General features: G+C 72.1%; 54 protein-coding genes and 1 pseudogene (2 of these 55 running past the window's edge). 30 read left to right on the top strand and 25 right to left on the bottom strand.

Annotated elements, in window-relative coordinates:
• Together ASC58_RS08680 and ASC58_RS08685 are read left to right on the top strand one after the other, a co-directional pair.
• On the top strand, positions 1–1,060 hold the end of the coding sequence (locus ASC58_RS08680) for an RNA helicase (RefSeq protein ID WP_056919004.1). The gene continues 1,790 nt to the left of window position 1, outside the view; the window shows 1,060 of its 2,850 coding nt (coding positions 1,791–2,850); the start codon falls outside the window, past its left edge; its stop codon occupies positions 1,058–1,060.
• Positions 1,061–1,140: 80 nt separating this feature from the next.
• Positions 1,141–2,628 (top strand): MFS transporter, encoded by a 1,488-nt coding sequence (locus ASC58_RS08685; RefSeq protein WP_056919005.1) that lies wholly within the window; start codon positions 1,141–1,143, stop codon positions 2,626–2,628.
• 58 nt (positions 2,629–2,686) lie between these two features.
• On the opposite strand, the gene ASC58_RS08690 is transcribed toward ASC58_RS08685, so the two are convergent.
• Positions 2,687–3,625: a 5'-3' exonuclease gene (locus tag ASC58_RS08690; RefSeq protein WP_056917071.1), complete on the bottom strand. Its 939-nt coding sequence runs from the start codon at positions 3,623–3,625 to the stop codon at positions 2,687–2,689.
• A 49-nt stretch (positions 3,626–3,674) separates the two neighbouring features.
• Between ASC58_RS08690 and ASC58_RS08695 the strand changes: the two genes are divergently transcribed.
• Positions 3,675–4,097: an Lrp/AsnC family transcriptional regulator gene (locus tag ASC58_RS08695; RefSeq protein WP_056914424.1), complete on the top strand. Its 423-nt coding sequence runs from the start codon at positions 3,675–3,677 to the stop codon at positions 4,095–4,097.
• Between the two features lie 21 nt (positions 4,098–4,118).
• On the opposite strand, the gene ASC58_RS08700 is transcribed toward ASC58_RS08695, so the two are convergent.
• On the bottom strand, positions 4,119–4,874 hold the full coding sequence (locus ASC58_RS08700) for a phosphotransferase (protein ID WP_056919006.1): 756 nt from the start codon (positions 4,872–4,874) through the stop codon (positions 4,119–4,121).
• Between the two features lie 51 nt (positions 4,875–4,925).
• Entirely contained in the window at positions 4,926–5,879 is a 954-nt protein-coding gene (locus tag ASC58_RS08705) for an NAD(P)/FAD-dependent oxidoreductase (protein WP_056919007.1), read from the bottom strand.
• A 50-nt stretch (positions 5,880–5,929) separates the two neighbouring features.
• On the opposite strand from ASC58_RS08705, the gene ASC58_RS08710 reads away from it, so the two are divergent.
• Entirely contained in the window at positions 5,930–6,517 is a 588-nt protein-coding gene (locus tag ASC58_RS08710; RefSeq protein ID WP_056919008.1) for a helix-turn-helix domain-containing protein, read from the top strand.
• On the opposite strand, the gene ASC58_RS08715 is transcribed toward ASC58_RS08710, so the two are convergent.
• From ASC58_RS08715 to ASC58_RS08730, 4 genes are all read right to left on the bottom strand, one after another.
• Positions 6,514–7,737 (bottom strand): glycoside hydrolase family 15, encoded by a 1,224-nt coding sequence (locus ASC58_RS08715; RefSeq protein WP_157598410.1) that lies wholly within the window; start codon positions 7,735–7,737, stop codon positions 6,514–6,516. The genes ASC58_RS08710 and ASC58_RS08715 overlap by 4 nt on opposite strands.
• Positions 7,738–7,937: 200 nt before the next feature.
• Positions 7,938–8,429: a Cys-tRNA(Pro) deacylase gene (gene ybaK, locus ASC58_RS08720; RefSeq protein WP_056919010.1), complete on the bottom strand. Its 492-nt coding sequence runs from the start codon at positions 8,427–8,429 to the stop codon at positions 7,938–7,940.
• 45 nt (positions 8,430–8,474) lie between these two features.
• A complete protein-coding gene (locus tag ASC58_RS08725) occupies positions 8,475–9,086 on the bottom strand; it encodes a biotin transporter BioY (RefSeq protein ID WP_056919011.1) in 612 nt (203 codons plus the stop codon).
• Between the two features lie 182 nt (positions 9,087–9,268).
• Complete coding sequence (locus tag ASC58_RS08730) at positions 9,269–10,729, bottom strand: KamA family radical SAM protein (protein ID WP_056919012.1); 1,461 nt, start codon at positions 10,727–10,729, stop codon at positions 9,269–9,271.
• Between the two features lie 86 nt (positions 10,730–10,815).
• Between ASC58_RS08730 and ASC58_RS08735 the strand changes: the two genes are divergently transcribed.
• From ASC58_RS08735 to ASC58_RS08795, 14 genes and pseudogenes are all read left to right on the top strand, one after another.
• Positions 10,816–11,886, top strand: a complete 1,071-nt coding sequence (locus tag ASC58_RS08735) for a hypothetical protein (RefSeq protein ID WP_056919013.1) — start codon at positions 10,816–10,818, stop codon at positions 11,884–11,886.
• Between the two features lie 65 nt (positions 11,887–11,951).
• Positions 11,952–12,965, top strand: a pseudogene (locus ASC58_RS21940) (phosphoketolase); the annotation flags it as partial.
• A gap of 115 nt (positions 12,966–13,080) precedes the next feature.
• Positions 13,081–14,400, top strand: coding sequence for a hypothetical protein (locus tag ASC58_RS21945; RefSeq protein WP_369796215.1), 1,320 nt, complete (start codon positions 13,081–13,083; stop codon positions 14,398–14,400).
• Positions 14,401–14,457: 57 nt separating this feature from the next.
• Positions 14,458–16,518: a phosphate acetyltransferase gene (gene pta / locus ASC58_RS08745; RefSeq protein ID WP_056919014.1), complete on the top strand. Its 2,061-nt coding sequence runs from the start codon at positions 14,458–14,460 to the stop codon at positions 16,516–16,518.
• Positions 16,515–17,720, top strand: a complete 1,206-nt coding sequence (locus ASC58_RS08750) for an acetate/propionate family kinase (RefSeq protein ID WP_056919015.1) — start codon at positions 16,515–16,517, stop codon at positions 17,718–17,720. The genes pta and ASC58_RS08750 overlap by 4 nt, the downstream gene beginning before the upstream one ends.
• Before the next feature lie 22 nt (positions 17,721–17,742).
• Positions 17,743–19,371 (top strand): amidohydrolase, encoded by a 1,629-nt coding sequence (locus tag ASC58_RS08755; RefSeq protein ID WP_056919016.1) that lies wholly within the window; start codon positions 17,743–17,745, stop codon positions 19,369–19,371.
• A 146-nt stretch (positions 19,372–19,517) separates the two neighbouring features.
• Positions 19,518–20,120, top strand: a complete 603-nt coding sequence (locus tag ASC58_RS08760) for an RNA polymerase sigma factor (RefSeq protein ID WP_056914436.1) — start codon at positions 19,518–19,520, stop codon at positions 20,118–20,120.
• On the top strand, positions 20,117–21,121 hold the full coding sequence (locus ASC58_RS08765) for a hypothetical protein (protein WP_056914437.1): 1,005 nt from the start codon (positions 20,117–20,119) through the stop codon (positions 21,119–21,121). Before ASC58_RS08760 ends, ASC58_RS08765 begins: the two co-directional genes overlap by 4 nt.
• 79 nt (positions 21,122–21,200) lie before the next feature.
• On the top strand, positions 21,201–22,790 hold the full coding sequence (locus tag ASC58_RS08770; RefSeq protein ID WP_056919017.1) for a lysine 5,6-aminomutase subunit alpha: 1,590 nt from the start codon (positions 21,201–21,203) through the stop codon (positions 22,788–22,790).
• The gene (locus ASC58_RS08775) at positions 22,787–23,617 is read left to right on the top strand and encodes an OAM dimerization domain-containing protein (protein ID WP_235529156.1); all 831 of its coding nucleotides are present in this window, start codon (positions 22,787–22,789) and stop codon (positions 23,615–23,617) included. The genes ASC58_RS08770 and ASC58_RS08775 overlap by 4 nt, the downstream gene beginning before the upstream one ends.
• Positions 23,614–24,027 (top strand): hotdog domain-containing protein, encoded by a 414-nt coding sequence (locus ASC58_RS08780; protein WP_056919018.1) that lies wholly within the window; start codon positions 23,614–23,616, stop codon positions 24,025–24,027. Before ASC58_RS08775 ends, ASC58_RS08780 begins: the two co-directional genes overlap by 4 nt.
• A gap of 405 nt (positions 24,028–24,432) precedes the next feature.
• A complete protein-coding gene (lnt, locus tag ASC58_RS08785) occupies positions 24,433–26,085 on the top strand; it encodes an apolipoprotein N-acyltransferase (protein ID WP_235529157.1) in 1,653 nt (550 codons plus the stop codon).
• A complete protein-coding gene (locus ASC58_RS08790; protein ID WP_056914441.1) occupies positions 26,078–26,848 on the top strand; it encodes a polyprenol monophosphomannose synthase in 771 nt (256 codons plus the stop codon). The genes lnt and ASC58_RS08790 overlap by 8 nt, the downstream gene beginning before the upstream one ends.
• Positions 26,833–27,363 carry an FxsA family protein gene (locus ASC58_RS08795; RefSeq protein ID WP_056919020.1) on the top strand — a complete coding sequence of 177 codons (531 nt, stop codon included), beginning with the start codon at positions 26,833–26,835 and terminating at the stop codon, positions 27,361–27,363. Before ASC58_RS08790 ends, ASC58_RS08795 begins: the two co-directional genes overlap by 16 nt.
• 84 nt (positions 27,364–27,447) lie before the next feature.
• On the opposite strand, the gene ASC58_RS08800 is transcribed toward ASC58_RS08795, so the two are convergent.
• The 4 genes from ASC58_RS08800 to ASC58_RS08815 all read right to left on the bottom strand — a co-directional run bounded on the left by ASC58_RS08800 (position 27,448) and on the right by ASC58_RS08815 (position 31,430).
• Positions 27,448–27,807 (bottom strand): RNA polymerase-binding protein RbpA, encoded by a 360-nt coding sequence (locus ASC58_RS08800; protein WP_056914443.1) that lies wholly within the window; start codon positions 27,805–27,807, stop codon positions 27,448–27,450.
• 159 nt (positions 27,808–27,966) lie between these two features.
• Positions 27,967–29,352: an MFS transporter gene (locus tag ASC58_RS08805; protein ID WP_056914444.1), complete on the bottom strand. Its 1,386-nt coding sequence runs from the start codon at positions 29,350–29,352 to the stop codon at positions 27,967–27,969.
• A 97-nt stretch (positions 29,353–29,449) separates the two neighbouring features.
• The gene (locus ASC58_RS21850; protein WP_157598411.1) at positions 29,450–30,829 is read right to left on the bottom strand and encodes a M15 family metallopeptidase; all 1,380 of its coding nucleotides are present in this window, start codon (positions 30,827–30,829) and stop codon (positions 29,450–29,452) included.
• 109 nt (positions 30,830–30,938) lie between these two features.
• Positions 30,939–31,430, bottom strand: a complete 492-nt coding sequence (locus tag ASC58_RS08815) for a GNAT family N-acetyltransferase (RefSeq protein WP_056919022.1) — start codon at positions 31,428–31,430, stop codon at positions 30,939–30,941.
• A gap of 127 nt (positions 31,431–31,557) precedes the next feature.
• On the opposite strand from ASC58_RS08815, the gene ASC58_RS08820 reads away from it, so the two are divergent.
• From ASC58_RS08820 to ASC58_RS08835, 4 genes are all read left to right on the top strand, one after another.
• Positions 31,558–33,258 carry an HAD family acid phosphatase gene (locus ASC58_RS08820; protein WP_056919023.1) on the top strand — a complete coding sequence of 567 codons (1,701 nt, stop codon included), beginning with the start codon at positions 31,558–31,560 and terminating at the stop codon, positions 33,256–33,258.
• Between the two features lie 153 nt (positions 33,259–33,411).
• Complete coding sequence (locus ASC58_RS08825) at positions 33,412–33,762, top strand: single-stranded DNA-binding protein (RefSeq protein ID WP_200947764.1); 351 nt, start codon at positions 33,412–33,414, stop codon at positions 33,760–33,762.
• 40 nt (positions 33,763–33,802) lie between these two features.
• Positions 33,803–34,252 (top strand): helix-turn-helix transcriptional regulator, encoded by a 450-nt coding sequence (locus ASC58_RS08830; RefSeq protein WP_056914449.1) that lies wholly within the window; start codon positions 33,803–33,805, stop codon positions 34,250–34,252.
• A gap of 5 nt (positions 34,253–34,257) precedes the next feature.
• Complete coding sequence (locus ASC58_RS08835; protein WP_056914450.1) at positions 34,258–34,668, top strand: VOC family protein; 411 nt, start codon at positions 34,258–34,260, stop codon at positions 34,666–34,668.
• Positions 34,669–34,674: 6 nt separating this feature from the next.
• Here ASC58_RS08835 and helR read toward each other — a convergent pair whose 3' ends face one another.
• The 3 genes from helR to ASC58_RS08850 form a co-directional block, all read right to left on the bottom strand.
• Complete coding sequence (gene helR, locus ASC58_RS08840; RefSeq protein WP_056919024.1) at positions 34,675–36,870, bottom strand: RNA polymerase recycling motor ATPase HelR; 2,196 nt, start codon at positions 36,868–36,870, stop codon at positions 34,675–34,677.
• 283 nt (positions 36,871–37,153) lie between these two features.
• Positions 37,154–37,708, bottom strand: coding sequence for a cysteine hydrolase family protein (locus ASC58_RS08845; protein WP_056919257.1), 555 nt, complete (start codon positions 37,706–37,708; stop codon positions 37,154–37,156).
• A gap of 188 nt (positions 37,709–37,896) precedes the next feature.
• On the bottom strand, positions 37,897–38,178 hold the full coding sequence (locus tag ASC58_RS08850; RefSeq protein ID WP_056914452.1) for a WhiB family transcriptional regulator: 282 nt from the start codon (positions 38,176–38,178) through the stop codon (positions 37,897–37,899).
• Positions 38,179–38,357: 179 nt separating this feature from the next.
• On the opposite strand from ASC58_RS08850, the gene ASC58_RS08855 reads away from it, so the two are divergent.
• Entirely contained in the window at positions 38,358–39,362 is a 1,005-nt protein-coding gene (locus ASC58_RS08855; protein WP_056919025.1) for a MerR family transcriptional regulator, read from the top strand.
• A gap of 3 nt (positions 39,363–39,365) precedes the next feature.
• Here ASC58_RS08855 and ASC58_RS08860 read toward each other — a convergent pair whose 3' ends face one another.
• Positions 39,366–39,776: a DUF3224 domain-containing protein gene (locus ASC58_RS08860; protein ID WP_056914454.1), complete on the bottom strand. Its 411-nt coding sequence runs from the start codon at positions 39,774–39,776 to the stop codon at positions 39,366–39,368.
• A gap of 53 nt (positions 39,777–39,829) precedes the next feature.
• On the opposite strand from ASC58_RS08860, the gene ASC58_RS08865 reads away from it, so the two are divergent.
• On the top strand, positions 39,830–40,672 hold the full coding sequence (locus ASC58_RS08865) for an aldo/keto reductase (protein WP_056919026.1): 843 nt from the start codon (positions 39,830–39,832) through the stop codon (positions 40,670–40,672).
• A 10-nt stretch (positions 40,673–40,682) separates the two neighbouring features.
• Here the strand turns inward: ASC58_RS08865 and ASC58_RS08870 are convergent, their stop codons facing one another.
• Entirely contained in the window at positions 40,683–41,303 is a 621-nt protein-coding gene (locus tag ASC58_RS08870) for an L-threonylcarbamoyladenylate synthase (protein ID WP_056914456.1), read from the bottom strand.
• A 71-nt stretch (positions 41,304–41,374) separates the two neighbouring features.
• On the opposite strand from ASC58_RS08870, the gene tdh reads away from it, so the two are divergent.
• Genes tdh through ASC58_RS08885 form a run of 3 tightly spaced genes read left to right on the top strand, consistent with a single transcriptional unit; the run spans position 41,375 to position 44,177 of the window.
• The gene (gene tdh / locus ASC58_RS08875; protein WP_056919027.1) at positions 41,375–42,412 is read left to right on the top strand and encodes an L-threonine 3-dehydrogenase; all 1,038 of its coding nucleotides are present in this window, start codon (positions 41,375–41,377) and stop codon (positions 42,410–42,412) included.
• 3 nt (positions 42,413–42,415) lie between these two features.
• Positions 42,416–43,609 carry a glycine C-acetyltransferase gene (locus ASC58_RS08880; protein ID WP_056919028.1) on the top strand — a complete coding sequence of 398 codons (1,194 nt, stop codon included), beginning with the start codon at positions 42,416–42,418 and terminating at the stop codon, positions 43,607–43,609.
• A 10-nt stretch (positions 43,610–43,619) separates the two neighbouring features.
• Positions 43,620–44,177, top strand: a complete 558-nt coding sequence (locus ASC58_RS08885; RefSeq protein WP_056919029.1) for a dihydrofolate reductase family protein — start codon at positions 43,620–43,622, stop codon at positions 44,175–44,177.
• 13 nt (positions 44,178–44,190) lie between these two features.
• Here ASC58_RS08885 and ASC58_RS08890 read toward each other — a convergent pair whose 3' ends face one another.
• From ASC58_RS08890 to ASC58_RS08905, 4 genes are read right to left on the bottom strand one after another with little or no spacing between them, the layout of a single operon-like run.
• Complete coding sequence (locus ASC58_RS08890) at positions 44,191–44,637, bottom strand: OsmC family protein (RefSeq protein ID WP_056919258.1); 447 nt, start codon at positions 44,635–44,637, stop codon at positions 44,191–44,193.
• A complete protein-coding gene (locus tag ASC58_RS08895; RefSeq protein ID WP_056919030.1) occupies positions 44,637–45,176 on the bottom strand; it encodes a DUF1697 domain-containing protein in 540 nt (179 codons plus the stop codon). Before ASC58_RS08895 ends, ASC58_RS08890 begins: the two co-directional genes overlap by 1 nt.
• 3 nt (positions 45,177–45,179) lie before the next feature.
• On the bottom strand, positions 45,180–46,061 hold the full coding sequence (locus tag ASC58_RS08900) for a serine hydrolase (RefSeq protein ID WP_162246830.1): 882 nt from the start codon (positions 46,059–46,061) through the stop codon (positions 45,180–45,182).
• 10 nt (positions 46,062–46,071) lie between these two features.
• Positions 46,072–46,914 carry a PhzF family phenazine biosynthesis protein gene (locus ASC58_RS08905; RefSeq protein WP_056919031.1) on the bottom strand — a complete coding sequence of 281 codons (843 nt, stop codon included), beginning with the start codon at positions 46,912–46,914 and terminating at the stop codon, positions 46,072–46,074.
• Positions 46,915–46,939: 25 nt separating this feature from the next.
• On the opposite strand from ASC58_RS08905, the gene ASC58_RS08910 reads away from it, so the two are divergent.
• Positions 46,940–47,587 (top strand): histidine phosphatase family protein, encoded by a 648-nt coding sequence (locus ASC58_RS08910; protein WP_369796216.1) that lies wholly within the window; start codon positions 46,940–46,942, stop codon positions 47,585–47,587.
• 2 nt (positions 47,588–47,589) lie between these two features.
• Here the strand turns inward: ASC58_RS08910 and ASC58_RS08915 are convergent, their stop codons facing one another.
• The 4 genes from ASC58_RS08915 to ASC58_RS08930 all read right to left on the bottom strand — a co-directional run bounded on the left by ASC58_RS08915 (position 47,590) and on the right by ASC58_RS08930 (position 51,208).
• On the bottom strand, positions 47,590–48,225 hold the full coding sequence (locus tag ASC58_RS08915) for an RES family NAD+ phosphorylase (protein WP_056914463.1): 636 nt from the start codon (positions 48,223–48,225) through the stop codon (positions 47,590–47,592).
• Positions 48,222–48,767 carry a hypothetical protein gene (locus ASC58_RS08920; protein WP_056914464.1) on the bottom strand — a complete coding sequence of 182 codons (546 nt, stop codon included), beginning with the start codon at positions 48,765–48,767 and terminating at the stop codon, positions 48,222–48,224. The genes ASC58_RS08915 and ASC58_RS08920 overlap by 4 nt, the downstream gene beginning before the upstream one ends.
• A gap of 100 nt (positions 48,768–48,867) precedes the next feature.
• On the bottom strand, positions 48,868–49,614 hold the full coding sequence (locus ASC58_RS08925; RefSeq protein ID WP_056919033.1) for a bifunctional 2-polyprenyl-6-hydroxyphenol methylase/3-demethylubiquinol 3-O-methyltransferase UbiG: 747 nt from the start codon (positions 49,612–49,614) through the stop codon (positions 48,868–48,870).
• Positions 49,615–49,726: 112 nt separating this feature from the next.
• Positions 49,727–51,208, bottom strand: coding sequence for a glutamate-cysteine ligase family protein (locus ASC58_RS08930; RefSeq protein WP_056919034.1), 1,482 nt, complete (start codon positions 51,206–51,208; stop codon positions 49,727–49,729).
• Between the two features lie 147 nt (positions 51,209–51,355).
• Here ASC58_RS08930 and ASC58_RS08935 point away from each other — a divergent pair, with 147 nt between their 5' ends.
• Together ASC58_RS08935 and ASC58_RS08940 are read left to right on the top strand one after the other, a co-directional pair.
• On the top strand, positions 51,356–52,534 hold the full coding sequence (locus tag ASC58_RS08935) for an exonuclease SbcCD subunit D (protein ID WP_056919035.1): 1,179 nt from the start codon (positions 51,356–51,358) through the stop codon (positions 52,532–52,534).
• Positions 52,531–55,704 carry an AAA family ATPase gene (locus ASC58_RS08940; RefSeq protein WP_056919036.1) on the top strand — a complete coding sequence of 1,058 codons (3,174 nt, stop codon included), beginning with the start codon at positions 52,531–52,533 and terminating at the stop codon, positions 55,702–55,704. The genes ASC58_RS08935 and ASC58_RS08940 overlap by 4 nt, the downstream gene beginning before the upstream one ends.
• Before the next feature lie 125 nt (positions 55,705–55,829).
• Here the strand turns inward: ASC58_RS08940 and gcvP are convergent, their stop codons facing one another.
• Positions 55,830–56,763 carry the 3' portion of an aminomethyl-transferring glycine dehydrogenase gene (gene gcvP, locus ASC58_RS08945; RefSeq protein WP_082553104.1) on the bottom strand. The gene runs 2,009 nt beyond the window's last position, so the window shows 934 of its 2,943 coding nt (coding positions 2,010–2,943); its start codon lies beyond the right edge, outside the window; its stop codon occupies positions 55,830–55,832.

Here is a 56,763-nt window from a genome sequence, read left to right on the forward strand (position 1 = left end):
CGCGGTCTCGTTGGAGGCGTTGCGCATCGGCGACGTCATCAAGGTCCCCTCGGGCCGCAACGCCGGGTGGGCCGTGGTGGTGCAGCCCTCGAAGTCCTACCGCGGCGAGGCACCCGCCCCGACGGTGGTGACCGAGGACAAGCAGCTGCGCAAGCTCACCCTCGTCGACGTCCCCGAACCCGTGGAGGCGATCGCCCACGTCAAGGTGCCGCCACACTTCAACGCCAAGAGCCCCAAGGCCCGTCGCGACCTCGCGACGTCGCTGCGCATCGCCGTGCCGCACGAGCCGCCCCCGAGGCGCCGGGCGGAGTCGCAGCCGGGCGAGGACGAGAAGATCGCCGAGCTGCGCCGCCAGCTGCGCGCCCACCCCTGCCACCAGTGCCCCGACCGCGAGGACCACGCCCGCTGGGCCGAGCGGTGGTGGCGGCTGAAGCGCGAGACCGTCGGCCTGCAGCGCAAGGTCGAGGGCCGCACCAACTCGGTGGCCCGCACGTTCGACCGGATCTGCGAGCTCCTGACCGAGATGGGGTACCTCGGCGAGGGCGGGACGACCGTGACCCCCCAGGGGGAGAACCTGCGCCGCCTCTACACCGAGAAGGACCTGCTGGCCGCCGAGTGCCTGCGCCTGGGCGTCTGGAAGCGGCTCGACCCGGCCGGCCTCGCCGCCATCGTGTCGGTCCTGGTCCACGAGCCCCGGCGCGACGAGACGGACCCGTCCCCGCGGATGCCCGGCGACGACGTCGCCGAGGCGGTCACGGAGATGAACCGGCTCTGGTCGGTCCTCGAGGACCGCGAGCGCGACCTCGGCCTGCCGCTGACCGGGGAGCCCGACGCCGGCATGGCGTGGATGATGCACCGCTGGGCGTCCGGCCAGAAGCTCGACTACGTCCTGCGTGGCCAGGACATGGCAGCCGGTGACTTCGTCCGGCGCTGCAAGCAGGTGGTCGACCTGCTCGGGCAGATCGCCGACGCCGCGCCGGAGCCGCAGCTGCGCACCACCGCCCGCAGGGCGATCGACGCGGTGATGCGCGGAGTGGTCGCGGCCGACCGCCTCGACTGACCAGCTGCCCGGACCGGGCGGCATACCGCTGCGTGGGATCCGGCAGGGCACTGTGGGCCCCGCCGGGTGAGGATGGCAGGGTGACCCACCCCGCCACCACCTCCCGCCCCGGCACGGGCGACGACCACCAGCCCGACCAGCAGGACCAGCCTGACCCCCGGCGGTGGAAGGCCCTGGCGGTCTGCCTCGTCGCGGGGTTCATGACCCTGCTCGACGTGAGCATCGTCAACGTCGCGCTGCCCAGCATCGAGCAGGGCCTGTCGGCGACGTCGAGCGACCTGCAGTGGGTGGTGTCGGGGTACGCCCTGACGTTCGGGCTGGTCCTGGTCCCCGCCGGGCGGCTGGGCGACGCGACCGGTCGACGTCGGATGTTCGTCGCGGGAGTGGTGGTGTTCGGCGTCGCCAGCCTTCTGTGCGGCCTCGCCACCAGCAGTGCGCTCCTCGTCGCCGCCCGCCTCCTCCAGGGCATCGGCGGCGGCCTGCTCAACCCGCAGGTCTCCGGGCTCATCCAGACGCTGTTCAGGGGTTCGGAGCGGGCCCGCGCCTTCGGGATGCTCGGGGCCACGATCGGCATCTCCACCGCCGTCGGACCGATCGCCGGTGGGGTCATCCTCAGCCTCCTCGGGGCCGACGCGGGGTGGCGGTGGATCTTCTTCGTCAACCTGCCCGTCGCGGTGGCCGCCGTCGTCCTGGCGCTGCGCTGGATCCCGGCCGCCGAGGCGCACGAGGGGGCCCGCCGGCGCCAGGACCTCGACCCCGTGGGCGTCGTGCTGCTCGGCGCCGGAGTCCTCGCCCTGCTCCTGCCTCTCGTCGAGAGCGGTCGCGGCTCGTCGTCGTCCTCGGTGCCCGGGTGGATCGCTGCCGTCGGCGCGGCGCTGCTGGCGCTGTTCGTCCTGTGGGAGCGCCGCTACACCTCGCGCGGCCACACACCCCTGGTCGACCTGCGCCTCTTCCGGCTCCCCGGGTACGCCTCCGGCGCGATCGTGGCCACCGTCTACTTCTCCGGCTTCACCGGCATCTTCTTCGTCCTGACCATCTACCTCCAGCAGGGCCTGGGCTACTCCGCGCTGCTCGCCGGTCTGGCCGTCACCCCGTTCGCCGCAGGGTCAGCCGTGATGTCCGCGGTGGGCGGACGCCTCGTGCCGCGGTTCGGTCGTTCGCTGGTCACCTGCGGCCTGGTCCTCGTCGTGGTCGGCCTGGTTGCGACCGATGTCGTCCTGTCGACGGTGGAGGGCTCGCGCACCGGGTGGTATGCCGCACTGCCGCTGCTGCTCGCCGGTCTGGGCAGCGGGATGGTGATCTCCCCGAACATCACGCTCACGCTCGCCGACGTGCCCGTCGAGCGGGCCGGAACCGCCGGTGGGGTGCTGCAGACCGGTCAGCGGATCGGGACCGCCGCCGGGATCGCGCTGATCGGGACGGTCTTCTTCGCCGCGGCGAAGGACGGTGGCGCCTCGGGCGCTGCCGTCTCCCTCCGGGTGGCCACGGGCCTCGTCGTGCTCTCCCTGGTCGCGAGCCTGGCCGACGTGTGGCTGCGGCGCCGAGCGAACGGCGAGGCGGCCGCGTAGCCGGACGCGCGCCATACCGGGCCGCACGCTGCGCCGGGGTGCCGGGACCCCGGTCGGTTCACTCGATGCGCAGCGCGGCCAGGACGCGGTTGAACGAGCTGGTCACGCCGAACTCCGACGCCACGCGACTCATGAGCACCGGGTCCGCCACCTCGGTCGGCAGGGTCATGTCGACCTCGTCGACCGGGGCGTCCGGGGCCACCTGGACGACCTTGGGGGCGACGTCGAGGTAGGCGGCGCCGGCCTCCAGCCGGGCTCGCTGGGCTCCCTTGATCTCGGGGTCGCCGCTGTCGACCGCCGCACGCAGGGCGACGAGCGTGCCGTACTTCTCGATCAGCTTGGCGGCGGTCTTCTCGCCGATCCCGGCGACCCCCGGCAGCCCGTCGCTGGCGTCGCCGCGCAGGACGGCCATGTCGGCGTACGCGGGTCCGTTGGCCACGGCGTACTTCGTCTGCAGGAACGCCTCGTCCACCAGGTCGGGGTCGCGGACACCGCCCCGCGCGGTGTAGATGACGCGGACGTTCGCAGCGTCGTCGACGAGCTGGAACAGGTCGCGGTCACCGGTGACGACGTCGATGGCCATCGTCCCCTTGTGGCGCGCGGTGAGCGTCCCGATGACGTCGTCGGCCTCGAACCCGTCGGCCCCCAACCGCGGGAATCCCAGTGCCTCCAGAGCGTCACGGATCACGGGGACCTGCGGCGTCAGGAGCTCGGGGGACTCCTCCTCGGCGAGCGACCCGTCAACCAGGCGGTGCGCCTTGTAGGTGGGGATGGCGTCCACCCGGAACGCGGGACGCCAGTCGTTGTCCCAGCAGGCGACGAAGTGGGTCGGCTGGTGGGTGCCGATGAGCGAGGCGATCATGTCGAGGAACCCGCGGATCGCGTTGGTCGGCGGCTCGGAGTCGTCCTTGCGCTGGTCCGGCACCCCGAAGAACGCTCGGAAGTACAGGGAGGCGGAGTCGAGCAGCATGAGGCGTGCGGCCGGCGCGGAGGTCATGGGGCCCATGCTGCCACCACGGAGGGGTCCGCCTCAGTAGGCTGCTGCCGTGGAAGACCTCGATCGGCGCATCGTCGCCCTGCTGCGCTCCGACGGCCGGATGAGCTACACCGACCTCGGCAAGGCGATGGGCCTGTCGACCTCAGCCGTGCACCAGCGCGTCCGCCGCCTGGAGGAGCGCGGCGTGATCAAGGGGTACACCGCGATCGTCGACCACACCGCGCTCGACCTGCCGCTCACGGCGTTCATCTCGATCAGCCCGCTCGACCCGGCAGCGCCCGACGACATCCCCGACCGCCTGCGCGACATCGGCGAGCTCGAGGCCTGCCACTCGGTCGCGGGGGAGGAGAACTACATCCTCAAGGCGCGGGTGAAGACCCCCGGCGACCTCGAGGTGCTGCTGGCCCGTGTCCGCGCCGCCGCCAACGTCGCCACCCGGACCACGGTCGTCCTCTCCACCCCCTGGGAGTAGCACTCCCGATCGCGAGGCTGCTCAGCCGCGGTCGCAGGCCTCACTCCACCGCGCCTCGTGCGCGGCGATGAAGTCGGTGGTGGCACGCCAGTGCTCGCCGTGGCCCGCCTCGTACATCGAGGCCCAGGGCTCCTCACCCTCACCGTGGGCCCGCAGCAGCCAGTCGTGCATCGCCTCTGCCCGGTGCACCATCGTGGACGGCAGGGCTGCGCGGAGCACGCGGTCGGCGCCGTAACCGTCGAGGAACGCCGCCAGCCGGTCTGCGGCCACGTCGACATCGGCGTCCGGGAACAGGTGGGCGAACGAGATGGCGGCGTAGGCCACGTCCCACAGCCGGGTCGAGGGCCCGGCTCCGTCCCAGTCGATGAAGACCAGGCGGTCTCCGTCGATGACCAGGTTCCACGCGGCAAGGTCGTTGTGGCACAGCAGGTCCGGCGCGGCCGCCGGCAGCAGCACCGGCCAGTCGGTCGGGACGGCCAGCCCCTCGCTGGCGTCGTGGATGGAGCGCACGACACGACCTACCGCCCGGACCACGTCCTCGGGGAGCGGGCCGAGATCCATGGCGAGCTGCCCCGGGACGTACTCCAGCACGAGGCGTCCGGCGCCGTCCCTGCCCAGCGGCTCCGGCACGTCCACCCCGCCGGCCCGCAGCGCCCGGAGGAACTCGACGGTGCGCCCGCTGGTCGCCAGCCACGGCTTGCGCACCGTGCCTCCGACGCGGACGACCCGACCCGACGCGTTGCCCCCGGCCAGCAGCTCCTCGTCCTCCGTCGACACGCCACCCAGCCTAGGTCGGGCTCTGCGCGCAGAGGCGCAGCATCCTCGCCCTCAGCCGACGGCGCGGTCGGCGTCCTCGACGATCAGGCCCATGTTCATCATCGCGGCAGCCCGCACACCGGCACCGGCCGCGTGGATGACCTGGGCCATCGGGTCGGTGACGTTGCCGGCGACGTGGACGCCGGGCACGGAGGTCTGCCCGCCCATGGGGTCGCTCGGCACGTGCCGGCCGACCACGGTCTCGCCCATGAGGAAGTCGGCCGCCTCGACCCCGAGCGACTCCAGGACCGCGGAACGTGCCGTGAAGCGCGGCGCGAGGACCACGGCCTCGCACGGCAGGACCGTGACCGCACCCTGGCTGCCGGAGACCTCGACACCGGTGAGCCGCCCGTCGTCCGAGACGAGTCGGCGAGCGGCGCCCTCGACCACCCGGACGCCCACCGCGGCCAGCCTGGCGGCGTCGACTCCGTCAGGAGCCGGCTGGCCGTCGAGCACCAGCGTGACGTCGTCCGACCACTGGCTGAAGTGCAGGGCCTGGTGGGCGGACATCGGGTTCGTGGCCAGGACGACCAGCGCCTTCCCCCGGACCTCCCAGCCGTGGCAGTAGGGGCAGTGGATCGCGGCGGTGCCCCAGTGCTCCCTCAGGCCCTCGATCGGGGGGAGCTCGTCGACCAGCCCGGTGGTGACGAGGAGACGTCGTGCGGCGAGCACGTCCCCACCGGCCAGGGTGACCTCGAACCCGCCCTCGACCGCCTTGGCGCCGACCGCACCCTCGAGCCGGAACCGGCCCCCGAACCCGACCAGCTCGTCCCGCGCGATCGCGAGGAGCTCACGCGGTGCCATACCGTCGCGGGAGAGGAACGAGTGCACCCCGTGGGCGGGCGCGTTGCGCGGCTCGCCCGTGTCGAGGACGAGGACGTCCCGGCAGGCCCGGGCCAGCGTGGTGGCGGCGGCGAGGCCGGCGGGGCCGCCGCCGACGATGATGACGTCGTGGTTCGTTTCCATGTCGCCACTGTGCGGACGCACCAGACGAAACGACAAGGTATGTTGCCGACATGGCAAACGACTCCCTCGCCGACCTCGGTCCCCGCCTCCGGCGGCTGCGGACCGCGCGCGACCTCACCCTGGCCCAGGTGGGCGAGGAGACCGGCCTGTCGGTCAGCACCCTGTCACGCCTCGAGTCCGGCGGGCGGCGCGCGACCCTCGAGCTGCTGCTGCCGTTGGCGCGGGTCTACGGCGTCACCCTCGACGAGCTCGTCGATGCGCCCGCCACGGGCGACCCGCGCATCCACGCCAAGCCCATCGAGGCCTTTGGCGGCACGATCGTCCCGCTGACGAACCGGCCCGGGGGAGTCCGCGCGTTCAAGCACGTGATCCGTCCTCGCTCCCGGTCCGTGCCGGAGCCCGGCACCCACGAGGGCTACGAGTGGCTCTACGTCCTCGACGGGCACCTGCGCCTGGTCCTCGGCGAGCACGACGTCGTCCTCGGTCCGGGCGAGGTCGCCGAGTTCGACACGCGGGTGCCGCACTGGTTCGGCTGCGCCGACGACCAGCCCGTCGAGATGCTCAGCATCTTCGGCCCGCAGGGCGAGCGCATGCACGTCCGCGCCAAGCCCCGCACGAGATCGGCCGGGACGAGCTAGGGGGAGCCCTCGAGCTCGGCGAGGGTCAGCACCACGAGGCTCGCGGTCCACACGAGAGGGGCCGGTCCTGCCGGCGCGCCACTGCGCGTGACCTTCTCGGGGATCGACCCGTAGGCCGTGCGGTGCGCCGACAGCCAGTCGAGCCGGGCGCCCGCTGCGCGATCCCGACCCGAGGCGGCGTCGGTGAGCGCCAGCAGCGCCGTCTGCGGGGTCCACGACGCCCCCCCCTTCTTCACCCACAGGACACCCGGCGCGACACCGCCGGCCGGTTGGGCGGCCTCCCTCTGGTACCTCACCACCGCGGCGCGAACGGCCTTGACCACCGGTGCGGGGAGGTCGCCCTCGGCCGTGAACGGCGGCAGCAGCATGGCGACCGAGGCGTCGAGGCCACCAGCGTCCCCGAACCGCTGGTACCCCGGTCCCATCTCCCGGACCACCGTGCCGGCCAAGCGGGCCGCTGTCGTGCGCGTGCGCGCCGAAGCGGCGACGTCGCCGGTGGCCGCGTAGTCACGCCCCGCGGCAGCCAGCCCTGCGAGCATCGGCGCCACCGTGCCTAGCGAGGTCCGGGTGACCCGCACCTCCCAGTAGTCCGGGGACGGCGGGGGCAGCCGGTCGCCGCCGTCGACGAGCCGGGTCAGGGTCCGCACGCAGCGGTCGCGCAGCTCGTCGCTGGAAGGCGGGACCCCGCCTCCTGCGTCCCGGCGCACCTGCGCGATCGCCCACAGGACCCAGCCACAGCCGTCGGACTGCCGGGGCCGATCGGTCAGCGCACTGCCGTCGAGGGCGTACCGCGCCTGGAATCCGACGGCCGGGTCGAACTCGAGCCGCGCCAGGCGGTCGAGGACGGCTGCCGCGTCGCTCGCGTGGCCGCTGCGGCTGAGGGCGACCGCGGCGAAGGAACCGTCACGAGGCCAGAAGTAGCCCCAGGGACCACCGGGGCCGGCCGACACCGTGCCGTTGGCCTCGAGGTGGCTCCTGATGTCCACGAGCGCCCAGTGCGCCATGTCCTCCCAGGGCGTCCCGACGCCGGGAACGGTCCCGGCGTCCAGCCAGCGGGCGTCGGCGTTCTCCTGGCCGTTCTCGGCATAGGCAGGGGCGGCCCGGTAGCCCGGCGCGCTAATGAGCCGTTCCTCGGGAGGCATGGCCTTCGGGCCTGCTGCGGCGCCACCCACCAGGGCCGCTGCGGCGAGGACCGCAGGCAGGACCAACCGTCGCCTCACCCTGTGCCCCTCCCGCCGGCGGCCGCCCGGTGGCAGGCCGATCACGTCACGCTAGTTCGCGCCGGCCGTGAATCGGCCGAAGTCTGCGAAGTTTCCGCGGATCGACCGCTCCCTGGACGAGGACTGTCGAGAAGGACCGTCGAGCATGGCCGGAGAGCTGGACCGGGGACGATCACGGCCGGCGAGGCCGGCGGATGGGCTCAGCGCGCGATCGGGGCCACCGTGGCACCGGTGGCAGCCACCAGGTCGACCGGGGCCAGGGACAGGTCGAGCCCACGGTGCCCACCGGAGACGTAGACCACGTCGAACCCCGTTGCGCTCTCGTCGAGCACGGTCGGCAGCGCCTTCTTCTGACCGATGGGGGAGATGCCGCCGACGACGTACCCCGTGCTGCGCTCGGCGGCGGTCGAGTCGGCCATGGCGGCCTTCTTCCAGCCCAGGGCGGCCGCGACGGCCTTGAGGTCGAGGCTGCGGTCGACGGGGACGATGCCCACGGCGAGCCCGCGCTCGCCCTCGACGAGCAGGGTCTTGAACACCTGCCCCGGCGGCACCGACAGCGCGGCCGCGGCCTCCAGTCCGTAGGAGGCCGCGGCCGGGTCGTGCTCGTAGGGGTGGACCCCGAAGGCGACCCCCAGCCGCGTCAGCGCGGTGGTCGCCGGGGTGCCCGCACCGGACTCACGACGCTTGCCCACGAGGCGAGGTATGGCGTGTGGTCGGGGGGCGGGTGGGGGCCGGGGTCAGCGCTTCTCGACGCTCTTGACGAAGGCCCAGACGGCGGGGAAGAGCCCGGCCGCCGCGAGGACCTTGATCCCGTCACCGATGAGGAAGGGCACGACACCCTTGTCGAGGGCGGTGGCGAAGTCCATGCCGGTGGCGTGCATGAGCCACGGGACACCGGCGGCGTAGACGAGCACGTTGCCGGCGACCATCGTCACGGCGGTCTTCGCCACCGTGCGGTCGCCACCACGCTGCGCGAGGGCGCCGACGAGGGTGGCGGCCAGCAGGTAGCCGACGACGTATCCGAAGGTGGCACCGCCGAACCCGTCCTTGTGACCGGCGAACCAGTTGACGCCGAGGCCACCCGCGACGAGGTACACGCCGAGGCTGAGCAGCGCGCGCACCCCACCGAGGGAGGCGCCGGTCAGCAGCACCGCGAAGGTGCCGAGCGTGAGGGGCACGGGCGTGCCGGGCAACGGCACGCTCCACTGGGCCAGCAGGCCGATGAACCCGGCGCCGGCGGCGACGAGCGCCAGGTCGCGGGCGAGGACGCCGACGGTCGCCGGGACGCCTGCGAGGGCGGGAACGTAGTCGGCGAGGACGCGCTTGCGGGGGAGGGCGATAGCAGTCACGGGAGCAACCTAGCGAAGCCGCGCCCCGCGGCATACCGACGTCTCACGTCGACCAGGTCACAACGGCGAGCCGCCCTCCGGCAGAGGGGCGGTCGGGGCACCCGGGCGCCGGACAGCACGTCGCCCCCGTGCCGGACCGGCACGGGGGCGATGCTGGGACACCACTCGGTGGGACCCCCCGGTCAGACCAGGGCGATGTCGCGCTCGGAGGCCTCGCGGCTCGCGGCAGCCTGCTCGACCGCCACGGCGTGGGCGGCCTCGTGGTCGCCCTGCTCGCGCCACCACTGCTGGCCGGCCTCGGGCAGGGTGTGGATCGGGTCGTAGTAGACGTAGTCACGCGACAGGGCGTCGGTGTCGGCACCCTCGATCGAGGTGCGGTAGTTCTTGCGCCAGAACGACATCCCGCGCTCGGTGTCGTAGCTGTCGACCTGGTGGACCCAGCGCTTGCCGACGTAGGGCACGTCGCAGACGATGCGCGGCGTCGCGAACCCCGGCAGGTAGCCCATCATCGAGTGCTGCAGGTGCTGGGCCTCGGCGAGCGAGACGCGCCAGTGCTCGCTGAACGGGATCATGTCGCACATGTAGAAGTAGTACGGCGTGATCATCGCGTCGTCCTGCAGGGCGAAGCACAGGTCGAGCAGCTGCTCGGTGGTGTCGTTGACGCCACGCATCAGCACGCCCTGGTTGCGGACGTCGCGCACACCGGCCTGGAGCATCGCCTTGGCGGCGTCGGCCACCAGCGGGGTCACGGACTGGGCGCTGTTGACGTGGGTGTGGATCGCGAGGGAGACGCCGCGCGACCGCGCCTTGGCGGACACGCGGGCCACGCCCTCGACCACGTCGTCCTGCAGCCAGTGCTGGGGCAGCCCCATGAGCGCCTTGGTGGCCAGGCGGATGTCGCGGATGTTCTCGACGTCGAGCAGCTTGTCCAGGAAGCCCTCGAGGTTCTTCCACGGCATGTTGGCCACGTCGCCACCGGAGACGACGACGTCGCGCACCTGCGGGGTGCGCTGCAGGTAGTCGAGCATCGCGGCATACCGGTCGACCGGCTTGCCGGTGAGCTTGAGCTTGTCGATGACCGCGGTCGAGTTGCCGACCAGGTCCATGCGGGTGCAGTGGCCGCAGTACTGCGGGCAGGTCGGCAGCATCTCGGCCAGGACCTTGGTGGGGTAGCGGTGGGTCAGCCCCTCGACGGCCCACATGTCGTGCTCGTGGAGGCTGTCGCGGGTCGCGTGGGGGTGGCTCGGCCAGTCGGTGCGACGGTCGGAGAACACGGGGAGCATGTAGCGGCGCACCGGGTCGGCGTAGAACGCGCGGGTGAACTCGACCCCGGCGCCCGGCCTGGAGCCGTCGGCCCAGGTCTGCTCGCTGACCATGGTGTTCATCATCTGCGGCGGCACGAGCATCGACATCGTGGCCCGCTCGGCCTGGTCGCGCTCGAGGTCGGCGTAGAACGCCTCGGTGAGCAGGTCGCCCATCAGCTCGCGGAGCTGGCGGAGGTTCTTGATGCAGTGGGCGCGCTGCCACTGGGCGCTGGCCCAGTCCTGGGCGGTCACGTCCCTCCAGCCCGGGAACCGGGTCCAGTCGGGCTCGACCAGCTCGCGGTGGCGGTAGACGTAGGGCTGCTCGATCAAGGTGCTCATACGTGGCAGGATACGGGACAGGTTCCTCTGTTCGTGAACCTTCACCGCAAGATCTTCGCCCCGTGTCGCAATTTCAGGGAGATTCTGTGTCAGTCGTCGCCGGAAACCGCACCACGCCGTCCTCACCGGTCGGGCTGCACCGCGTCCTCGACCCGGTCGGCGCGTCCCTGCCGCAGGCGGCGCAGCGGCTGGACGCCGCGCCCGGCCTGTGGCCGGACGAGGTGCGGGTCAGCATCGAGACGCTCAACCTGGACGCGGCCTCCTACCGCCAGCTCTCCGACAAGCACGGTGGCGACGGCGCGGCGGTGCGGGCCGAGGTGCTCGACATCGTCGCCACCCGCGGCAAGATGCAGAACCCCGTCACGGGATCGGGCGGCATGCTCATCGGCACGGTCGAGGAGGTCGGCCCCGAGTCCACGCTCGGCCTGTCCGTGGGCGACCGGGTCGCCACCCTGGTCTCGCTGTCGCTGACGCCACTCGTCATCACGGACGGCCTGGCCGGCTGGGACGGCCGTTCGGAACGCGTCCCGGCGCAGGGCCACGCCATCCTCTTCGGCCGGTCCATCGCCGCCCAGCTGCCCGACGACCTCAGCCCCGACCTCGCCCTCATGGTCATGGACGTCTGTGGCGCACCGGCGCTCGTCTCCAGGGTGGTGGGGGAGTATGCCGCGCGCGGCGTCCGCCCCGTCGTGGCGGTCCTCGGGGGCGCGGGCAAGTCCGGCTCGCTGTCCCTGGCCGCGGCCACCGAGGCAGGCGCCTCACGCACCCTCGGCGTCGTCCCGCACGAGCGCGAGGCTGCGCTCCTGCGCGCCAGCGGCCTGGCCGACGAGGTCGTCGTGGCCGACGCCCGCAGCCCGCTGGGCCTGTCGGAGGCCGTCGCCGCCGCAGGCGGACCGGCCGACGTCACGGTCGTCTGCGTGGACGTCCCCGGCTGCGAGCAGCCCGCCATCCTCTCGACCGGCCAGGGCGGGACCATCATCTTCTTCTCCATGGCGACCAACTTCGCCGCCGCGGCGCTCGGCGCCGAGGGCGTCGCGGCCGACGTGCGCATGCTGGTCGGCAACGGGTACGTCCCCGGCCACGCGGCATACGCCCTCGAGCTGGTGCGCGGCAACGCGGCGGTGCGGTCCTTGTTCGAGGGCCGGCTCGAGGAGTAGGGACCTCCGAACGGTAGGGACCAAGGGCCCGGTCCGGACCCTCTAGGCCGTGGTCGGATCGGGCCATGACGACCGTCGCCCCCGCCCCGGCCACTTCCTCCGACGCCTCCAGCACGGCCAGCAGCACCACCTACCTCCCCGAGGAGCTGGCCCTCGACCTGCGCTGGTGGGCGGCGGCGAACTACCTGACCGTCGGGCAGATCTACCTGCGCGACAACGCCCTGCTCCGCGAGCCCCTCCGCCTCGAGCACACCAAACCGCGGTTGCTCGGGCACTGGGGGACCAGCCCCGGCCTGTCGATGGTCTACGCGCTGGTCAACCGCCTCATCCGCCGCACCGGGTCGGACTGGCTGTACGTCACCGGCCCCGGGCACGGCGGACCGGCGCTCGTCGCCGCCGCGTGGCTCGAGGGCACCTACAGCGAGGTCTACCCGCGGATCGCCGCCGACGGCGACGGGGTGCGCGACCTGTTCCGCCAGTTCTCCTCGCCCGGTGGAATCCCCAGCCACGTCAGCGTGCAGACGCCGGGCAGCATCCACGAGGGCGGCGAGCTCGGGTACGCCCTCGTCCACGCAGCCGGCGCGGCGTTCGACCACCCCGACCTCACCGTCGCGTGCGTCGTCGGCGACGGAGAGGCCGAGACGGGGCCGCTGAGCGCGTCCTGGCGCCTGCCGACGTTCCTCAACCCCCGCCGCGACGGCGCGGTGCTGCCGATCCTGCACCTCAACGGCTACAAGATCGCCGGGCCGACGGTGCTCGGCCGCGCCAGCGACGAGGACGTCGAGGCCTACCTGCGCAGCCAGGGCTGGGACCCGGTCACCGTCTCCGGCGACGACCCGACGGTGGTGTTCCCGGCCCTGTTCGAGGCGCTGAGCAGTGCGCACGAGCGCATCGGCGCCCTGCAGGCCGCGGCCCGGACCGGCGACGGCCCGAGCGAACCGGTGCGCCACCGCTGGCCCGCGATCATCCTGCGCACGCCGAAGGGCTGGACCGGCCCCGACGTCGTCGACGGCGTCCAGGTCCAGGGGACCAATCGCTCGCACCAGGTGCCGCTGTCCGGGCTCGCCGAGAACCCCGAGCACCTGCGCCTCCTCGAGGACTGGCTGCGGACCTACTCGTCCCGACGAGCTCTTCGACGACGCCGGACGGCTCGTCCCCGAGCTGCGCGCCCTCGCACCGGCCGCCGACAAGCGCATGTCGGCCACGCCCTACGCCAACGGTGGGCGCCTGCGCACCGACCTCCCGCCGGTGGACCTCGCCACCCACGAGGTACCCCTGCCCGCGCGCGGCACGACGTGGGTCGAGAACACGCTCTCCTCCGGGGGCCTCATGCGGGACCTGTATGCCGCGACGGCGCGGCCCGACGGCGGCGGCACCTTCCGGGTGTTCTCCCCGGACGAGACCGCGAGCAACCGGCTGCAGTCGGTGTTCGAGGTGACCGACCGGAACTTCATGGGACCGCTGCTCGCCACCGACGACCACCTCGGACCGGACGGCCGGGTCATGGAGGTCCTCAGCGAGCACCTGTGCCAGGGCTGGCTCGAGGGGTACGTCCTCAGCGGACGCCACGGGGTGTTCGCGACGTACGAGGCGTTCGCCATGGTGTCGGCGTCGATGGCGGTCCAGCACGTCAAGTGGCTCCAGCACGCCAAGGACCTGCCGTGGCGCGCGGACGTGTCGTCGCTCAACGTGCTCCTGACCTCGACCTGCTGGCGCAACGACCACAACGGGTTCTCCCACCAGGGCCCCGGGCTGATCGACTGCCTCATCCCGCTGGCGCCGGACGTCGTCCGCGTGTGGTTCCCGCCGGACGCCAACACCGCCCTGTCCATCACCGACCACTGCCTGCGCAGCACCAACCACGTCAACCTCATCGTGGTCGACAAGCAGAAGCACCTGCAGTACCTCACGCTCGAGGAGGCGCACCGACACTGCGCCGCCGGTGCCGGCGTCTGGGACTGGGCGAGCACGGGCCGCGACGACGAGGAGCCCGACATCGTGCTGGCCTGTGCCGGTGACGTCCCGACCCAGGAGGCGCTCGCGGCCGCCGAGCTCCTGCACGAGCACGTGCCGGACCTGCGCGTGCGGTTCGTCAACGTCGTCGACCTCATGGCGATGCTGCCGGAGAACGACCACCCCCACGGGTTCTCCGACAGCCAGTTCGACGACCTCTTCACGCGGGACAAGCACGTGGTGTTCGCGTTCCACGGCTACCCGCGGGCGGTCCACCAGCTCGTCCACGGCCGCAGCAACCCCGGGCGCTTCCACGTCCGCGGGTTCAACGAGCAGGGCACGACGACGACGCCGTTCGACATGGTGGTGCTCAACGGGATGAGCCGGTTCCACCTCGCCAAGGAGGCGCTGCGCCGCGCCGACCGACGCCCCGACGGCTGGGACCGGCTCACCCGGTTGTGCGACGACCGGCTCGCCGAGCACGCGACCTACATCCGCGAGCACCTCGCCGACCTGCCGGACATCGCCGACTGGACCTGGCGGGGGAGGGACGAGGCGTAGGCGGACGGGGACCGGACAGCACACCGTCAGCCGTCCCCGGCCGGTAGTTTCGAGCCCGTGGCCACCAGCATCTACATCGCCGGCACCGAAGCCCAGTCCGGCAAGTCGGCGGTGGCGGTCGGGCTGCTCGACCAGCTGAGTCGACGGGCAGGGCGGGTCGGGGTCTTCCGGCCCATCGTCCGGGCCGGTGTCCCCGACGAGCTGGTCCGCACCCTGCTGTCCCAGCTCCCGGGAGACCTGACGGTCGAGCAGGCGTGCGGCGTCACCTACGACGACCTGCACGCCTCACCCGAGCGCGCGATGGGGACCATCGTGGACCGGTTCCACGAGGTGGCCCGCGGGCACGACGTCGTCCTCGTCGTCGGGTCGGACTTCACCGACGTGTCGGCGCCCACCGAGTTCTCGGTCAACGCCGCGGTCGCGGCCAACCTGGGCTCCCGGCTGCTGCTGGTGGTCCCCGCCCAGGGACACGACCCGGCCGAGGTGGCGACCACGGCCGAGATGGCCGTGGTCGCCGCGCGGGAGGCGCACGCGCACGTCACTGGCGTCGTCGCCAACCAGGTCGACCCGGCCCTGCTGGAGGAGACGGCGTCGGCGGTCTCGACCCGCGTGGGGGTCCCCGTGCAGGCCCTGCCCGAGACCCCGCTGCTGCGGGCCCCCACGGTCAGGGACCTCATGGACGCCTGCTCCGGACGGCTGGTCCACGGCGACACGGCGTGGCTGGACCGCGAGTGCACCGGGCTGGTGGTGGCGGCGATGACCATGCCGCACGTCCTCGACCGCCTGATCGAGGGCGGGGTCGTCATCGTGCCCGGCGACCGCGAGGACGTCGTGCTCGGGGTGCTGCTGGCGCACCGGTCGAAGACCTTCCCGACGCTGTCCGGGATCGTCCTCAACGGCGGCTTCCCGCTCACCCCGCAGGTCGAGCGGCTCATCGAGGGGTTGGACGTCGTGCTGCCCGTCATCGCGACGGACAGCGGGACCATGACGACCGCGACCCGCCTGGGCGCCGCCCGTGGACGCCTCGCCCCCGACTCCACCCGCAAGCTCGAGGCGGCTGTCGCCATGGTCGAGCGCGGCCTCGACGCCGAGACACTGCTCGGACCCGTCGCCGCGGCCGGGGAGGGCACGGTGACCCCGTTGATGTTCGAGCACCGACTGGTCGACGACGCCCGCGCGGCGGGGTCGCACATCGTCCTGCCCGAGGGTGCGGAGGACCGCATCCTGCTGGCCGCCGACACCGTCCTCGGCCGAGGCATCGCGCGGCTCACGCTGCTCGGGGACCCCGAGGTCATCCACGCCAACGCCCAGCGGCTCGGCGTCGACGTCTCCTCGGCGGCCGTCGTCGACCCGGGGACGAGCGAGCTGCGCGAGGGGTTCGCGGCCGACTACGCCCGGCTGCGCGCCCACAAGGGCGTCACGCTCGACCAGGCCCGCGACCGCGTCGTCGACCCCTCGTACTTCGGAACGATGATGGTCCACCAGGGACTGGCCGACGGCATGGTCTCCGGGTGCATCACGACCACGGCCCACACGATCCGTCCCGCGCTGGAGATCGTCCGCACCGCGCCCGACGTCTCGGTCGTCTCCAGCGTCTTCCTCATGTGCCTGGCTGACCGGGTCCTCGTCTACGGCGACTGCGCGGTCAACCCCGACCCGACCGCCGAGCAGCTCGCCGACATCGCGATCTCCTCGGCGCGGACCGCCCGGCAGTTCGGCATCGAACCGAGGGTCGCGATGCTGTCCTACTCGACGGGGGAGTCCGGTTCGGGCGTGGACGTCGACAAGGTGCGCGCCGCGACCGCGCTGGTCCACGAGCGCGCTCCCGGGCTGCTCGTCGAGGGCCCCATCCAGTACGACGCCGCCGTCGACCTGGCCGTCGCCGCGACCAAGCTCAAGGACAGCCCTGTCGCCGGCCGGGCCACGGTGCTGGTGTTCCCCGACCTCAACACCGGGAACAACACCTACAAGGCGGTGCAGCGCAGTGCGTCGGCCGTTGCCATCGGCCCGGTCATGCAGGGGCTCAACCAGCCGGTCAACGACCTGTCCCGCGGGGCCCTCGTGCGGGACATCGTCAACACCATCGCCATCACCGCGATCCAGGCGGGAGCCCGGTGACCGCCGCCCGCCCGGTCCTCGTGGTCAACGCCGGGTCGTCGTCCCTGAAGTACCAGGTGCTCGACGCCGCGACCGGCGTGACGGAGGCGACGGGGATCATCGAGCGCATCGGGGGCGCCGCCCACCTGCGCCACACCACCCCGGCGGGCACCCACGAGGAGGACCTCGCCTGCCCCGACCACCGCGCCGCGATCGACGCCGCCCGCGACGCCCTGCGCCGCCACGGCCCCGACACCAGCTCTCTCGGCCTGTACGCCGTGGGCCACCGCGTCGTCCACGGCGGCCCCCACTTCACCGAACCCGTCCTCGTCGACGACGACGTCCTCGCCGCCATCGAGGACCTCGTCCCGCTGGCCCCGCTGCACAACCCGGCGAACCTCGAGGGCATCCGCAGCGCCCGCCGCTCCTTCCCGGGAACGCCACAGGTGGCCGTCTTCGACACGGCCTTCCACCAGACGCTGCCGCCGGAGGCGTTCACGTACGCGGTGCCCGCCGAGTGGCGCGAGGAGCACCAGGTACGGCGGTACGGCTTCCACGGCACCTCGCACCGGTTCGTCTCGCGTCGCACCGCCGAGCTCCTCGGCCGCGCGCCCGGCGACTGCAACGTCATCGTGCTCCACCTCGGCAACGGCGCCAGCGCCTGCGCGGTCCGCGGCAGCCAAAGCATCGACACCTCGATGGGCCTGTCCCCGCTCGAGGGACTGGTCATGGGCACCCGCTCGGGGGACGTCGACCCGGCGCTCGGCGCCTACCTCCAGCGGGTCGCGGGACTGGACCCCGCCGCATACGACGAGGCCCTCAACAAGGGCAGCGGGCTCCTCGGGCTGGCCGGCATCGCCGACCTGCGCGAGCTCGACGCACGTCGTGAGGCGGGCGACGACGCCGCAGCCCTGGCGTTCGCCGTGATGGTCTACCGGCTTCGTAAGTACGTCGGGGCGTACGCCGTGGCGCTCGGACGGGTCGACGCCATCGCCTTCACCGGTGGCATCGGGGAGAACAGTGCCAGCGTCCGCGCGGCGGTCCTGGGTGGCCTCGACGTGCTGGGCGTGGAGCTCGACCCCACGGCCAACGCCGACGGCGACCCCGAACGAAGGGTGACCACGGACGGGAGCCGGGTCGCAGCCTGGGTCGTGCCGACCAACGAGGAGCTCGAGATCGCCCGGGCCTGCCTGGCCGTCCTGGGGGACGGGCAGGACGGGTGAGGCCGCCGCATAGGGTGCTCGCGTGAGCACTCTCTACCGCGGCGGCTTCGTCTACTCACCCATCGACCCCTTCGCGAACGCGATGGTCGTCGACCACGCGACGGGCACGATCGCGTGGATCGGCGGGGACGATGCCGCCTCGGTCCACGGCGACGCGGTGGACCGCGTGGTCGACCTCGACGGCGCCCTCGTGACCCCGGCGTTCGTCGACTCGCACGCGCACCTCTCCCAGACCGGCGCCGGCCTGCGCGGCGTCGACCTCGGCACCACCCGCAGCGTCGCCGAGGCGCTGTCCCGCATCGAGGACGCCGCCCGCCGCCAGCAGGGGCGCCCCGTGTACGCCCCCAACTGGGACCAGGGCCGGTGGGCAGAGCGCCGTCCGGTCACCGGCGCCGAGCTCGACCGTGCCACCTACGGCGGCGTGGTCTACTCACCGCGCATCGACGGCCACTCCGCCGTGGTCTCCTCGGCGCTCGCCGCCGCCTCGGGTGCCCGTGACCTCCCCGGGTGGGAGGGAGAGGGCCTGGTGACCCGCGAGGCGCACCACGCGGCCCGCGTCGCCTTCGCCGACGCGGTCACCCCGGCCCAGCGCCGCGCCGACATCGACCTCGCCCTGCGCAGCGCCGCGGCCGCCGGGATCGGCCTGGTCCAGGAGAACGGCGGACCTGTCCTGTCCAGCGCCGACGACTTCGCCGACGTGCTGGCGGCGGGGGAGCGCGGCGACGGGCCCCAGACCCTCGGCTACTGGGCCGAGCTCGTCGCCGACGAGCAGCAGGCCCGCGACCTCGCCACCCTGCACGGCGCCCACGGCCTGGCCGGCGACCTGAACGTGGACGGTTCCATCGGGTCGCGCACCGCCCACCTCCGCGACGACTACACCGACCTCGCCGGGCACACCGGCAACGCCTACCTGTCCGTCGCCCAGGTCCGCGACCACGTGGCCGCCTGCTCCCTGGCCGGGCTGCAGGCCGGGTTCCACGTCATCGGCGACGCGGGAGTGGACACCGTCGTGGAGGGGTTCGAGGCGGCCGCGGCGCTGGTCGGTGCCCCCGTGGTGGCCCGGTCCCGGCACCGGCTCGAGCACCTCGAGATGGTCGACCCCGGCCAGATCGCCCGGCTCGTGGCGCTCGGGGTGGGCGCCAGCGTCCAGCCCGCCTTCGACGCCTTCTGGGGCGGTTCGGACGGCATGTATGCCGTGCGGCTCGGGACCGAGCGCGTCGTCGGCGAGGCGCCGATGAACCCGTTCGCCTCGATGCTCGCCGCCGGTATGACGGTGGCGTTCGGCTCCGACTCGCCCGTGACGCCGTTCGCGCCGTGGGAGGCCGTCCGCGCCTGCATCGCCCACCACGACGAGCGGCAGCGCATCTCTGCCCGGTCGGCCTTCCTCGCCCACACCCGCGGGGGGTGGCGCGCTGCCGGCTTCGACGACCGTGGCTACCTCGACCTCGGCCTGCCGGCGACGTTCGCCGTCTGGAAGGTGGGCGACCTCGTCGTGCAGGCCCCGGACGACCGGATCCAGACATGGAGCACCGACCCGCGCTCCGGCACCCCCGGCCTGCCCGACCTGTCGCCGGGCGAACCCGCTCCGCAGTGCCTGCGCACCGTCGTCCGTGGCCGCACGGTCTTCGACGCGGGCGCCTTCACCCCCTGAGAACCCGCGGTCCGTGAGCCATCCGAAGGACCAGTACGCCTCGGATCGCTCTAGGACTCGGGGCAACCTCCGACGGCCAGGCGGGACGAGACGGCACAATTCGGGCCGTGCGCGTGATCCGGGTGGAGCAGCGGACACAAGGGGGTGTGACCAGACACCACGCCCCTGAGGGCGCCACCGACCGTGAGGCCGAGCTGAGCGGGCTGTTCCGGCAGCACGCCGCCCGCGTCCACGCCTACGCCCGCCGGCACGTCGAGCAGAGCCAGTGCGACGACGTCGTCTCCGAGACGTTCCTCGTCGCCTGGCGCCGGCCGGACCAGGTCCCGCAGGAGCCGCTGCCGTGGTTGCTCGTCGTGGCCCGGAACGTCATCGCCAACCAGCGTCGGACCGCCCGTCGCGCCGACCAGGTCTGGTTCGCCGCAGTGCGCGACGGCTGGACCTCTGCCGCGCCGTCGGCCGACGAGGCCGTCCACGAGCGCGACAGCATGGTCCGCGCGCTCGAGCAGTGCACCCGCGCTGAGCGCGAGGCGCTCCTGCTCACGGCGTGGGACGGGCTGTCACCGGCACAGGCTGCCGAGGTCGCCGACTGCTCGGTCCGCGCCTTCACCGTGCGCCTGCACCGCGCCCGATCACGCCTCCGGGCCGCGTATGCCGCCGACACCGCCCCCGCGCCCGCCCGACCGGCGGGGGAGCACGCCCCCTCCTCCCACCGCCCCCGCACGGCCACCCTCGCCCAGGAGCTCTCATGACCAGCCTCGACCAGCTCACCGACCGCGCTCCCGACCCCCTCGACCTGTTGGCGGCCGGGCGCCCGACGTCCGCCTCGCTCCAGCGCGACTGGACCCCGGCGCGGGCGGAGGTCGCTCTCGCCATCACGCTCCACCGCACGCGCGACGAGGCCGAGGACGGGCCTCCCGCCAGGCTGCTCGCGCTGACTCCTGGACGGTCCCGCCGTCGCTGGGTCGCCCTGGGTGCGGCCGCTGCGGCGGCGGCCCTCGTGGTTCTCGGGGGCACCGCGGTGCTCGCACCCGATGCCGCCCTGCCGCGAGCCGACGCCGTCGAGCAGCTCGCCCGCCGGGCCGAGGTGGCGCCCACCCTGCAGGTGGGACCGGGGGAGTACCTGCACCAGGTCGTGCACTTCACCCAGCAGAACCGTGACGCCCGGACCCCCGCGGTCGACACGACGTCCGAGAGCTGGGTGGACGCCGAGGGGACGTCGTGGCGACGGGACCTGTCGAAGGTCGGCCCGGTGGGCACGTCCTACTACCGCTTCCCACCGAGCGACCTGGGGGACGACCCGTTCATGGGGACCCAGCCGTCCGACTACCTCCGGTGGCCCACCGATCCGGCCGGGCTGCGGGCCTTCTTCGACGCGCACCTGCGCAGCACCGGCCCCAACTCGCTCGACCCGAGCCAGGCGATCTTCGAGAACTGCAGCGACCGGTTCCTCTCGGGCACCGTGCCACCGAAGCTGAACGCCGCGATGATCCGGGTGCTGGGGTCGTTGCCGCAGGTGACAACGTCGAAGGTCCGATACGCCGGCCGCGCAGCCATCGAGCTCGAGTACCGCGGGGCCTACGTCAACGCGGTCTACTTCGACGAGCAGACCGCGCGGTACCTGGGCGAGACCGCGCTGGGGGAGCGGACCCTGGTCACCACCGAGCCCAGCGTGGTGGGATCGGTCCCCGCCGTGGTGAGGAAGCACGCCATCGAGCAGGGCAACGACGACGCCACCGCTGGGCGCAGCTGACCACCGAGCGAAGAAGCAGGATTTCCGGCCAACGCGGCAGTTGGCCGGAAATCCTGCTCCCCACTGCTAGATTTGCGCCGTGTCTTCGCGAGCCAAACCCCTGCTGGACCTCGATCCCGCCACCGTCCGCCAGGCCCGCGCCCTCGCGCGCAAGGCCGGCCGTCCCGTCGTCAAGCTGGCCCAGAGCCACACGACCGTCTCCGTCGAACGGGCCACGCTGCGCCTCGCCGGCCTGTCCGGCGCCGACCACGAGCGGGTGCCGTGGGTCAACCACCTCGTCGACGCGGTCCGCGCCGAGGTCGGCCTCGAGCACGGGGTCACCACCCCGGTGTACGACGCCCTGCGCAGGGGAGAGGCACCAGACCTGCTGACCCTGGCCCAGAAGGCCGCCAGCGGCTCGGTGCAGTTCCGGCTCCCCGCGGGCCGTGAGACCACCCGTGCCCAGGCCCTGGCGCGACGCGAGGTGAGCCGCGGCATACGCACCATCGACAAGCAGCGCGCCAACCGCGACCGGCTCATCACGCGCCACGGCGACCCCGAGCAGCGCCCGTGGATCTACCTCATCGTCGCCACCGGCGACATCTACGAGGACATCCCCCAGGCCCAGAACGCCGCCCGCGAGGGTGCCGACATCATCGCCGTGATCCGCTCCACCGGGCAGTCGCTGCTCGACTACGTGCCCGAGGGCGCCACCCGCGAGGGGTATGCCGGCACGTACGCCACGCAGGAGAACTTCCGGCTCATGCGTGCGGCCCTGGACGAGACGTCCAAGGAGCTCGGCCGCTACATCCGCCTCACCAACTACGCGTCGGGGCTGTGCATGCCCGAGATCGCCACGCTGGCCGGGCTCGAGCGCCTCGACATGATGCTCAACGACTCGATGTACGGGATCCTCTTCCGCGACATCAACCCGATCCGCACCTTCGTCGACCAGCGGTTCAGCCGCCAGATCCACGCCCGTGCCGGGATCATCATCAACACCGGCGAGGACAACTACCTCACCACCGCGGACGCCGTCGAGGCCGCGCACACGGTCACCGTGAGCCAGCTGCTCAACGAGTACTTCGCCAAGGAGGCCGGGCTCGAGGACTGGCAGCTCGGCCTGGGCCACGCGTTCGAGATCAACCCCGAGCTCCCCGACAGCTTCCGGATGGAGCTCGCGCACGCCCTGCTCGCCCGCCAGCTGTTCCCCGACGCGCCGCTGAAGTGGATGCCGCCGACCAAGCACATGACCGGCGACGTGTTCCGCGGCTACCTCCTCGACGGGTTCTTCAACCTCGTCGGTGCCATGACCGGCCAGGGCATCCTGCTCGTCGGCATGATGACCGAGGCGGTCGTCACGCCGTTCCTGTCCGACCGCGACCTGGCGCTGCAGAACGTCCGCTACGTGCTCAACGCCGCCGGTGGCCTCACCGAGGACTTCCACCCGCCGCGTGACGGGTTCATCCAGACCCGGGCCCGCCAGGTGCTCGGTGACGCGATCGACCTGCTCACCGACATCACCCAGGAGCCGGGGAAGGCCCCGCTGCTCGAGGCCATCGCCGACGGTACGTTCGGCCTGATGAAGCGCCCGGCCGACCGGGGCAAGGGCCTCGACGGCGTCGTCGTGCGCGCCGACGACTACGACAACCCCGCCACGACGATGCTCGAGGAGGGCTCGAACCGATGAGCGCGTCCACGACCGACAGCGCGATGCCCCTGGAGCCGATGCCCAAGGCAGGCAAGCAGGGAGCCCCGGCGAAGCGTCAACCCGACATCATCCGTCCGTACGGCGACACCACCGGCGACGGCATGGTCCAGGTGTCCTTCACCCTCCCCGTGCCGCACGACAAGCGTGCCGAGGGTGCGGCCCTGCAGCTCGCCGCCAAGATGGGCCTGGAGCCGGCGCTGCTCGTCCACGCCAAGCCGATGGGCCCCGACTTCACCTTCTTCGTCGTCTACGGCAGCGCCAAGCACCTCGTCGACCTGCGCGAGGTCACGGTCGTGGAGCGCGAGTTCCCGCTGCTCAGCCCGACCGAGGTCAACAAGGCCATCAAGTCCCGCCTGCGCCGCAAGCTCGTCGTCGTCGGCGCCTGCATCGGCACCGACGCGCACACGGTGGGCATCGACGCGATCCTCAACATCAAGGGATTCGCGGGGGAGAAGGGCCTGGAGTACTACCGCGAGGTCAAGGTGGTGAACCTCGGCGCCCAGGTCCTCGTCCCCGAGCTCGTCGAGCGGGCGCGGGCCGAGAAGGCCGACGCCGTCATGGTGAGCCAGGTCGTCACCCAGCGTGACGCCCACATCCACAACACGACGACGATGAGCGCCGCCTTCCGCGAGGCGTACCCCGCAGGCCAGGTCCCGTTGCTCGTCGTCGGCGGGCCGCGGTTCGAGGAGGGGTCCGCCCCCAAGCTCGGCGTCGACCGCATCTTCGGCCGGGGAACCACCCCCGGCGAGGTGGCCAGCTACCTCGTCCACGCCCTGGCAGCCCCGACCACCAAGGAGAAGGCATGACCACGCCAGCAGCCGGCCCCACCGTCGGCCGGACCGTCACCCACCGTCGCTACGTGCCGTACAGCCACGCCCACTACGCGGGCAACCTCGTCGACGGCGCTTACTCGCTGGCGGCGTTCGGCGACGTGGCCACGGAGATGTGCATCGTCACCGACGGCGACGAGGGTCTGTTCGCGTCGTACTCCGACGTGCAGTTCAGGGCCCCTGTCCGTGCCGGTGACGTCATCGAGATCGAGGCACGGCTGGTGCGCGTCGGCACCCGGAGCCGCGAGATGGAGTTCGAGGTGCGCGTGGTCGGCCGGGGCGCCCCGGAGCGCGGCGAGTCCAGCGCGGACCTGCTCGACCCGCCGCTGGTGGCCACGACCGCCCGGGGGGTCGTGGTCGTCCCCCCGTCGGCCTCCGACAGCTGAGACCGGCTTCGGCGTGTCGCGACGGACACGCCGACCGTTCGTCGAATGGGTTGTCCCGTAACGGTTCTCGTCCCCGCGGCTGACCTGCGCAATGGCGAGTTTCCGCCACGGACGGTGTCTTGACACCCCTTCCCACGCCGGTAGGTTTGCCCACGGTCGTCCACCCGACGAACCGTCCGCGAGGGGGAATCCGCGCAGGGACGGACTCACTGACCGGTGGCTAGCGCGCGCAGCCACCGCCCGCCAGCAGTGAGTTCCGGACTCGAGCAGGTGCCCTGACCGAGGCGGTGGGGGACGGCGGCACGGCCCGTGCGCCTAGTAGACAACAGCAGGCTGTCGACACCCAGCCGACCCCCTGCTGGTCCCAACGGCAGCACGGGCCGTGCCGTGTCCTACCGTGGTGCCGTGCCGACGTCCTCCCGCCCGCGGGTCACCACCCTCGTCGTCCTCGTGCTCGCCGCTGTCTCGGGTGTGGCCACCGCGTTCGCCTTCCCCACGCACGACGTGTGGTGGCTCGCCCCACTCGGCGTGGGCCTTCTCTCGTGGACCGTGACGGGGGCCCGGTGGCGGCTGGCCGCCCTGGCCGGCCTCGCGCACGGCCTCGGCTTCTTCCTGCCGACCCTGTCGTGGTCCGGGATCTACGTGGGCAAGCTCCCGTGGTTCGCGCTGTCCACCCTCGAGGCCCTGTACATCGCGGCCATGTGCGCCGTCGTCGCCGTCGTCCAGCGTCCGCTGCTCGGGACGCGACTGCGCCCCCTGGCGCACGCCGTCGTGCCGCTCGCCTGGGTCCTGCAGGAGTGGGCACGCAGCACCACGCCGTTCGGCGGCTTCCCGTGGGCCCGGCTCGCGTTCAGCCAGGCCGACAGCCCGCTCGCGCCCTTCGCCCGCTTCGCAGGGGCGCCCGGCCTCACCTTCGCCGTCGCCGCGGTGGGGGTCCTGCTCCACGTGGGGGTCGAGGCAGCCGTCCGCCGCGCCCGCCGCGCCCGGCGACCGGGAGTGCCGGTGACGGTCGCGCAGCCGGTTCTCGGCGCTGTGCTGGCCGTCCTGGCGCTGGCCCCTCTGGGCCTGGCCCTGGCCACGACGCCGCCCACCGACGGCCGGAAGGTCTCGGTCCTGTTCGTCCAGGGGAACGTGCCCAAGGCGGGACTGGACTTCAACTCCGAACGGCGCAAGGTCCTCGACAACCACGTGCAGGGCACCCTTGCCGCGGCGGCGCGCAACCCGGTGCCGCCGAGCCTGGTCGTCTGGCCCGAGAACGCCTCCGACATCGACCCCTTCCGCAACCTCGACGCCGCCGCCGACATCCGGCTGGCGGTCGAGACGGTCAAGGCGCCGCTGCTGCTGGGCGCCGTCCTGGTCGGACCGGGGGAGTATGTCTCCAACGCCAGCCTGTTCTACCTGCCGGGCAGCAACGACCCTCAGCGCTACGTCAAGCAGCACCCCGTGCCGTTCGCGGAGTACATCCCCTACCGGAGCTTCTTCCGGAACTTCAGCGACAAGGTCGACCTCGTGACCCGCGACTTCGCCAAGGGGGACCGCGCCGGCGCGTTCGAGGTACCGGTCAAGGGCCAGGAGCCCTACTGGATCATCCCGACCATCTGCTTCGAGGTGGCCTACGACGACCTCATGCGCGACTCGACGCTGCAGGCCGGCAAGACCGCCAACATCCTCGCCGTCCAGACCAACAACGCCACGTTCGGCTACACCGCCGAGTCCGAGCAGCAGTTCGCCATCAGCCGGATCCGCGCCATCGAGCACGGCCGTTCGGTCGTCCACGTCTCGACGGTGGGGGTCAGCGGCTTCATCAACCCCGACGGAACGTACGTCGACAAGACCTCGTTGTTCACCCCAGCAGCCGAGTTCGGCTCCCCGGTGGTCCGCTCGGAGGTCACCGTCGCCGACCGGCTCGGTCCGCTGCCGGAGTATGCCGCGGCCCTGGCCACGGTGGCCCTGCTCGCCATCGGACAGTGGCTGCGTCGCCGGGACGCTAGGGTCGAGGCCGCCGCCACCGACCCCGCGGGGCCGGCAGAGTCACGAAGGGACAGCGTCGTTGTCTGACCAGATCGACCGGGTGCTCGTCTGCATCCCGACCTACAACGAGCGGGAGAACCTCCCGCTCGTCGTCCGCCGCATCCGCGACGCCGTGCCGAGCGCGGACGTCCTCGTCCTGGACGACAACTCCCCGGACGGCACCGGCGACGTCGCCGACGAGCTGGCGGCCGCCGACGCCCAGGTCCAGGTGCTGCACCGGCCGGGCAAGCAGGGTCTGGGCATGGCCTACCTCGCCGGCTTCCACTGGGGGCTGGACCGTGGGTACGACGCCATCGTGGAGATGGATGCGGACGGTTCGCACCAGCCCGAGCAGCTGCACCGACTTCTCGACGCACTGACCCGCGCGGACCTCGTCATCGGCTCGCGCTGGGTGCGCGGCGGCTCCGTCGTCAACTGGCCGCTGCACCGCAAGGCGCTCAGCGTCGGCGGGAACCTCTACACACGGGCCCTGCTGGGCATGCCCGTGCACGATGCGACCGCCGGGTACCGCGCGTACCGCGCCGACGCCCTGCGCGCGATGGGCCTGAGCCAGGTGGCCTCGCAGGGCTACTGCTTCCAGGTGGACCTGACCCGCCGCGCGGTGCGGCTCGGGCTGCGCGTCACCGAGGTGCCCATCACCTTCGTCGAGCGCGAGATCGGTGACTCGAAGATGAGTGGCGACATCATGCGCGAGTCGCTCCAGCGGATCACCTCGTGGGGCGTCCACCACCGGGCCGACCAGCTCCGCGGCCTCTCCCGCCGCCGGGAGGCGACGTGGCACGAGCTGTAGGCGGCACCCCATACGCCCGCGCCGGGCGGCCTCGCCGTCCGCGCTGGCTCGTCGTCGTGTTCGTCGTCCTGCTCGTCGTCCCGGTCCTGGAGATCGCGGCGATCATCGCCGTCGGCAAGGCGATCGGCGGGTGGCAGACCCTCGTGCTGCTGCTCGTGGAGTCCGCGCTGGGCGCCTGGCTCGTCCGGCGTGAGGGGGCCCGTGCCTGGGCCGCGCTCAACACCGCCCTGCGCACCGGGCAGATGCCCAGCCGCCAGCTCGCCGACGCGGCCCTCGTGCTGGTCGGCGGGACCCTGCTGCTGGCCCCGGGGTTCCTCACCGACATCGTCGGCTTCTTCTTCATCCTCCCCGTGACGCGACCCATCGCCCGGACGCTGCTCGAGGCCGCGGTGGCCCGGCGCCTGCTGGGCGGCTTCCAGGGCCGGTGGGGGAGCGGCCCCGGGGGCCCGAACGGTCGGGGTGGCCCTGGTGGTTCGGGGGACGACCCCGGGGTGGTCGAGGGCGAGGTCCTGTGACCGACACCGCCTCTGGCACGACGAACGGCCGCGCCCTTTCGGGTGCGGCCGTTCGTCGTGGAGCCCGTCGGCTCGGTGAGGTGCTCAGGCAGTGCGCTTGCGGCGCGGCTTCTCGCCGCGGGACTCGCGCAGGAGGACCAGGCGCTCCTCGAGGAGCTCCTCGAGCTCGGGGATGGAGCGACGCTCCAGCAGCATGTCCCAGTGGGTGCGGACGTGCTTGACCTGCTTCGCCTCGGGCTCGGGGCCGTCGACGAGACGCGCCTCTTCGCCGCACCGGCACTCCCAGGTCGGCGGGATCTCCGCCTCGATCGAGAACGGCAGCTCGGTCCGGTGCCCCTGCGGGCACACGTATGCGGTGATCTGACGCTCGCTCGGGACGACGTGGTCGTCGGTCTCGAGGCTGTGTGAAACCATTCGGCTACCGCGAAGGGTGCGCTCTGCCATGGTGGGTTCTCCCAACGTGCGTGGTTCCCAGCCCGCTCTGTCGGGGGCTCGGGATTCGTCAGGGATAACGACGCCGACCCCTGCAATGTTCCGACGCGTGAGCGTGTCGCACGGTTGGCAGGCTGTGACACAGGTCACATTTCGGGCTGTCCGCGCAGGTCAGACGACCTCGGGCAGCTCGTTCCCGGCGTCGAGGATTCCCCGTCGCATGTCGACCCGCGCGAGCAGGAGCCCGCCGATGACGAAGAAGACCACCAGGGCCACGATGGCCGGGCGGTACGAGCCGGTCCACTGGTAGACCAGCCCGAAGGTCAGCGTGCCGAACCAGCTCGTGCCACGCTCCATCGCCTGGTAGAGGCTGAAGAACTCCGCCTCCCGGTTCTTCGGGACGAGCTGGCTGTAGAGCGACCGGCTCAGCGCCTGGGTCCCGCCGAGCACCAGACCGATGGCGACCCCCAGGGCGAACAGCGGGGGGAGGGTCCGGTCGGGCAGGAAGTAGGCGACCACGACGACGCCGCTCCACAGGACGAGGCCGGCCAGCACGCAGCGCCACGCGCCATACCTCTTGGCGAGCCAGCCGAAGAGGAGGGCGCCGCCGATGCCGACGAACTGCACCATGAGGAAGAGGGTGAGCATCGTCGTCTCGGCGAAGCCGAGCTCGCGCTGGCCGTAGAGGCTGGACTGGCCGATGACGGTCTGGATGCCGTCGTTGAAGAACAGGTAGGCGACGAGGAACAGCAGGGTCTGGGGGAACAGCCGCAGCTCGCGGAACGTGGACCCGAGCTGGCGGATGCTGCCCCCGACGATCCCGGCCGTCCGGGCGACCTCCGGCCGCTCCACCCCGCGCAGGCGCCACATGCCGATCACGGGGATGAGGGTGAAGGCCGCCCACCAGAGGCCGGCCATGAGCATGCTCAGCCGGACGGCACCCCCCTTGTCCAGCCCGAGCTTGCCGGGGTCGGACAGCATGAGGAAGTTCACCGCCAGCAGGAGGCCACCACCGAGGTAGCCGAGCGCCCACCCGCGCGACGAGACCTTGTCGCGGTCGTCGGGGCTCGCGATGCGGCACAGGATCGAGTCGTAGACCACCAGCGACGCACCCAGGCTCAGGGTGGCGACGATCAGCAGCACCACGCCGAGCTGCCAGTTGGTGCCCTTGACCAGCGCCATCAGGCACGCCGCCACCGCACCGACCCCGGCGAAGGCACCGAGCAGCCGTGCCGGGCGGGGGGACCGGTCCGCGATCGCCCCGACGAAGATCAGCGCGACGGCCGAGACGATCGTGGCGAGCGTGACGGTGAACGGTGCGAGCGAGCCGGGGGAGATGCCCACCCCGAGGACCTCGAGGTTGGTGCGACAGGTCTGCCCGTCCGCGAGGTCCGGACAGGCGGCGCTCTCGGCCACCGCGGTGAGGTACGGGGTGAACAGGACCGTCGCGGTCGTGGTGACGTAGGCGGAGTTGGCCCAGTCGTACCAGTACCAGGACCTGCGGTAGTGCTCGTTCCCGACCCAGGCCGCCTGCTGGTCGACCGCCGCTGTTGTCATGCGTGAAGGGTGGCACAGCGACCGTTGTCACAGATGCGTATTGCTACCCAAGGACGAGCGGCGAGTCGGCGGCTCGCGAGGTCGTGGGGGAGTGCGACTAGCCCGCGTACTCCCAGTGCCACGGCTCGGGCAGCGAGCCGTCCGGCTCGGCCCACGAGGGATGGAACCAGCCGTACAGGGGGGCGTTCTGCTTCATCCACAGGTGGGCCGAGGACCCGAAGCTCTGGATCCCTCCGCAGAGGTCGACAGCGCGTCCGAAGCCGTGCTCGCTGCGTCCGGGGGTGGCGGCCCACTTGCCGCGGTCCGCCTTGACCGAGACCTGCTCGGCGAAGGACCGGTAGGAGTCGGTGATGCAGATCGGGGACCCGGTGTCCTTCTCGTAGGCCAGGCTCATCGCGTTGAAGGCGGCTGCCGCGCCGGGGCGCAGGCTCTGGGTGGGGTCGGCGTACAGCGGGCACAGGCCGGCGGCCGGGATCGCACCGTTCGGGTACTCGAGCTCGTTGGTGCTGCACGCCTTGACCGAGCCGTCCGCCTTGACGCCGGGGACGATCATCGCCTTGCGCAGGCGGGCCGTGGCCGCCTTGCCCGCCTCGGTCTCGCTGCCGAGGAGCAGACCCGCGATCGGCCCGACCTTGGTCACCTGGGCGGCGTGCAGGGCGCGGGTGGCGTCGAGCTGCGACTTCTGCTGGGCGATGGCGGCGTCGAGCTTGGTTTTGGCCTCGGCCGCGGCAGCGGCGAGCTCCTTGGCGCGGGTGCTGGCCTCGACAGCCCTGACCGCGGCCTCCTGCTGGAGGGCGGTGTGGTCCTCGACCTTGTTGAAGGCCCAGGTCCGCTGGTCGCTGAGGTAGGAGAGCTGGGCTGCGGTGTCGCTGGCCTCGCTCGCGTCCTTGCCCAGGGCCTCGAACAACAGGCTCACGTCGCCGAGGGTGCCGCCACCACCGGCATAGGCCTGGTAGGCCCACTGACCGAGGGCCCGGCGGTCCTCACCCAGCTGGGTGCTCAGGCTCTGGTAGAGGGCGACGCTCCGGGCGGCCTCGTCGACGGCAGCGCGTTCGGCGGTCCGCGCCTCGGAGTACTGCTGCAGCAGGGTGTTGGCCTGCTTGGCGTAACGGTCCAGCTTGGTCGCCGACGCGGCGATGGCGGCGTTGGAACGGGTGAGGTCTGCGGTGAGGGCGTCGGCCTGGGCGATCTGGGCGGCGACCTGCGCAGGGCTGAGCGTGGCCTCGGCCTTGCCGGCCTTGTCCTTGACGGCCTTGTCCTTGGCCGCCTTCTGCTTCGCCGCCTTGTCCTTGGCGTCTTTGGCGTCCTTGGCGCTCTGGTCCAGCAGCGAGCTGGCCGCACTGGCGCTGACGACGGCTCCCGAGGTGGGCGTCAGGGTCGACGCCTGAGCCGAGGTCCCGCCGACCAGCACCATTACCGCGACTGCGGTCCCGGTGAGTCCGGCGCGCGTGCCGAGCCCAACCACGATCTGTCCCAACTCTCGTCCTCGCGCAGCCCGGGGGGTGGGCGGCGCCATGCTCCTCGAGGAGGTTAACCGCGCGGGCGCGCAGCCCGCCTCGGTCGTTCCGGCACAAACTTCGGCCGTTCTACCGAGCCGGTCGCTCCATCAGGCTGACGACGTGTCCGCTTGCCCCCCGTTGGTGCACCTCGCGGTACCCGCGGGCACGGTGGAAGGCCAGGGACGGCTCGTTCGGTGGATCGATGTTGACCTCCAGCACCAACCGACCACGGGGGACCGCGGACGCCTCGACGGCGTCGTAGACGGCCGAGGCGAGCCCGCGGCGCCGGAACGTCCCGTCGATGACGATGCGGTCGAGGTAGTCGAACGCGTCGCCGTACTCCTGGGAGAACCAGCGGTAGTTCTCCGAGTCGTAGTCGCTGCCGGGGGAGAAGACGAGGACGAAGCCGGCGACCTGTCCGTCGCACACGATGACGTCGGCCCGGGACGCCCAACCACGCAGCTGGTGCAGGCGGGCCGCGTCCATCGGCGAGAGCAGCTCCACGTGGCGGCGGTTCAGGTCCAGGACCGCGTCGACGTCGTCGTCGGTCATCGGTCGGAGCAGGTTCGAACGGTCCATGGAGGCGAGTCTGTCACCCATGACATTTGTCACTTCCGCCCTGGTCGGGGGCTGCATAGCCTCCGCCGGTCACGTGGTGCCCGATCCGTCCGTTGCCACCTGCTTCCACCCCTACAGGAGTGCCCGTATGCGTCGCCCCGCCCCCTCGTCCCCCCGTGCGTCCGAGACACCGGCCCGCACGACCCCACGGACGGCGGTGACGGCGGGTGCAGCCCTGCTCGCCGCGGCCGCCCTCACCGCCGGCGGCGCCTCTGCCGCGAGCGCGCACGACTCGCACGACCACCACGGGGGAGGCCAGCGCCTCGCCCCCCGCACGCACTTCACGATGAAGGACGACGGGTCCAGCGGCGCGACCCAGGGCGGTGAGGGGATCCCCAACATCGACATCGTCAAGAAGACGATCTACACCTACTACGGCGACCCCACCGGGACCGGGGCGGCGAACCCGACCTCGTCGCCATACGTGTCCGAGATGGCCTCGATCCTGGCCAGGCAGCGTCGCGAGCTGCCCCGCCTGCTGGCGGACGCCCGGCGCCACCACACGAAGCCGGCCATCGTCTTCGACGCCGACGACACCACCCTGTGGACCTACCAGATGGAGGTCGGCGACATGAAGTTCGTGTTCACGCCGGCTGCCCAGCAGCCGTGGGTCGACGGCGAGCGGTTCCCGGCGGTCCCGGGCATGGTCGACTTCGTCAACGACGCGCAGAAGATGGGTTTCACCGTGTTCGGCCTCACCGGACGCAGCGACAGCCAGAAGGCCCACACCGTCAGCAACCTGGCCAAGGTCGGCTACACGGCATTCCCGTCGGACCGCTTCTTCACCAAGTACGACTCGGGCACCACCCCTCCGGCCTACCTACCGCCGTCGTGGTGCGCGGCCTACCCCAAGTGCACGACCGTGGAGTACAAGGCCGGCACCCGGCGCCACATCGAGCAGGACCTCGGGTACGACGTCGTGCTCAACGTCGGTGACCAGTTCTCCGACCTGCAGGGTGGCTTCGCCGACCGGGCCCTCAAGCTGCCCAACCCGACCTACTACCTGCCGTCGCCCAACCTGCCGGCGGTGTCGCAGCCACGACTGGCCCCGCGCACCCGCTTCACCATGGCTCCCGACGGCACCAGCGGTGCCACCCAGGGCGGTGAGGGGATCCCCAACATCGACGTCGTCAAGAAGACCATCGCCGTCTACTACGGCGACACCGGATCGGGCACGTCCGACAAGGTGTCCTCGCCGTACATCTCGGAGATGACGCGCCTGGTGGGCCGGCGCAGCCACAGCCTGCTGCAGCAGTGCGCCACCGGCGCGCGTCGCGGCACCAGGCCTGCCATCGTGCTCGACGCAGACGACACGACCCTGTGGACCTACGACATGGAGGTCTCGGCGATGCACTTCGTCTTCGACCCGGTCGTGCAGGATAGGGACTGGGTCCAGCCGCAGCGGTTCCCGGCCACCCCGGCGATGGTGTCGTTCGCCAATGCCGCCTCCGACGCGGGCTGCACCATCGTGGGCCTCACAGGGCGCAACAGCACCCAGCGCGACGCCACGCTCGGCAACCTCGCCAAGGTCGGCTACACCGGCTTCACCCCGGCGAACTACTACACGAAGTGGACCAGCAGCGAGCAGCCGCCCGCGTACGTGACCGCGGCGGACTGCGCGGCGTACCCGAAGTGCACGACGATCGAGTACAAGTCGACGACGCGGCGCCACGTCGTCGCGCAGGGGTATGACGTCATCGCCAACTTCGGCGACCAGTTCAGCGACCTCATCGGCGGCAGCGCCGACCGGGCGGTGAAGCTGCCGAACCCGACGTACTACCTCCCGTAGTCCCGTCGCTCTCCCACGGGGGAGTGGTCGCGAGGCGCAGCCCGCCGGGCTGCGCCTCGCGGTCGTCCACAGGGCACTGGCCGGCGGCCCTGCGTCCACAAGCAGCCGGAGGTTCCCTCGCCGCCTGTCCCGCCGCCTCGGCAGGCTCGTCCCATGGATGACATGGGGGAATGGGTCAACGAGGTCCGTCTGGTCGGACGGGTCAGCCGGGCCGGCGAGGAGAGGGTGCTGCCCAGCGGCGACACCGTGGTGCAGCTGCGCGTGGTCGTTCCCCGCACGGGCAGCGACCACGGGTCGGCCCGGGTGGACACGGTCGACGTGGCCTGCTGGACGGCACGCACGCGGCGCAGCGCACTGCGCCTGACGACGGACGCGGTCGTCGAGGTGGAGGGCGCGCTGCGGCGGCGCTTCTTCCGGGCGGGCGGCGCCACCGCGAGCCGGTACGAGGTGGAGGCGAGCCGGGTCGCCGTCGTCCGCAGGGCGCCGCTCGCCGCTGCGCGGTGAGCCGGTTGGCAGCGTCCCGGTGACGTGACACGATCCGCTCGTGACCCACAGCGCGACGGAGGCCCAGCGGCTGGGTGACCTCGCCCGGCTGCGCAGGGTCCGCGACCGCATCGACCGGGACTACGCCCAGCCGCTGGACGTGGAGGCGCTCGCCCGCGGGGCGCACATGTCTGCCGGTCACCTCAGCCGCGAGTTCCGACGCGCGTACGGGGAGTCGCCGTACGGCTACCTCATGACCCGGCGGATCGAGCGCGCCATGGCGCTCCTGCGCCGGGGCGACCTCAGCGTGACCGATGTCTGCTTCATGGTCGGTTGCTCGTCGTTGGGGACGTTCAGCACCCGCTTCACCGAGCTCGTGGGAGTGCCGCCGAGCACGTACCGCCGTGAGGCGGCGGAGGCGACCGCGGGGATGCCGTCCTGCGTGGCCAAGCAGGTCACCCGACCGATCAGGAATCGAGAAGCGTCACCGGACGCCGCGCAGCTAGCGTGAGCCCCATGGACATCACGATCCACTCGAGCTTCCTCCCGCACAACGACCCGGACGCGGCCCTGGCGTTCTACCGCGACCTGCTGGGTTTCGAGGTGCGCGGCGACGTCGGTTACAAGGGCCTGCGCTGGATCACCGTCGGACCGCCGGACCAGCCTGCCACCTCCATCGTCCTGCACCCGCCGGCGGTCGACCCGGGCATCACCGAGGACGAGCGGCGCACCGTCGTCGAGATGATGGCCAAGGGCACCTACGGCGGCATCCTGCTGGCCACGTCCGACCTCGACGCCACGTTCGAGAAGGTCCAGGCGGCGGACGTCGACATCGTCCAGGAGCCTACCGAGCAGCCCTACGGCGTTCGCGACTGCGCGCTGCGCGATCCGTCCGGCAACCTCATCCGGATCCAGGAACGTCGCTGAGGTCGTTCAGCCGCTTGTGAGCACGACCAGCTCCCGGGTGGAGCGGGTCATCGCCACGTAGCGGTCGACGGCGCCCTCGATCCCGTCGCCGAAGTCCTGGGGGTCCACGAGGACGACCAGGTCGAACTCGAGCCCCTTCGACAGCTCGGGGCGCAGCGAGCGGACCCGGTTCGTGCCCTCGAAGGTCGGGTCGCCGATCACGCACCCGGTGCCGTCGGGGTGCGACGCCAGCCATGCATCGACGACCGGTTGCAGCTCGGCGACCGACCCGTGCCTGACGGGCAGACCGCTGCGGCGGATCGAGGTCGGGACGTTCGCGTCCGGGAGTGCCGCCCGGATCACCGGCTCCGCCTCGGCCATCACCTCCTCCGGCGTGCGGTAGTTGACGGTCAGCGAGCTCAGGGTGGTGCGGTCCAGCCCGATGCGCTCGAGCCGGTCCTGCCACGACTCCGGGAACCCGTGCCGGGCCTGGGCCCGGTCACCGACGATGGTCAAGCTGCGCGAGGGGCAACGCTGCAGCAGCATCTGCCACTCGGCATCGGTCAGCTCCTGCGCCTCGTCCACGACGACGTGGGCGAAGGGCCCTGCGAGCCGGTCGGGGTCGGCAGCGGGCACGGCGTCCTCGTCGACGAAGTTCTCCCGGAGGTCGGGGTGCCGCAACATCGTCACGAGTCCTTCGTGGTCGTCATCCGCGGCGATGAGGTCCTCGATGACCCTGGCCATCTGCTCGCGCTCGACGGCGGCCGCTGCCTCTCGTGACCGCTGGTGCTGCGACGCCTTCGGGTCACCGAGACGTTGCCGCGCGGCATCGAGGAACGGCAGGTCGCTGGTCGTCCAGGCCTGGGGTTCGACGCGCTGGAGCAACCGCACCTGCTCGCGCGTGAGCCAGGGTGCACATAGCCGCAGGTATGCCGGGACCGACCAGAGGTCTGCGACGAGGTCGGTGGGTTCGACCAGTGGCCAGGCGCTGTTGAGCGCCTCCAGCAGCCCACGGTTGCGCCGCAACGAGGTCCGCAGCAGGGCGGGGGAGACGTCGTCCTCGTCCACCTGCATGGCGAGCTTGTCGGCCACGATGGTCAGGAGCTCCTCGAGGACCTGGTCGCGCGCCTCGTTGTGCGGGGTCCCGGGGTCGGGGGAGTCGAAGGCCGTCGACCAGTCGGCAGGGCTAAGCCAGACGTCCGCCCACGGCGTCGTGATGGTCGACCCCTCGGACGGCGGCTCCTCGTAGAACCTCACGGCCTGCTCGACCGCCCGCACCAGCTCGACGGTCGCCTTGAGACCAGCCACGTGCGGATCGGCCTCGGGCGTCGCCGTCGCGCCCTCGGGGACGAGATCGCGCACGGTGCAGGTCTGGACGCCCTCCTCGCCGAGGCTGGGGAGCACGTCGGAGACGTAGGCGAGATAGGGCTGGTGGGGACCGACGAACAGGACGCCACCCTGCCGGTGGCCCAGGCGCGGGTCCGAGTAGAGCAGGTAGGCCGTGCGGTGGAGCGCCACCACCGTCTTGCCCGTGCCGGGTCCGCCGTCGACGACCAGAGCGCCTCGGGACCCCGCTCGGATGATGGCGTCCTGGTCGGCCTGGATGGTCCCGAGGACGTCACGCATCCGCGCCGACCGCGTCGTGCCGAGGCTGGCGATGAAGGCGGACTGGTCGTCGAGGGCAGCGCCGTGCCGAAGCCCTTCGGCGGTGAACACCTCGTCCCAGTAGTCGGTGATCCGACCGCGGTACCAGCGGTACCTGCGTCGACTGGTCAGACCCATGGGCGTCGCGTGGGTCGCCCCGAAGAACGGCTCGGCGGCGGGGGAGCGCCAGTCCACCAGCAGCCGTCGGCCGTCGCGGGCGGTCAGGCCGAGCCGACCGACGTAGACCGGCTCGTCCCCCTCGGCGCCGACCATGCGCCCCAGGCACAGGTCCACACCGAACCGGCGCAGGGCGCGCAGCCTGGCCGTGAGCCGGTGCACGTCGAGGTCGCGGTCGAGCGCTTGTCGCCCAGCGCCGCCCGGGGCCCTGCGGGTCGCCTCCAGCCGGTCGGACAGCTCGGCGATGGTGCTCTCGAGGGTCTCGGCGATGGCCGCGAAGTGTGCCTCGTCTCCGGCGACCAGGGCCGGTGCCGCCTTGGCACCCAGTCGTTGAGGGAGGTCGAACACACTGACGTCCTGGTCGTTCCTGTCACGCGTTCCCTGCGGTGACACCCCACGCATGCACGTTCTCCTTCAGCCCTCGGACGAGCTGCCGGCGCAGCTCCGACCCGAGAGTCTGAGGCACCACCGGGGCCTTGCCGCAAGACCCCCGGTGCGCTATACGTTGGAAAGGGAGAAGACCTGACGAAATGGACGTGGTTGGTTTCGTCAAGAACGCCGATAATCGACATTATGTCAATCTACCGATTTCGGCAGAGGGACAAGGGCCTCCCCGACCGGTCGCTCCACACCCGGACACCCACTGCCTGACGCGCACACCTGCGTGGTCCCGTCAGGACGGCGCTCAGCCGGCGAAGGTGACCTCAGCAGCCTGGAGCACCGCGGCCGTCCGCCCGGGCGCCGACTGGTGCTGCCAGTACAGGTTCGTGTGCGCGATGACCTGCTCCGGCGCCGGCGCACCCCAGGCGGTGAGGTCCTCGGTCGTGTGGGCATCGCCGACCAGCGTCACGTCGTACCCGCGGGCGAACGCTCCATGGATGGTCGACCGGATGCAGGCATCGGTCTGCGCGCCGGTGACGACGAGCCGGCCCACGGCGGCGTCGGCCAGGACCGTCTCGAGCTCGGTGTCCTCGAAGGAGTCGCCGAACCGCTTGTGCACCAACGGTTCCGAGTCCCGCCGTGCCAGCTCGGGCACGTACTCCCAGTCGCCACTCCCCTGCTGGAGATCGTCGCTGGAGTGCTGCACCCACACCACGGGCGTCCCGGACTCTCGGGCCTGCTCGACGAGGCCGGCGATGGTGGCCACGACCTCGTCGCGGCGGTGCGCGCCGGCGACGACGCCGTTCTGGACGTCGATGACGACGAGGGCGGTGGCGGGGCGGTCTGACAGCGTGGCCATGGCGGTCTCCTGGTCCGGTTCGGTGCGGCGACCGTGTGCCAGGTCGTCGGTTTCGACCCTAGGGCGGACCACCGACAACCTCCGTCCGACAGCCCCGTCCGACAGCCCCCTCCGACAACCCCGGCCAGCCGATGAGCCCGGGTCCACCACACCCCAAGTCAAACAAGCAACGACCGTGGATAGTCGGGCTAGACGGCCACCCCGCGCTGCAGGGCCAGGCGCTCCTCGGGGGTCGTGCCACCCCACACGCCATACGGCTCGCGGACGGACATCGCGTGCTCGAAGCACTGCGTGATCACCGGGCACGTGGCGCACAGCGCCTTCGCGCGCTGCTCGCGGTTGAGGCGGCGGTTGCCGCGCTCGGCGTCGTGGGGGAAGAACTCGTCGGGGTCCGTCGTGCGGCAGGCGCCGTCCGTCTGCCACTCGTAGGAGCTCAACAGCGGTCGGGGAAGCCTCTTGATGCTGCTCATGTCGTCATCTCTCCTGGTGGCACGAACCGAAGTTCTTCACAACCTATGCAGAACTTGTTCAGAGCGCAACATTCCTGAATAAGTTCTATAGTTGTTCATGCCCGGGCAGGGATCGACGTCGGCGCACATCCACCCGATGTCGAGCCAACGGGCACCAACGTGATAGGAACCGTGAGGTCATGGACAGCGAATCCGGTACGCGGCGCGCCTTTGGCGACCCTGCGGAGCGGGTCGACGACTCCCTTGGCGACGGCGAGGACAGCGGTCGCACGACCGTCCAGTGGGCGGTCGGCTCGGTCTCCGAGCGACTGGGGGTCGCCCCCGCGACACTGCGGACCTGGGACCGCCGGTACGGCATCGGCCCCTCCCAGCGGACCGAGGGCGGTCACCGCAGGTACACCGAGGAGGACATCCGGCGCGTACGGGTGATGGCCCGGTTCACCGCACGCGGGGTGCCGGCGCAGAGCGCCGCCCGAGTGGCCCTGTCGATGGACTCCGAGCGCCTCATGATCGAGACGGGAACCGAGAGCGACGCGGGTCCCGACCGCGGTGAGGCCGGCGACACCGTCTCGGCCGTGTGCTCCGCGGCCCTCTCCCTCGACCCCGCTGCGCTCTCCCGGATCTACCAGCGCACGCTGCGCGAGCGCGACCTCGTCAGCGCCTGGAACGACGTCTTCGCACCGGCACTGCGCACCATCGGCGAGCAGTGGGGTGCCGGCGCCCTCGGGGTCGAGTCCGAGCACCTGGCGAGCGAGGTGCTGGTGACCGAACTGCGCGCCGTGATCCGGGGCAACCGTCCCCGGACCCTCGAGGCCGACGTGGTCCTCGCCAGTGCGGACGAGGAGCAGCACTACCTCCCGCTGCTGGCTCTCGAGGCCGAGCTCGCCCGGCACGGGCTGGGAGCCATCTGCCTCGGCGCCCGGGTGCCGACCACGGCCATCTCCGACCTGCTCATGTCGCGCCACCCCAGCAGGTTGTTCCTGTGGGCCTCGATCAAGCGCCCGGCGGACGAGCCCCTGTGGTCGGTGCTCGCCGGAGTGCACTGGCCGATGACCGTGGTGCTCGGTGGCCCCGGCTGGCCCGCGGAGCTCCCGAGCGCCGGCAGGTCGGTCAGGTTGACCCATGCGCACGACCTCGGCAGCGCGGCGCATGCCATCCTCACGCCGGTCGAACCGACCACCTGACCGCTAGCCCAGCTGGTAGTCGAACCACACCCGGTGGGTGCCGTCGTCCTCGACGGCCAGACCGCCGGACCCGCGGATGCCCTGAAGCTCCCCCGTGCCGCTGCCCGGGACGATGGCGAAGTGCTCGTGGGCCCGTCCGCCGCCCTCCGTGGTCGCGGAGTGCACGAAGTTGAACGTCCCGGCCGCAGCGTCGAGCGCCCCGTCGAAGGACTCCATCGCGACATACGTGCCGGCACCGGTGACCTGGTCGTAGGCGGCGGTGAAGATCGTCGCGCTGCGGCCCGACACTCCCCCGGTGTAGCTCTTGGCCATGACGGCGACCCCGACGGGTGCGCCCGTGGTCACCGGCTCCGGACCGGGTGACAGCTCGGCGGGGGTGAACGACTCGACGGTGAACGTGCCTTCGGTCCTCATGCCTGCAACCTACTGCCGGGCGGTGACGACGACCCCGCGGTTACGGTGGACCCATGGCGAGCACCCCGACGACCCTGACCCTCAACGACGGCACCAGCCTCCCGGCCATCGGGTTCGGCACCTACCCGCTCAAGGGCGAGGACGGCATCGAGGCGATGGTGGCCGCTCTCGAGAACGGCTACCGCCACCTCGACACCGCGGTGAACTACGGCAACGAGGCCGAGGTCGGAGAAGCACTGCGCCGCAGCGGGATCCCGCGCGAGGAGGTCGTCGTCGCGACGAAGATCCCCGGGCGCTTCCATGCCGAGGACCTCGCGCTCCAGTCGCTGCGGGACTCCGCCGAACGCCTGGGGCTCGAGCAGATCGACCTTGGCCTGATCCACTGGCCCAACCCGAGCCGGGACCTGTACCCGCAGGCCTGGCGGGCGCTGGTCCGGGCCCGGGACGAAGGGCTCGTGCGGACCGTCGGCGTCAGCAACTTCACGCCGGAGCACCTGCGGCGCGTCATCGAGGACACCGGGGTGACGCCGGCGGTCAACCAGATCGAGCTGCACCCGTACTTCCCGCAGGAGCAGATGCGCTCGGTCCACGCCGAGCTCGGGATCCTCACCCAGGCCTGGAGCCCGATGGGCAAGCGCAACGCCCCGTTCGCCGAACCTGCCGTGGCCGACGCAGCGACGGCGCACGGCGTGACGCCCGGTCAGGTCATCCTGCGCTGGCACCTGCAGCTCGGCTCGATGCCACTGCCGAAGTCGGCGACGCCCGAGCGCCAGCGGGACAACCTGGACGTGTTCGGGTTCGAGCTCACCGACGATCAGGTCGCGGCGATCACTGCCCTGGGTCGTCCCGACGGACGGCTCTTCGGCGGCGACCCCGACACCCACGAGGAGATGTAGGGCCGACCGCTTACTCGAAGGGCGAGGGGTCTCCGGCGCCGATGCGGACGACCTCCGGTGCGCCGTCGGAGAAGTCCACGACGGTCGTGGGTTCGGTGCCGCACTCCCCCGAGTCGATGACCGCGTCGACCTGGTGGTCGAGCTCCTCCTTGACGAGCCAGCCCTCGGTCATGGGATCGGTCTCGCCGGGCAGGATCAGCGTGCTCGACAGGATCGGCTCCCCCAGCTCGGCGAGCAGCGCCTGCACCACCCGGTTGTCGGGGATGCGCACCCCGACGGTCTTCTTCTTCGGGTGCAGCAGCCGGCGCGGCACCTCCTTGGTCGCCGGAAGGATGAACGTGTAGCTGCCGGGCGTCGCCGCCTTGATCGCGCGGAACACCGAGTTGTCGATGTGCACGAGCTGTCCCAGCTGGGCGAAGTCGGCGCAGACGAGCGTGTAGTGGTGCTTGTCGCCCAGGTGGCGGATCGCCGCGATGCGGTCCTTGCCGTCCTGGTTGCCCAGGGCGCACCCCAGCGCGTACCCGGAGTCGGTCGGGTACGCGACCAGACCTCCGTCGCGGATCAGCTGCACCGCCTGCCCGATGGCCCGCGGTTGGGGGTCCACCGGGTGCACGTCCAGATACCTCGCCATGCGCTGACTGTATGCCGCGCGGCCGGGACCGTGCGGCATACCTCCCCTGCGCGGCCCGCTAGGTTGGTCCGGTGCGCGCACTCGTGAAGACCACCGCTGGTCCGGGCCTGGAGCTCATGGACGTCCCCGAGCCCGACACCGGCCCCACCGACGTGAAGATCCGGGTGCTGAGGGCGGGTCTGTGCGGCACCGACCTGCACCTCGAGCAGTGGGACGACTGGGCCGCCTCGACCGTGGTGCCACCCATGACCATCGGCCACGAGTTCTACGGCGAGGTGGTCGAGGTCGGCGAGGACGTCACCAACGTCAGCGTCGGTCAGCGCGCCTCCGGCGAGGGCCACATCGTGTGCGGCACGTGCCGCAACTGCCGCGCCGGTCGGCGCCACATGTGCATCCACACCAAGGGGATCGGCGTGAACCGCGACGGCGCCTTCGCCGACTTCGTGGTCCTCCCCGCGACGAACGTGTGGGTGCAGCCCGACGACCTCGACCCCGACCTCGCAGCGGTCTTCGACCCCCTCGGCAACGCGACGCACACGGCGTTGTCGTTCCCGATGGCCGGCGAGGACGTCGTCATCACCGGCGCTGGCCCCATCGGCGTCATGGCCGCCGCGCTCGCCCGCCACGTCGGTGCGCGGTACGTCGTCGTCACCGACGTCAGCGACTACCGCCTCGGGCTCGCGAAGGCGGCCGGGGCCGACCTCGTCGTCAACGCCGCCACGTCGAACCTGCGCGAGGCGATGGGTGAGCTGGGCATGAAGGAGGGCTTCGACGTGGGCCTGGAGATGTCCGGCGTGCCGAGCGCGGTCGAGGACATGCTCGCCAACATGAACCACGGCGGCCGGGTCGCGATGCTGGGCCTGCCCAAGGACCCGTTCGCGATCGACTGGGGCCGGGTCATCACGCACATGATCACCATCAAGGGCATCTACGGGCGCGAGATGTACGACACCTGGTACGCGATGAGCTCCATGCTCGGCACCTCTCCCCTGCTGCAGGAGCGCATCGCCTCCGTCATCACCCACCGTTTCCCCGCGGAGCAGTGGCAGGACGCGTTCGCCGCGGCCCGGTCGGGTCAGTGCGGCAAAGTCATCATGGATTGGAGCTGACCGATGTACGGCACCGTCAAGGACGAGCTGGCCACCACGCTGCGCGAGATCGAGGACGCCGGGCTCTACAAGCGTGAGCGTGAGCTGACGTCACCGCAGTCGGCGCACATCCGCACCGCTGCGACCGCGGCGCTCAACTTCTGCGCCAACAACTACCTGGGCCTCGCCGACCACCCCGACGTCGAGGCCGCAGCCGCAAAGGCGTTGCAGGAGTGGGGGTTCGGTATGGCGAGCGTGCGGTTCATCTGCGGCACCCAGGAGCTGCACAAGCAGCTCGAGCGGGCCCTGTCCGACTTCCTCCATACCGACGACACGATCCTGTACTCGTCCTGCTTCGACGCCAACGGCGGTGTCTTCGAGGTGCTCTTCGGCGCCGAGGACGCGATCATCTCCGACGAGCTGAACCACGCGTCGATCATCGACGGCATCCGCCTGTCCAAGGCGAAGCGGTTCCGCTACAAGAACGCCGACATGACCGACCTGCGCACGCAGCTCGAGGCAGCGGCCGCGGCCGGTGCCCGCCGGACCGTCGTCGTCACCGACGGTGTGTTCTCCATGGACGGGTTCCTCGCCCCGCTGGACCAGATCTGCGACCTCGCCGACGAGTTCGGCGCGATGGTGCTGGTCGACGACAGCCACGCCGTCGGGTTCGTCGGCGACGGGGGCCGCGGCACGCCGGAACGGTTCGGCGTGATGGACCGGGTCGACATCATCACCGGGACGCTGGGCAAGGCACTCGGCGGAGCGTCCGGTGGCTACGTCGCCGCCCACCAGGAGATCGTCGACCTGCTGCGCCAGCGGTCGCGCCCCTACCTGTTCTCCAACGCGGTCGCCCCGAGCGTCGCCGCCGGCTCGCTCAAGGCGCTCCAGATCGCAGCGGGGTCTGCGGATGCGCGGGCCCAGCTGACGCGCAACACCGAGCTGTTCCGAACCCTGATGACCGAGGCCGGGTTCGACCTCCTCCCGGGCGAGCACCCCATCACCCCGGTGATGTTCCCGGGTGAGGACGGCGCCAGGAAGGCCGCGCAGATCGCCGACGCGATGCTCGACGAGGGCGTGTACGTCATCGCCTTCTCCTACCCGGTGGTGCCGCAAGGCAAGGCACGCATCCGGGTCCAGCTGTCCGCGGGCCACACCGAGCAGGACGTCAGGTCCTGCGTCGACGCCTTCGTGGCCGCCCGCGAGAAGACGGCCTGAGGAGCAGGTCGTGGCACGGCTGCACTACGCGGCGATCGCCTCGCTCGACGGTTACGTCGTCGACTCGGCGGGAAGCTTCGCCTGGGCCGCGCCCGGCGAGCAGGTGCACGCGTTCGTCAACGACCGGGAGCGCGGCATCGGCACCTACCTCTACGGGCGTCGGATGTGGGAGGTCATGCGCTACTGGGCCAGCGAGGACTCGGAGGACGACCGCTCCCCCGTCTCTGCGGCCTACCGCCGCATCTGGCAGTCCGCCGACAAGGTTGTCTTCTCCGGCTCGCTGTCGTCCGTGGACACCCCGCGCACGACGCTGGTCCCGGGCTTCGACGCGGACCTCGTCGGCCGTCTCAAGGCCGAGGCCACGGCCGACCTCAGCATCGGTGGCCCGACCGTCGCCGCGGCGGCGCTCTCCGCAGGCCTGGTCGACGAGGTGTCGCTGTACCTTCACCCGCTCGCGGTGGGCGGCGGGACACCGGCCCTGCCGCCGGGCGCCCGCACCGACCTGCACCTCGTCGAGCAGCACACGTTCGACGACGGGGTCGTCTTCCTGCGCTACACCGTGGCCTGACGCGGCCGGCGCGTCAGGTCTGCGCGAGCCCGCTGTCGATCGGGGTCCCCAGCACCACGGTCCGGCTGACGGTGCACAGCCGGTCGTGGGACATCGCGATGGCCTTCGGGAGCATCTCCCGGGCCTTGTCGCCGGCCTCCCCCTCGGGGAACGTCACCGCGAACCTCACCTGCAGTCCGTCCATGTGGTTGCCGTCGTCGTCGCGCACCTTGTCCCCCGACGCCTCGACCACGAAGCTCTCGGGCTCGGCACGCTTGACGGTGATGAAGTCGACGTCGACGGCGCTGCAGCCGGCGATGGCGGTGAGGAGGAGCTCGACCGGCGTGAAGTCGGCGCTCTCCCCTCCCCCGATCCGCATCGTGCCACCACGGACGTTCGTCACCTCGAAGACGCCCTTCTCGACCCGCTCCATGCTGATCGAGCGGTGTCCCAGCCCGGTGCCGCCGGTCTCCTGTGCCATCACGTGCCCCATTTCTGCGCGAGTGCGCGCACCACGGTCATGTTGCGGGCCGTTCCTGCGACGCCGAGGACCTTCTCGATCTTCGGGCCCGTCAGCTTCGCGGTGTGGAACGGCAACGCGAACTCCATGAGGACATCCTTGCCGATGACGTGGGCCCGCTCGCCGGGGGCATCCCACTCCTCGAGCTCTGCGGCTCGCGCGGCCGTGGGTGCCTCGGCGCAGAAGCTCACGTAGCGGGACTGCTCACCCTCGAGGCTCACCGGTACGGCGTCCACGGCCTCCACGAGCCCGGTCAGGTCGGCGGGGCGGCGAGCGATCGCCACGATGTCGTATCCGGCGTGCTTCCCGAGCGCCTCCCCCACCGCCTGCTCCACCTTGGCGATGCTGCGCAAGGATGTGTCCACGAGGAAGTTGCCCGTCTGGATGTGGGACTCGACGCCGGTGAAACCGTTGTCCTCCAACACTTTTCGAGCGTCAGCCATCGCGAGCTTGCGACCACCGACGTTCACCGCCCGCAGGAAGACCACGAACTTGGCCATGCGTCAGGCTCCTTCCACCAGGTGGCGCAGGACCGCGCCGATCCGCGCCATACCGGTCAGTGCGGTCTCACGGGCGGCGGGTGAGCCGGTGTCGTCCCACTCCGCCAGGACGGCGTAGGCGAAGCACCCTCCGGGACCGGTCGCCACGCCGGCATCGCCCCGGACGCCGGCAATGGTCCCGGTCTTGTTCCACAGGCGCACGCCGCGGTCTGGCTCGTCATGGCACAGCGGGTCGAGGCCGAACGCCCCTGCGACCATGGACAGGTCGGCGTTGAGCGACAACCACGCGACGACCTGTTCGGACACGGCCCGGGAGGCCACCTCGCCGCGGTGCAGGCGGGCCACGAGCGTCGCCAGCCCGGCGGCAGTGGCGGTCGACAGCGTCGGAGGGTCGTGCGGGCCGCGTTCGTCGAGCACGGGTCCGTGCAGGGCCACCGCCTCCACACCACAGTCCACCGCCGTCGCCGCGACGGCCCGGGCCCCTCCGACGCGGTGGAGCAGGACGTTGGTCGCGAGGTTGTCGCTGAAGGCGCCGACAAGCGCAGCACAGTCACGGACCTCGAGCGACGCGGTGGCCAGGTGGCGCCAGAGCCCTGAATCGGCCACGAGGTCCTCGGTCCGGGGAACGAGCTGCTGGCTGCCGTCGAGCGAACCGTTCTCCAGCAGCCTCGCCACCTCGACCAGGAGCAGGATCTTGCCGAGGCTGGCCGTCCGTTGCACCCGGTCCGCGTCGGCGCTGGCGAGCACCGCACCCGTGTCGGCGTCCGTGAGGTGCCACGCCCAGCGGGGTGAAGGCTGGCCCGCGTCCAGCACGTCCTCGGCCACGACGCCGACGAGGTCACCCAGCAGGGCGTCCCCCCGGACGGGGGGCGCCGGGTCGTTCACCGCCGCGCCCTCACAGGTCGAGCGCTCCCTCACCGAGGGGGTGGACGAGTCCGCCCACGCGCACCGCGCCGTCCTGCACGGACAGCAGCAGGGTGGACGGTCTGCCGACCTGGGCCCCCTGGCTGACGACCCATTCCCCCGAGCGGCCCTTGTCGGCCAGCCACGCGCCGAGGTTGGAGCACGCGGACCCGGTGGCAGGGTCCTCGATCGCCGCCGCGCCCTGGGTGAACAGGGCCCGCGCCTCGACCTGCCCCTCGCCGGTCTCGCACCACAGGTAGACGAGGGTCTCCCCGCCTCGCGTGCCCATGCCCGCGAACTGACGCATGAGCGCGGCGTCGCCGACCGCTCGGCGCACCGCGTCGACGGAGGCGGCCTGGGCGATCACCTGCGCACTCCCGGTGCTGACCTGCTGCACGGGGCCGACGAGGTCGTCCGGCTCGAGCCCGACGCAGGACGCGATCTCGTCGAGCTGGTAGTCCGCGTGGACGACGCCGGGGTTCGCCGTCAGGGTCCACGTGTCACCGTCCGCGCTGACGGGGATGACTCCGGCAGGCATCGAGAGCGACAACGAGTCGCCACCCAGTCCGAGCGCGCGCACCACGTGTGCCGTCCCCAGGGTGGGGTGCCCCGCGAACGCCATCTCGTAGTTCGGCGTGAAGATGCGGACCCCGGCGTCGGCCCCGTCCACCGCAGGGACGAGGAAGGTCGTCTCCGAGAGGTTGAACTGGCGTGCCAGTCCTTGCATCTGGTCGTCGGTCAGGTCCTGGGCTCCCTCGACGACGCACAGCGGGTTGCCCGAGAACGGGTCCGCCGTCCGGGCGAAGACGTTGAGCAGCCGGTAGGTCAGGCGCATGCGACCACTCTGTCATGCTGACCACGTGTCGAGCAGCGTTCCGAACCCGCCCAGCCCACCCACCGGACGACTCGTCCTGCTGCGCCACGGCGAGACCGCCTGGTCGCTGTCGGGGCAGCACACCGGGCGCACCGACATCCCCCTGACGCCGCACGGCGAGGAGCTCGCCCGGGCCGCGGGGCAGCTCCTCGAGGGCCGCGAGTTCGCCCTGGTGCTGTCCTCACCCCTGCAGCGCGCCCGTCGCACCGCGGAGCTCGCCGGCCTCGAGCCCGAGATCACCGACAACCTGCTGGAATGGGACTACGGCGCGTACGAGGGCCTGACCACCCCGGAGATCCGCGCGCAGCTGGGGTACGACTGGACGGTCTTCGAGCACGGTGTCCCGGCAGGTGACACCCCCGGCGAGACGGTCGAGGAGGTCGCCGCCCGGGCCTCGAGGGTCGTCCGGCGCGCGGTCGCCGCCATGGCGCACGGCGACGTGGCCCTGGTCGGCCACGGACACTGCCTGCGGGTGCTGGCGTCGGTGTTCCTGCGAAGGGAGCCCAGGCTGGGCGCCCAGCTGCTGCTGGACGCGGGCTCGGTGAGCGTCCTGCAGTACGAGCGCGAGAAGCCCGCCATCCGCGTCTGGAACCACGGACCCGCGGTTGCAGCGCGTCCCTCCGACCCGGCCTGAGCTCAGCTCCGGGGCACCCGCGTGCGCGGGGGCCGCACGACGGTGAGGTCGGCGCGGCGCGGCGTGGACCACGTCCTCGGTGCTCCCGGGACCGAGGCGGCAGGGACAGGGTCGAGGTCGGCGGGCCAGGACGTGGCTCCCTCGTCGTCGAACAGCGCCACGGCGCTGGCGGGGCCCGGGGTGAACCGCGGCCCGTACCTCACGCCGCCGTGCCCGGCACGGTCCAGGGCCTGCGCCCAGAGCTGCGGCACGGCATACGGGACCATCGTCTCCAGCTCGCGGGTGACGCCGAAGTCGCCTGCGGCACCTGACTGCACGTCGGCGACCTCGCGGTCGTCGGGGAGGCGCAGGCGTGACACCACCACGTCCTCGAGCAGGCTCTCCGGCACGGTGACGGCACCGCCGAGCACCGGACCGACCCGCTCGCGGACCGCGCTGCCGGGATCGAGGGCGGTGTAGCAGGTGCCGCGCGGCGACGGGAGGTCGAACCGGCCGCCGCCCTCGTTGCCGAACCACCAGGCGCCGAAGTCGACCGAGTGCGCCCGGAACAGGTCGGTCGCGCTGTCGACGTGGTGGGTGGGGAAACCGTCGAGGGAGGTCCTGGGCGGGCCCTGGGCAACCCGCTCGCGGTCGCTCATGCGGCCCAGGCGGCCGCATCGGCCGTGGCGCGGTCCGCCACGTGCCGCACCGCCGACGCGGAGGACCGGTGGACGACGAGGTAGTCGATCGCGCTCTGGCCGTCGAAGACCGGGGTCGGCGTGGTCAGCCAGGCCCCGACCGACCAGCCGTCCACTCCCCTGCGCGTGAACGCGCCGACCGCCTCGACGACGCCGGGCCGCACCGCACCGTTGCGCCCGAACTGCAACGAGGGGTAGACGAGGTGGCCGTCGGCGGTGCGGCACGCCAGCACCGTGCCCCGACGCACCCGGTCGAACAGGGCCTGCCGCGAGATGCCGAGCCACGCGATCAGGCCGGCCGTGTCGTAGAACGGCCCGAGCGGCTGGTCGAGCGGGTGCACGGTCGGCAGGGCCGCGAGCATCCGCTCGGCGAGCTCGTCGACGTCACCGAGGTCGAGCGTGCGGCCCTGGGCACGCAGGTCCTCCGACCGCGCCTCGATCCGCTGCCGCAGCGCCTCGGTGAGGGCGTCGACCGCGGTCGTGGTGCGGGTGCGTGGCGTCATGTGGGGGCCTCCGTCAAGTCCGGCGAGCGTCAAGGGCGTCAAGGTCAATGATGCCACTCTAGGTCGCTGCACCGACAGTCGCCGCCGGCCGGCTGCGCCGTCAGGCGCGGCGACGAGCCCGCAGCACCACGTCCTGCGTATGGTGCGTGCCCCCTCCGCTGAGCGGCACCTCCCGCGGCCTGGACTCGTCGACCTCGACCTCCCAGTCGGCGCCCAGCACCCGCGCCACGTCGCCGGGGAACACGTAGTCGTCGGGGTCCCACCCGTGCGACCGCGCCTCGTGCATGTCGCCCGGCGAGTGGTGGACCACGAGGAGGGTGCCACCCGGCGCCACGGCATCGGCCAGGGCGCGCTCGGCGTCACCCCCGGGCGTCCGCTTGAGCACCGGGTACTGCGCCGAGACGAGGTCGAACGACCCTACGGGCAGCGCGGCCTCGACGAAGCCGTCGTGCACCCACTGCACCTCGACCCCCGCGTCGACCGCGTGCTGCTCAGCTCGCTCGAGGGCCACCGACGACACGTCGAGCCCGGTGACCTGCCAACCCGCCCGGGCCAGCCACACGGCGTCCGCCCCCTCGCCGCACCCGACGTCCAGCGCGCGGCCAGGCTCGAGGTGGGCCACCTGCGCCACGAGCGACCCGTTCGGCTGCCCGCTCCAAATCTGCTCGGACGCGGCGTAGCGCTCGTCCCAGTCGTCGTCGCCCGGCCCCAGCCCGCGGGGCATGCCGTCCGGGTGGGAGTGCTCCGGTCCGTGAGCCTGGTGGCCCCCCTGAACATGGTGGCCGTGGCCGTGGTCGTGCTCGTCGTCGTGGGCGGTCAGCGGGTCGTGCGCAGCGGGCGTCGTCATGTCCGCAGCGTGCCGCAGCGGCTCAGCGGCGGGCAAGCGATGTTGCCGTTCCCGCAAAGCCGGCCCCACGGCATACCGGCAGGGCGGCCGGTCACGCAGCGAGGAGTCGACGTCAGGGCAGCGGCCAGGTGTGCACCGGCTCGTTGCTGTGCATGTTGGCGACGTAGTGCTCGAGCATCTTCGCGAGGGCGCTCTGCCGGTCCAGGCCCGACGCCTCGAACCTGGCCACGGCGTCGGTCTGCCAGGTGGCGCCGTTGGTGCTGGTCGTCGCCCGGCCCTCGATCACCGACAGGAACCGGTCACGCACCGCCGCCGACACCCCCCAGTCCGCCAGGCCCTCGTGGGCCATCGGCAGCAGGTGGCGCAGCACGAGCTCCTCGGCCCGCACCTCGCCGAACCCCGGCCAGTACAGGCGGGACTCGATGCCGTCGCGGGCCGCGTTGTGGAAGTTCTGCTCCGCCGCGGCGAAGCTCATCTTGCTCCAGATCGGCCGGTCGTCGGAGGCGAGCTTGCGGATGACGCCGTAGTAGAAGGCGGCGTTGGCCATGACGTCGACCAGGGTCGGGCCGGCGGGCAGGACGCGGTTCTCCACCCGCAGGTGCGGGGTGCCCTCGACGATGTCGTAGATGGGGCGGTTCCAACGGTAGACGGTGCCGTTGTGCAGCCGCAGCTCCGACAGCGCCGGGGCCTCGCCCGCGGCGAGCTTGGCCACGGGGTCCTCGTCGCTGACCTCGGCCAGCAGCGCCGGGAAGTAGCGCACGTTCTCCTCGAACAGGTCGAAGATCGAGGTGATCCACCGCTCACCGAAGAAGACACGCGGGCGGACGCCCTGGTTCTTCAGCTCGATGCTGCGCGTGTCGGTGGCCTGGCTGAACAGCTCGATGCGCGTCTCGGCGTGCAGCCGCTGGCCGAAGAAGAAGGGCGAGTTCGCCGCCAGCGCGATCTGCGGGGCCACGAGCGCCTGCGCGGCGTTCCAGTGCGCGGCGAAGTCCTGGGGGGCGACCTGGAGGTGGAGCTGCACGCTCGTGCAGGCCGACTCCGGGGCGATCGAGTTGCAGTAGGTGGCCACCCGCTCCCCCGTCGGGCCCTCGATGTCGAGGTAGATGTCCTCGCCACGGGCGTAGAAGATCGAGTCGTTGAGGGCCGTGTAGCGGTTGTTGGCGCTGATCCACTCGCCCTCGAAGTGCTGCGGCATGATCGTCGGCAGGATGCCCACGGCGACGATGTGGGCACCGCGCTTGTCGGCCGCCGCGCTGGCGGCGTTCAGCGAGGTCCGCATCTCCTCCTCGAGCTCGATCGCCGAGTCACCCGGCAGCGGGCGGGGCGGGACGTTGAGCTCGATGTTGTACTGCGCCAGCTCGGTCTGGTAACCCGGGTCGGCGATCGCCTCGAGCACCTCCGCGTTGGCGAACTTGGGTTGGTAGGCGTCGTCGACGAGGTTGAGCTCGATCTCCATGCCGGTCATCGGCCGGTCGAACTCGAAGACGCTCTGGGCCAGCATGCGTTCGAAGACGTCGAGGTTCTGGCGCACCTTCTCGCGGTACTGCTGACGCTGCTCGCGCGTGTAGCTCTGCGCGGTGACTTCCTCCCCCACGGGGGACCTCCTTGACGGTGCGTCCGGTATGCCGGTGGGCCACCTCGTGTGCGGACCGGCGCCGTGCGGACATGACGCCGTGATGACCTAACCATGCGCAGGGCGCGCCTGCCAACGGCTGTCACCGCCCGCTCGTAGCCTGCAGGGGTGCGCTTGCTCCACACCTCCGACTGGCACCTGGGACGCTCGTTCCACCAGGTGGGGCTGCTCGACGCCCAGGCGCAGTACCTCGACCACCTCGTGGAGACGGTGCGCAGCGAGTCGGTGGACGCGGTGCTCGTCTCCGGAGACGTCTACGACCGGGCGATGCCCTCCCCCGACACCGTGCAGCTGCTCAGCGAGACGGTGACCCGCCTCGTCGGCGAGGGGACGGTCGTCGTGCTGTCCAGCGGCAACCACGACTCGGCGATCCGGCTCGGGTTCGCCAGCGACCTGCTGGCCAGGACCGGCCTGCACATCCGTTCGTCACTGGACTCCATCGGCACGCCGGTGATGGTCGGCGACGTGGCCGTCCACCCGCTCCCCTACCTCGAGCCCGTCGTCGCGGCCGGCCCCCTCGGCACCACCGAGCGCACGCACGCGGGGGTCCTGGGGGCGGCGATGGCCAGGGTCAACGCCGACCGGGTCTCGCGCGGTGGGCGTTCGGTGGTCATGGGCCACGCCTTCGTCAACGGAGGGGCGACGAGCGACTCCGAGCGCGACATCTCGGTCGGCGGGGTCGGCGCGGTCCACCCACGCACCTTCGCCGGACACGACTACGTCGCCCTCGGGCACCTGCACGGTCGGCAGCAGGTCAGCGAATCCGTGCGCTACAGCGGGTCGCCGGTGGCCCTGTCCTTCAGCGAGCACCGCCAGACCAAGGGGTCGTGGCTCGTCGACCTCGATGACGCCGGCGTGCACGTGGAGCCGATCGACGCACCCGTGGCCCGCCCGCTCGCCGTCCTCCGTGGCGACCTCGAGTACCTGCTCGCCGACCCGCGCCACGCCGCGGCCGAGCGGGCGTGGTGCCAGGTCACCCTGACCGACGCGGTGCGCCCGCCTGCCGCGATGGAACAGCTTCGGCGCCGGTTCCCCCACACGCTGGTGCTGCAGTTCGACCCGCAGGGAGCGCCGGTGCCGGTGCGTTCCTACGCCCAGCGCGCGACGCAGCAGCAGCCGCTCGACGTCTGCTGCAGCTTCCTCGACCACGTCCGCGGCGGGCAGGCCCCCACCGTCGCCGAGCGCGAGGTGCTCGCCGCCGCCGTCGAGGCCGTTCGCACGGGACGCGCCGGGCGCGACGACGAGGGCCAGCTGTCCCCGGCCCGTCGACGGGTGGGCGCGGCATGAGGCTGCACCACCTGTCGGTCACGGCATTCGGCCCGTTCGCCGGCAGCGTGGAGGTCGACCTCGACGAGGTCGCGGCCGGTGGCCTCTTCCTCATCCGCGGGGCCACCGGGGCGGGCAAGACCAGCCTGCTCGACGCCATCGCGTTCGCCCTGTATGCCGACGTGCCCGGCTCGCGATCGAAGAAGGGCCTGCACAGCGACCACGCCGACCGCGGGGCCGTCCCGCAGGTGACGCTCGAGTTCACCGCGGTCGGACGACGGTTCCGGCTGGAGCGCTCGCCCGAGTTCTCCCGGCCGAAGTCCCGCGGCACCGGCGAGACGAGAGTCCAGGCCAAGGCCGTCCTGTGGGAGCAACGCGACGGCGGCTGGGAAGCCCTGAGCACCCGGCACGACGAGATCGCCGACGTCGTCAAGGACGTCCTGGGCATGGGGCTCGAGCAGTTCAACAAGGTGGTCCTGCTCCCCCAGGGCGACTTCGCCGCCTTCCTGCGGGCCACTCCGGAGGAGCGACGCGGTCTGCTCGAGAAGCTCTTCGACGTGTCCACGTACGCCGGCATCGAGGAGTGGTTCGCGACGCAGCGCAAGGATTCGGCTGCTGCCGTCGAGGCCCACCACAGCGCCCTGCGCTCCGACCTGGCCGTGCTCGCGGACGTGCTCGCCGATGCTCCGCCCGGGCTCGTGGCCGAGGCCCTGGGCCACGTCGAGGCCGCCAACCCTGACGTGGACTCCGAGGTGCCCACGGACTGGTCCGCGCTGGCGCTCGACGAGCTGCCCGCGGCCCTCGACGCCGTGATCACCGCGCTCGGGACGGCCTCCGTCCAGGCCCTGGCAGCCGTCGACACCGCCCGGTCCGCCGACACCCTGGCCGCCAACGCCTTGCACGGCGCACGCGAGGTCAGTGCCCGCCGGGACCGTGGACGCCAGGCCGCCCAGGCCGTGGAGCGGCTCACCGCCCAGCAGCCGGCCGTCGACTCCGCGGCGCTGCGGGTCGATGCGGCGCTCCGGGCGCGCTCGGTGTCCGGGGACCTCGCGGCCCTCACCCGCGCCCAGGACACCGTCGCCCGAGCCGAGGAGCGGCTGGCCGTCACCACCCCCGCAGCCAGTGCCCTCGGGGTGACCGGCGACACCCTCGCGGAGGCCGCGGACCGAGTCACCGCCGCCACCTCGACCCTCGACGACGCCGAACGCCACGGCCGCTCCTGGCGGGAGCGGACACAGCAGCACACGACCCTCCTCGCGCAGACCCGTCAGGCCGAGGTCGCCCGCGACCAGCTGGAGGCTCGGGTGGTCGCACGGCGGGACGCCGCCCTGGCGGCCCAGCGCCAGCTCGCCGAGTCCACCCAGGCGGCGGGAGCGGTCGATGCGGCGGCTGCGCTCGTCAAGGACCTCGGCGTCCTGCACCGCACCCGGATGGCCCTGGACGCCGGTCGGGCCGACCTGGTCACGGCCCGAGCCACCTGCGACGGACACCGGACCACCGCGCAGGACCTGCGCGACACCTATCAGGACCTGCGCCAGGCCCGCCTCGACGGGATGGCGGCCGAGCTCGCCGCCCGGCTCGACGAGGGACAGCCGTGCCCGGTGTGTGGGTCCGCGGAGCATCCGACGCCTGCCACCGGCGAGGGTGCGGTGTCGGCGGACGACGTCGAGGCAGCCGAGCAGGCCTGGCAGCTGGCGGCAGCACGGCTCTCCGAGGCGCAGGCCGTGGTGGCGTCGATCGAGTCGGCACTCACCGAGCGCCAGAGCCAGCTCGGCGACGAGGACCGCGACGCCGCCGCCCTGGCGGAGGCGGTCGAGCAGGCCAGGGCCGAGCACGCCGCCGTGGTCCGGCGGGCCGCCGCGCTCGACCGGGCCAAGGCCCTCGTGGAGTCGACCGAAGTCGAGATCGCGACGTTGGCCGAGCAGGCCGCAGACCTGCGCGACGGGCTGACCGCCGCGCTCACGACCTTGTCCGCGCTCGAGAGCGACCTGGCCGCCGACGCCCTGGCGGTTCGTCACGCGGTCACGCGGCACGCTGCCGCCTGCCCGTGCACCGCCGGTCCCGGACCGGCTCAGCCTGACCCTGCAGCGCCTGACCCTGCAGCGCCGGACACCGCGGTGCCGGACACCGTGCTCGAAGGCGTCGAGGACCTCCTGGCCACCCTCGCCCCACTGCGGCGGCGTCACGATGCCGCGGCACGGGCGCTCGCCGACCACGCCGACGCCACCCTGGTCCTGGCGAGCTCGCGGGCAGCGGCGGCCACCGTCGTGGAGGCCACGACGGTGGCCCTGGCCGAGTCCGGGTTCACCGCTGCCGACGAGGCGCGGGCCTCGGCCCTGCCCGCGGACGACATCGCCTCCCTCCAGTCGCGGATCGCGGCCCACAGCCAGTCCCTGGTCCAGGCGACCACGGTGCTGGACGACCCCGACGTCGCCGCAGCCCTCGCCGGCGACGCCCCCGATCTCGAGTCCCTGGGCACCGCGGCGGAGCTGGCACGCCAGGCCTACACGGCGGCCCTGGGCACCGACACGCTGGTGCGGCGCACGCTGGCAGGCGTCGAGCGCGTCCGCTCGAACGTCGCCGAACGCGGCCTGGCGCTGACCGAGGCTGCGTCCCGGCACGAGGTGCTGCGCGAGGTCGCCGACGCCGTCGCCGGCACCTCGACGTCCAACTCGCTGCGGATGCGGCTGTCGGCCTTCGTGCTCGCTGCGCGACTGGAGAAGGTCGCCGCGCTGGCCAACGAGCGGCTCGCGACCATGGGCGAGGGTCGCTACCAGCTGCGCCACACCGACGGTCTCGCCGCCCGCGGTGCCCGCAGCGGCCTCGGCCTCGAGGTGCTCGACCTCTGGACCGGTCAGGCTCGCGACACCAGCTCGTTGTCCGGGGGCGAGTCGTTCATGGCGTCGCTGGCGCTGGCCCTCGGGCTCGCCGATGCGGTGCGGGAGGAGTCCGGGGGCTTCGACCTGCAGACGCTGTTCGTCGACGAGGGATTCGGCACGCTCGACGACGCGAGCCTCGAGCAGGTGATGGCCGTGCTCGACGACCTGCGGGAGGGCGGACGCGCCGTGGGCGTCGTCAGCCACGTCGCCGAGCTGCGCACCCGCATCTCGAGCCAGGTCGTCGTCATCAAGACCGAGCGCGGCTCGACCGTGCGCACCGGCGTCGCCAACGACGCGGCCCCCGCCGCCTGAGCCGTCCGCGGGGCCGTCCCGTCCCGTGGCGTCGGCCTGCGCCGACTCGTCCTGCAGCCGGGTCGTCCTGCAGCCGCGTCGTCCTGCGGTGCGCGCGGTTGTCCTCGCGCACCGCAGGGCGCCGGTCAGCTCTCGAACGCCTCGGGCGGCGGGCAGCTGCAGACGAGGTTGCGGTCGCCGTAGGCGCCGTCGATGCGGGCCACCGGCGGCCAGTACTTGTCGGGCGCGTGGACTCCCACCGGGAAGGCTGCGTCGGACCGCTCGTACGGGTACTCCCACTTGCCGGCGAGTGCCTTGGCGGTGTGCGGGGCGTTGCGCAGCATGCTGTCGACGACAGCCACCTCTCCGGCCTCCACCGCGGCGATCTCGTGACGGATCGCGATCATCGCGTCGCAGAACCGGTCGATCTCGCCACGGTCCTCGCTCTCGGTCGGCTCGACCATCAGCGTCCCGGCGACCGGGAACGACATGGTGGGCGCGTGGAACCCGTAGTCGATGAGCCGCTTGGCCACGTCGTCGACGGTGACGCCGCTGCGCTTGGTGAGGTCCCGCAGGTCGAGGATGCACTCGTGGGCCACGATGCCGTCGTGACCGGAGTAGAGCACCGGGTAGTGCTCGCGCAGCCGGGTCGCGATGTAGTTGGCGTTGAGGATCGCCACCTGGGTCGCGCGGGTCAGGCCGGCACCACCCATGAGGCGGACGTACGCCCACGAGATCGGCAGGATGCTCGCCGAACCGAACGGTGCCGCCGAGATCGGGCCGACCCCCGTCGCCGGACCGGCCTCGGCCGAGAGCGGGTGGTTGGGCAGGTGCGGCGCGAGGTGCGCGCGCACCGCCACCGGACCGACGCCCGGGCCGCCACCACCGTGGGGGATGCAGAACGTCTTGTGCAGGTTGAGGTGCGAGACGTCCGCCCCGAACTTGCCCGGTCGGGCGAGGCCGACGAGGGCGTTGAGGTTCGCCCCGTCGACGTACACCTGACCACCGGCGTCATGGACCAGGCCGCACAGCTCGGTGATGGTGTCCTCGAAGACGCCGTGCGTCGACGGGTAGGTCACC

The sequence above is a fragment of the Phycicoccus sp. Root101 genome, from assembly GCF_001426245.1.
Lineage (GTDB): Bacteria > Actinomycetota > Actinomycetes > Actinomycetales > Dermatophilaceae > Pedococcus.

What these genes read in the sequence shown, in the direction of transcription:
- ASC58_RS08860 (WP_056914454.1), bottom strand. Translation starts at nt 39,776, where the DNA reads ATGAGGACCGAAGGCACGTTCACCGTCGAGTCGTTCACCCCCGCCGAG.
- ASC58_RS08845 (WP_056919257.1), bottom strand. Translation starts at nt 37,708, where the DNA reads ATGGCCACGCTGTCAGACCGCCCCGCCACCGCCCTCGTCGTCATCGAC.
- ASC58_RS08825 (WP_200947764.1), top strand. Translation starts at nt 33,412, where the DNA reads ATGGATGACATGGGGGAATGGGTCAACGAGGTCCGTCTGGTCGGACGG.
- ASC58_RS08940 (WP_056919036.1), top strand. Translation starts at nt 52,531, where the DNA reads ATGAGGCTGCACCACCTGTCGGTCACGGCATTCGGCCCGTTCGCCGGC.
- ASC58_RS08705 (WP_056919007.1), bottom strand. Translation starts at nt 5,879, where the DNA reads ATGGAAACGAACCACGACGTCATCATCGTCGGCGGCGGCCCCGCCGGC.
- ASC58_RS08880 (WP_056919028.1), top strand. Translation starts at nt 42,416, where the DNA reads ATGTACGGCACCGTCAAGGACGAGCTGGCCACCACGCTGCGCGAGATC.
- ASC58_RS08820 (WP_056919023.1), top strand. Translation starts at nt 31,558, where the DNA reads ATGCGTCGCCCCGCCCCCTCGTCCCCCCGTGCGTCCGAGACACCGGCC.
- ASC58_RS08775 (WP_235529156.1), top strand. Translation starts at nt 22,787, where the DNA reads ATGAGCGCGTCCACGACCGACAGCGCGATGCCCCTGGAGCCGATGCCC.
- helR (WP_056919024.1), bottom strand. Translation starts at nt 36,870, where the DNA reads ATGCGTGGGGTGTCACCGCAGGGAACGCGTGACAGGAACGACCAGGAC.
- ASC58_RS08920 (WP_056914464.1), bottom strand. Translation starts at nt 48,767, where the DNA reads ATGACGCCACGCACCCGCACCACGACCGCGGTCGACGCCCTCACCGAG.
- ASC58_RS08765 (WP_056914437.1), top strand. Translation starts at nt 20,117, where the DNA reads ATGACCAGCCTCGACCAGCTCACCGACCGCGCTCCCGACCCCCTCGAC.
- ASC58_RS08895 (WP_056919030.1), bottom strand. Translation starts at nt 45,176, where the DNA reads ATGGCCAAGTTCGTGGTCTTCCTGCGGGCGGTGAACGTCGGTGGTCGC.
- ASC58_RS08890 (WP_056919258.1), bottom strand. Translation starts at nt 44,637, where the DNA reads ATGGCACAGGAGACCGGCGGCACCGGGCTGGGACACCGCTCGATCAGC.
- ASC58_RS08855 (WP_056919025.1), top strand. Translation starts at nt 38,358, where the DNA reads ATGGACAGCGAATCCGGTACGCGGCGCGCCTTTGGCGACCCTGCGGAG.
- ASC58_RS08805 (WP_056914444.1), bottom strand. Translation starts at nt 29,352, where the DNA reads ATGACAACAGCGGCGGTCGACCAGCAGGCGGCCTGGGTCGGGAACGAG.
- ASC58_RS21945 (WP_369796215.1), top strand. Translation starts at nt 13,081, where the DNA reads ATGTCGGCCACGCCCTACGCCAACGGTGGGCGCCTGCGCACCGACCTC.
- ASC58_RS08835 (WP_056914450.1), top strand. Translation starts at nt 34,258, where the DNA reads ATGGACATCACGATCCACTCGAGCTTCCTCCCGCACAACGACCCGGAC.
- ASC58_RS08815 (WP_056919022.1), bottom strand. Translation starts at nt 31,430, where the DNA reads ATGGACCGTTCGAACCTGCTCCGACCGATGACCGACGACGACGTCGAC.
- ASC58_RS08925 (WP_056919033.1), bottom strand. Translation starts at nt 49,614, where the DNA reads ATGACGACGCCCGCTGCGCACGACCCGCTGACCGCCCACGACGACGAG.
- ASC58_RS08780 (WP_056919018.1), top strand. Translation starts at nt 23,614, where the DNA reads ATGACCACGCCAGCAGCCGGCCCCACCGTCGGCCGGACCGTCACCCAC.
- ASC58_RS08710 (WP_056919008.1), top strand. Translation starts at nt 5,930, where the DNA reads ATGGCAAACGACTCCCTCGCCGACCTCGGTCCCCGCCTCCGGCGGCTG.
- ASC58_RS08800 (WP_056914443.1), bottom strand. Translation starts at nt 27,807, where the DNA reads ATGGCAGAGCGCACCCTTCGCGGTAGCCGAATGGTTTCACACAGCCTC.
- ASC58_RS08865 (WP_056919026.1), top strand. Translation starts at nt 39,830, where the DNA reads ATGGCGAGCACCCCGACGACCCTGACCCTCAACGACGGCACCAGCCTC.
- ASC58_RS08850 (WP_056914452.1), bottom strand. Translation starts at nt 38,178, where the DNA reads ATGAGCAGCATCAAGAGGCTTCCCCGACCGCTGTTGAGCTCCTACGAG.
- ASC58_RS08730 (WP_056919012.1), bottom strand. Translation starts at nt 10,729, where the DNA reads ATGAGCACCTTGATCGAGCAGCCCTACGTCTACCGCCACCGCGAGCTG.
- ASC58_RS08905 (WP_056919031.1), bottom strand. Translation starts at nt 46,914, where the DNA reads ATGCGCCTGACCTACCGGCTGCTCAACGTCTTCGCCCGGACGGCGGAC.
- ASC58_RS08870 (WP_056914456.1), bottom strand. Translation starts at nt 41,303, where the DNA reads ATGGCGAGGTATCTGGACGTGCACCCGGTGGACCCCCAACCGCGGGCC.
- ASC58_RS08690 (WP_056917071.1), bottom strand. Translation starts at nt 3,625, where the DNA reads ATGACCTCCGCGCCGGCCGCACGCCTCATGCTGCTCGACTCCGCCTCC.
- ASC58_RS08915 (WP_056914463.1), bottom strand. Translation starts at nt 48,225, where the DNA reads ATGAGCGACCGCGAGCGGGTTGCCCAGGGCCCGCCCAGGACCTCCCTC.